The 57,671-nt window shown below is 36.0% G+C and carries 58 protein-coding genes (2 of these 58 cut by a window edge); 31 read left to right on the forward strand and 27 right to left on the reverse strand.

The window, feature by feature from the left end:
* Positions 1-59 carry the 3' portion of a hypothetical protein gene (locus BUB25_RS01705; protein WP_139256882.1) on the forward strand. It extends 163 nt beyond the left edge of the window, so the window shows 59 of its 222 coding nt (coding positions 164-222); its start codon lies off the left edge, out of view; its stop codon occupies positions 57-59.
* A gap of 81 nt (positions 60-140) precedes the next feature.
* On the opposite strand, the gene BUB25_RS01710 is transcribed toward BUB25_RS01705, so the two are convergent.
* Both BUB25_RS01710 and BUB25_RS01715 read right to left on the reverse strand, forming a co-directional pair.
* The gene (locus tag BUB25_RS01710) at positions 141-1,406 is read right to left on the reverse strand and encodes a site-specific integrase (RefSeq protein WP_072938872.1); all 1,266 of its coding nucleotides are present in this window, start codon (positions 1,404-1,406) and stop codon (positions 141-143) included.
* A 220-nt stretch (positions 1,407-1,626) separates the two neighbouring features.
* The gene (locus tag BUB25_RS01715; RefSeq protein WP_084089377.1) at positions 1,627-2,151 is read right to left on the reverse strand and encodes a trimeric intracellular cation channel family protein; all 525 of its coding nucleotides are present in this window, start codon (positions 2,149-2,151) and stop codon (positions 1,627-1,629) included.
* A gap of 214 nt (positions 2,152-2,365) precedes the next feature.
* Between BUB25_RS01715 and BUB25_RS01720 the strand changes: the two genes are divergently transcribed.
* The 5 genes from BUB25_RS01720 to nudK all read left to right on the forward strand — a co-directional run bounded on the left by BUB25_RS01720 (position 2,366) and on the right by nudK (position 8,121).
* Complete coding sequence (locus BUB25_RS01720; RefSeq protein WP_072938877.1) at positions 2,366-3,151, forward strand: TrmH family RNA methyltransferase; 786 nt, start codon at positions 2,366-2,368, stop codon at positions 3,149-3,151.
* 130 nt (positions 3,152-3,281) lie between these two features.
* Positions 3,282-5,501, forward strand: coding sequence for a RelA/SpoT family protein (locus BUB25_RS01725; protein WP_072939722.1), 2,220 nt, complete (start codon positions 3,282-3,284; stop codon positions 5,499-5,501).
* 147 nt (positions 5,502-5,648) lie between these two features.
* Positions 5,649-6,122, forward strand: coding sequence for a Fur family transcriptional regulator (locus BUB25_RS01730; protein WP_072938880.1), 474 nt, complete (start codon positions 5,649-5,651; stop codon positions 6,120-6,122).
* Between the two features lie 74 nt (positions 6,123-6,196).
* Complete coding sequence (locus tag BUB25_RS01735; protein ID WP_072938883.1) at positions 6,197-7,468, forward strand: adenylosuccinate synthase; 1,272 nt, start codon at positions 6,197-6,199, stop codon at positions 7,466-7,468.
* A 71-nt stretch (positions 7,469-7,539) separates the two neighbouring features.
* Entirely contained in the window at positions 7,540-8,121 is a 582-nt protein-coding gene (gene nudK, locus BUB25_RS01740; RefSeq protein WP_072938886.1) for a GDP-mannose pyrophosphatase NudK, read from the forward strand.
* 85 nt (positions 8,122-8,206) lie between these two features.
* Here nudK and BUB25_RS01745 read toward each other — a convergent pair whose 3' ends face one another.
* Both BUB25_RS01745 and BUB25_RS01750 read right to left on the reverse strand, forming a co-directional pair.
* A complete protein-coding gene (locus BUB25_RS01745) occupies positions 8,207-8,845 on the reverse strand; it encodes a peroxiredoxin (protein WP_072939727.1) in 639 nt (212 codons plus the stop codon).
* Positions 8,846-8,956: 111 nt separating this feature from the next.
* Positions 8,957-9,868, reverse strand: a complete 912-nt coding sequence (locus BUB25_RS01750; protein WP_072938889.1) for an AEC family transporter — start codon at positions 9,866-9,868, stop codon at positions 8,957-8,959.
* 185 nt (positions 9,869-10,053) lie between these two features.
* Here BUB25_RS01750 and meaB point away from each other — a divergent pair, with 185 nt between their 5' ends.
* Positions 10,054-11,142, forward strand: a complete 1,089-nt coding sequence (gene meaB / locus BUB25_RS01755) for a methylmalonyl Co-A mutase-associated GTPase MeaB (RefSeq protein ID WP_072938893.1) — start codon at positions 10,054-10,056, stop codon at positions 11,140-11,142.
* 26 nt (positions 11,143-11,168) lie between these two features.
* On the opposite strand, the gene BUB25_RS01760 is transcribed toward meaB, so the two are convergent.
* Together BUB25_RS01760 and BUB25_RS01765 are read right to left on the reverse strand one after the other, a co-directional pair.
* On the reverse strand, positions 11,169-11,399 hold the full coding sequence (locus BUB25_RS01760) for a hypothetical protein (protein ID WP_072938897.1): 231 nt from the start codon (positions 11,397-11,399) through the stop codon (positions 11,169-11,171).
* Positions 11,400-11,428: 29 nt separating this feature from the next.
* Entirely contained in the window at positions 11,429-12,814 is a 1,386-nt protein-coding gene (locus BUB25_RS01765) for an MATE family efflux transporter (protein ID WP_072939749.1), read from the reverse strand.
* A 209-nt stretch (positions 12,815-13,023) separates the two neighbouring features.
* On the opposite strand from BUB25_RS01765, the gene BUB25_RS01770 reads away from it, so the two are divergent.
* Positions 13,024-13,563 (forward strand): hypothetical protein, encoded by a 540-nt coding sequence (locus tag BUB25_RS01770; RefSeq protein WP_072939752.1) that lies wholly within the window; start codon positions 13,024-13,026, stop codon positions 13,561-13,563.
* A gap of 49 nt (positions 13,564-13,612) precedes the next feature.
* Here the strand turns inward: BUB25_RS01770 and BUB25_RS01775 are convergent, their stop codons facing one another.
* Positions 13,613-14,491 (reverse strand): PPK2 family polyphosphate kinase, encoded by an 879-nt coding sequence (locus tag BUB25_RS01775; protein WP_072938900.1) that lies wholly within the window; start codon positions 14,489-14,491, stop codon positions 13,613-13,615.
* Between the two features lie 182 nt (positions 14,492-14,673).
* Here BUB25_RS01775 and BUB25_RS01780 point away from each other — a divergent pair, with 182 nt between their 5' ends.
* A complete protein-coding gene (locus BUB25_RS01780; RefSeq protein ID WP_072938903.1) occupies positions 14,674-15,510 on the forward strand; it encodes a DUF6929 family protein in 837 nt (278 codons plus the stop codon).
* A 55-nt stretch (positions 15,511-15,565) separates the two neighbouring features.
* Here the strand turns inward: BUB25_RS01780 and BUB25_RS01785 are convergent, their stop codons facing one another.
* Positions 15,566-16,432, reverse strand: coding sequence for a L,D-transpeptidase (locus BUB25_RS01785; protein WP_072938906.1), 867 nt, complete (start codon positions 16,430-16,432; stop codon positions 15,566-15,568).
* 357 nt (positions 16,433-16,789) lie between these two features.
* Between BUB25_RS01785 and BUB25_RS01790 the strand changes: the two genes are divergently transcribed.
* Positions 16,790-17,506 (forward strand): 3-ketoacyl-ACP reductase, encoded by a 717-nt coding sequence (locus tag BUB25_RS01790; RefSeq protein WP_072938909.1) that lies wholly within the window; start codon positions 16,790-16,792, stop codon positions 17,504-17,506.
* Positions 17,507-17,651: 145 nt separating this feature from the next.
* On the opposite strand, the gene mtaB is transcribed toward BUB25_RS01790, so the two are convergent.
* On the reverse strand, positions 17,652-18,980 hold the full coding sequence (mtaB, locus tag BUB25_RS01795) for a tRNA (N(6)-L-threonylcarbamoyladenosine(37)-C(2))-methylthiotransferase MtaB (protein ID WP_072938912.1): 1,329 nt from the start codon (positions 18,978-18,980) through the stop codon (positions 17,652-17,654).
* Positions 18,981-19,102: 122 nt separating this feature from the next.
* Here mtaB and BUB25_RS01800 point away from each other — a divergent pair, with 122 nt between their 5' ends.
* On the forward strand, positions 19,103-19,354 hold the full coding sequence (locus BUB25_RS01800; RefSeq protein WP_072938915.1) for a hypothetical protein: 252 nt from the start codon (positions 19,103-19,105) through the stop codon (positions 19,352-19,354).
* Positions 19,355-19,471: 117 nt separating this feature from the next.
* Complete coding sequence (locus BUB25_RS16550; protein ID WP_170066875.1) at positions 19,472-19,627, forward strand: hypothetical protein; 156 nt, start codon at positions 19,472-19,474, stop codon at positions 19,625-19,627.
* Positions 19,628-19,817: 190 nt separating this feature from the next.
* Here the strand turns inward: BUB25_RS16550 and BUB25_RS01810 are convergent, their stop codons facing one another.
* From BUB25_RS01810 to hisS, 9 genes are all read right to left on the reverse strand, one after another.
* The gene (locus BUB25_RS01810; RefSeq protein ID WP_072939755.1) at positions 19,818-20,615 is read right to left on the reverse strand and encodes a Cof-type HAD-IIB family hydrolase; all 798 of its coding nucleotides are present in this window, start codon (positions 20,613-20,615) and stop codon (positions 19,818-19,820) included.
* A gap of 92 nt (positions 20,616-20,707) precedes the next feature.
* Complete coding sequence (locus tag BUB25_RS01815) at positions 20,708-20,926, reverse strand: DUF2007 domain-containing protein (protein WP_072938918.1); 219 nt, start codon at positions 20,924-20,926, stop codon at positions 20,708-20,710.
* An 18-nt stretch (positions 20,927-20,944) separates the two neighbouring features.
* Positions 20,945-21,601, reverse strand: coding sequence for a DEAD/DEAH box helicase (locus BUB25_RS01820; RefSeq protein ID WP_072938921.1), 657 nt, complete (start codon positions 21,599-21,601; stop codon positions 20,945-20,947).
* A gap of 103 nt (positions 21,602-21,704) precedes the next feature.
* Positions 21,705-22,868, reverse strand: a complete 1,164-nt coding sequence (locus tag BUB25_RS01825; protein WP_072938924.1) for a sigma-54-dependent transcriptional regulator — start codon at positions 22,866-22,868, stop codon at positions 21,705-21,707.
* Between the two features lie 48 nt (positions 22,869-22,916).
* Positions 22,917-24,233, reverse strand: a complete 1,317-nt coding sequence (locus BUB25_RS01830) for an ABC transporter permease (protein ID WP_072938928.1) — start codon at positions 24,231-24,233, stop codon at positions 22,917-22,919.
* 78 nt (positions 24,234-24,311) lie between these two features.
* Positions 24,312-25,232: an ABC transporter ATP-binding protein gene (locus tag BUB25_RS01835; protein WP_072938931.1), complete on the reverse strand. Its 921-nt coding sequence runs from the start codon at positions 25,230-25,232 to the stop codon at positions 24,312-24,314.
* Between the two features lie 169 nt (positions 25,233-25,401).
* Positions 25,402-26,517 carry a molecular chaperone DnaJ gene (gene dnaJ, locus BUB25_RS01840; protein ID WP_072938935.1) on the reverse strand — a complete coding sequence of 372 codons (1,116 nt, stop codon included), beginning with the start codon at positions 26,515-26,517 and terminating at the stop codon, positions 25,402-25,404.
* Positions 26,518-26,605: 88 nt separating this feature from the next.
* On the reverse strand, positions 26,606-27,187 hold the full coding sequence (locus BUB25_RS01845) for a nucleotide exchange factor GrpE (protein ID WP_072938938.1): 582 nt from the start codon (positions 27,185-27,187) through the stop codon (positions 26,606-26,608).
* 318 nt (positions 27,188-27,505) lie between these two features.
* Complete coding sequence (hisS, locus tag BUB25_RS01850; RefSeq protein ID WP_072938940.1) at positions 27,506-28,876, reverse strand: histidine--tRNA ligase; 1,371 nt, start codon at positions 28,874-28,876, stop codon at positions 27,506-27,508.
* A 196-nt stretch (positions 28,877-29,072) separates the two neighbouring features.
* Between hisS and BUB25_RS01855 the strand changes: the two genes are divergently transcribed.
* Positions 29,073-30,317 (forward strand): ABC transporter permease, encoded by a 1,245-nt coding sequence (locus BUB25_RS01855; RefSeq protein ID WP_072938943.1) that lies wholly within the window; start codon positions 29,073-29,075, stop codon positions 30,315-30,317.
* 480 nt (positions 30,318-30,797) lie between these two features.
* Here BUB25_RS01855 and prmC read toward each other — a convergent pair whose 3' ends face one another.
* The gene (prmC, locus tag BUB25_RS01865; RefSeq protein WP_072938949.1) at positions 30,798-31,655 is read right to left on the reverse strand and encodes a peptide chain release factor N(5)-glutamine methyltransferase; all 858 of its coding nucleotides are present in this window, start codon (positions 31,653-31,655) and stop codon (positions 30,798-30,800) included.
* 92 nt (positions 31,656-31,747) lie between these two features.
* A complete protein-coding gene (locus tag BUB25_RS01870; protein ID WP_072938952.1) occupies positions 31,748-32,239 on the reverse strand; it encodes a GNAT family N-acetyltransferase in 492 nt (163 codons plus the stop codon).
* Positions 32,240-32,357: 118 nt separating this feature from the next.
* Here BUB25_RS01870 and ribD point away from each other — a divergent pair, with 118 nt between their 5' ends.
* Genes ribD through BUB25_RS01885 form a run of 3 tightly spaced genes read left to right on the forward strand, consistent with a single transcriptional unit; the run spans position 32,358 to position 34,659 of the window.
* Positions 32,358-33,422, forward strand: coding sequence for a bifunctional diaminohydroxyphosphoribosylaminopyrimidine deaminase/5-amino-6-(5-phosphoribosylamino)uracil reductase RibD (gene ribD / locus BUB25_RS01875; RefSeq protein ID WP_072938955.1), 1,065 nt, complete (start codon positions 32,358-32,360; stop codon positions 33,420-33,422).
* A complete protein-coding gene (locus BUB25_RS01880; RefSeq protein ID WP_072938958.1) occupies positions 33,415-34,017 on the forward strand; it encodes an HAD family hydrolase in 603 nt (200 codons plus the stop codon). The genes ribD and BUB25_RS01880 overlap by 8 nt, the downstream gene beginning before the upstream one ends.
* A gap of 9 nt (positions 34,018-34,026) precedes the next feature.
* Entirely contained in the window at positions 34,027-34,659 is a 633-nt protein-coding gene (locus BUB25_RS01885) for an IMPACT family protein (RefSeq protein ID WP_072938961.1), read from the forward strand.
* Between the two features lie 15 nt (positions 34,660-34,674).
* On the opposite strand, the gene BUB25_RS01890 is transcribed toward BUB25_RS01885, so the two are convergent.
* Complete coding sequence (locus BUB25_RS01890) at positions 34,675-35,082, reverse strand: acyl-CoA thioesterase (RefSeq protein ID WP_072938964.1); 408 nt, start codon at positions 35,080-35,082, stop codon at positions 34,675-34,677.
* A gap of 193 nt (positions 35,083-35,275) precedes the next feature.
* On the opposite strand from BUB25_RS01890, the gene dnaA reads away from it, so the two are divergent.
* From dnaA to BUB25_RS01955, 13 genes are all read left to right on the forward strand, one after another.
* Complete coding sequence (gene dnaA / locus BUB25_RS01895; protein WP_072939759.1) at positions 35,276-36,703, forward strand: chromosomal replication initiator protein DnaA; 1,428 nt, start codon at positions 35,276-35,278, stop codon at positions 36,701-36,703.
* Positions 36,704-36,710: 7 nt separating this feature from the next.
* Positions 36,711-37,178 (forward strand): low molecular weight protein-tyrosine-phosphatase, encoded by a 468-nt coding sequence (locus BUB25_RS01900; protein WP_072938968.1) that lies wholly within the window; start codon positions 36,711-36,713, stop codon positions 37,176-37,178.
* 93 nt (positions 37,179-37,271) lie between these two features.
* Positions 37,272-37,994, forward strand: a complete 723-nt coding sequence (locus BUB25_RS01905; RefSeq protein WP_072938972.1) for an SAM-dependent methyltransferase — start codon at positions 37,272-37,274, stop codon at positions 37,992-37,994.
* Between the two features lie 194 nt (positions 37,995-38,188).
* On the forward strand, positions 38,189-38,680 hold the full coding sequence (locus BUB25_RS01910; protein ID WP_072938975.1) for a YybH family protein: 492 nt from the start codon (positions 38,189-38,191) through the stop codon (positions 38,678-38,680).
* Between the two features lie 115 nt (positions 38,681-38,795).
* Positions 38,796-39,923, forward strand: a complete 1,128-nt coding sequence (locus BUB25_RS01915) for a methionine aminotransferase (protein WP_072938978.1) — start codon at positions 38,796-38,798, stop codon at positions 39,921-39,923.
* Positions 39,924-39,995: 72 nt separating this feature from the next.
* Positions 39,996-40,877, forward strand: a complete 882-nt coding sequence (locus tag BUB25_RS01920) for an SDR family oxidoreductase (protein ID WP_072939000.1) — start codon at positions 39,996-39,998, stop codon at positions 40,875-40,877.
* A gap of 617 nt (positions 40,878-41,494) precedes the next feature.
* A complete protein-coding gene (udk, locus tag BUB25_RS01925; protein WP_072939004.1) occupies positions 41,495-42,103 on the forward strand; it encodes a uridine kinase in 609 nt (202 codons plus the stop codon).
* 104 nt (positions 42,104-42,207) lie between these two features.
* The gene (locus BUB25_RS01930) at positions 42,208-42,531 is read left to right on the forward strand and encodes an FtsB family cell division protein (RefSeq protein ID WP_072939007.1); all 324 of its coding nucleotides are present in this window, start codon (positions 42,208-42,210) and stop codon (positions 42,529-42,531) included.
* 31 nt (positions 42,532-42,562) lie between these two features.
* Positions 42,563-43,927 (forward strand): methylmalonyl-CoA mutase subunit beta, encoded by a 1,365-nt coding sequence (locus BUB25_RS01935; protein WP_072939010.1) that lies wholly within the window; start codon positions 42,563-42,565, stop codon positions 43,925-43,927.
* Between the two features lie 35 nt (positions 43,928-43,962).
* Positions 43,963-46,095, forward strand: coding sequence for a methylmalonyl-CoA mutase (gene scpA / locus BUB25_RS01940; RefSeq protein ID WP_072939014.1), 2,133 nt, complete (start codon positions 43,963-43,965; stop codon positions 46,093-46,095).
* Positions 46,096-46,452: 357 nt separating this feature from the next.
* Complete coding sequence (locus BUB25_RS01945) at positions 46,453-46,989, forward strand: hypothetical protein (protein WP_072939017.1); 537 nt, start codon at positions 46,453-46,455, stop codon at positions 46,987-46,989.
* A 303-nt stretch (positions 46,990-47,292) separates the two neighbouring features.
* Positions 47,293-47,823: a hypothetical protein gene (locus tag BUB25_RS01950; protein ID WP_072939019.1), complete on the forward strand. Its 531-nt coding sequence runs from the start codon at positions 47,293-47,295 to the stop codon at positions 47,821-47,823.
* A gap of 261 nt (positions 47,824-48,084) precedes the next feature.
* Positions 48,085-48,621 carry a hypothetical protein gene (locus BUB25_RS01955; RefSeq protein ID WP_072939022.1) on the forward strand — a complete coding sequence of 179 codons (537 nt, stop codon included), beginning with the start codon at positions 48,085-48,087 and terminating at the stop codon, positions 48,619-48,621.
* Between the two features lie 66 nt (positions 48,622-48,687).
* On the opposite strand, the gene BUB25_RS01960 is transcribed toward BUB25_RS01955, so the two are convergent.
* From BUB25_RS01960 to dapF, 5 genes are all read right to left on the reverse strand, one after another.
* Entirely contained in the window at positions 48,688-49,329 is a 642-nt protein-coding gene (locus BUB25_RS01960) for a peptidoglycan-binding protein LysM (RefSeq protein WP_072939762.1), read from the reverse strand.
* Positions 49,330-50,127: 798 nt separating this feature from the next.
* Entirely contained in the window at positions 50,128-51,048 is a 921-nt protein-coding gene (locus BUB25_RS01965) for a DUF2279 domain-containing protein (RefSeq protein WP_072939765.1), read from the reverse strand.
* Between the two features lie 2 nt (positions 51,049-51,050).
* On the reverse strand, positions 51,051-52,091 hold the full coding sequence (gene mltG / locus BUB25_RS01970) for an endolytic transglycosylase MltG (protein ID WP_072939025.1): 1,041 nt from the start codon (positions 52,089-52,091) through the stop codon (positions 51,051-51,053).
* An 11-nt stretch (positions 52,092-52,102) separates the two neighbouring features.
* Complete coding sequence (locus BUB25_RS01975; RefSeq protein WP_072939028.1) at positions 52,103-52,636, reverse strand: GNAT family N-acetyltransferase; 534 nt, start codon at positions 52,634-52,636, stop codon at positions 52,103-52,105.
* A gap of 20 nt (positions 52,637-52,656) precedes the next feature.
* Positions 52,657-53,439, reverse strand: coding sequence for a diaminopimelate epimerase (gene dapF / locus BUB25_RS01980; protein ID WP_072939767.1), 783 nt, complete (start codon positions 53,437-53,439; stop codon positions 52,657-52,659).
* A gap of 137 nt (positions 53,440-53,576) precedes the next feature.
* Here dapF and BUB25_RS01985 point away from each other — a divergent pair, with 137 nt between their 5' ends.
* Positions 53,577-54,977 (forward strand): trypsin-like peptidase domain-containing protein, encoded by a 1,401-nt coding sequence (locus BUB25_RS01985; RefSeq protein ID WP_072939032.1) that lies wholly within the window; start codon positions 53,577-53,579, stop codon positions 54,975-54,977.
* A gap of 158 nt (positions 54,978-55,135) precedes the next feature.
* Complete coding sequence (locus BUB25_RS01990) at positions 55,136-56,584, forward strand: glyceraldehyde-3-phosphate dehydrogenase (RefSeq protein WP_072939036.1); 1,449 nt, start codon at positions 55,136-55,138, stop codon at positions 56,582-56,584.
* A gap of 230 nt (positions 56,585-56,814) precedes the next feature.
* Here the strand turns inward: BUB25_RS01990 and BUB25_RS01995 are convergent, their stop codons facing one another.
* Positions 56,815-57,671 carry the 3' portion of an APC family permease gene (locus tag BUB25_RS01995; protein WP_072939039.1) on the reverse strand. The gene runs 550 nt beyond the window's last position, so 857 of the gene's 1,407 nt are visible here — the last part of the coding sequence; the start codon falls outside the window, past its right edge; its stop codon occupies positions 56,815-56,817.

The following is a 57,671-nucleotide window of genomic DNA, read 5'->3' on the forward strand; positions in this document are numbered from 1 at the left end:
TTTATCAAGTATCCAATCAAAGCTCTTTTATTAGCAGTGAGATTTGCGTTGGAAAATAAATGTGCTTTGAGGATTAAGTATGGGCATAAAAAAAGCAGGATGGTTAAATCCTGCTTCAATCTGTATGTAAAGAATAAATTTCAAACAATAATTTCGTTTTCCATTTCAATAAATGCTGCTTCCATACCAGAGAATTTATGAGATACCAGATCCATATCCTTACTTATCTTTTGGCTGGTAATCTTAGCATAAATCTGTGTCGTAGAAATATTTTTGTGCCCCATCATTTTACTGAGGCTTTCCAATGGGACACCCTCTGTTAAAAACATCGTTCCAAATGTATGCCTTGCTGTGTGAAAGGTCACTTTTTGTTCTGTAACAATCTTTAATTCCTGAATAAGCTTGTCTATATGACTGTTACAAATTTTGTTTGTAGGAACGGGGAAAATAGAATCATTTCTGGTAGTACCTTTGTATTTTTCAATAATTCGTTTGGGTATCTCCATAAGTCTTACATTAGAAGCAACATCAGATTTTTGTCTTCGGCTTATAATCCAATCGTGACCATCAAAAAAGGATCGTATATTAGTCCTTTTAAGTTGTTTAATATCGATATAAGATAACCCTGTGAAACAGCTGAATACAAAAAGATCCTTTACAAGTTCATAATGTTGTTTTGAAGGATTGTGTAATAAAAGGGATTCTACGTGTTCTTTAAGTAGATAACTACGGTCATTTTCTTTCATAGAGATTTCATAATCTTCAAAAGGATTTATCCTGATAAGACTATTCTTGACAGCTATTTCTGCAACACGATAGAGTGGCATCGTATATACCCAAACAGTATTATGTTTGCATTCTTTGTCAATTCTAAGGAAGAAATCAAATTCCCTAATAAAATCACAGGTCAATTCCCGAAACGCCATATCATCACGATGATACCTGCTTTTTATAAATTCTGCGACGTGGTTATAGACAATTTTGTATTTGTAGTAGGTGCTTTTGGAGCGTTCTCCTTTATCCACCATTTTTCCAAAATCCTCATTGTTCTTTTTAAATACTTTCAGTAAGGAATCGTCCATAATACCAACACCGAGAAATGCGAGTTTTAGCTTTTCTGCCGTGACAAAACCCTCCTGTTTCAGCATATCTTCATAAATAGTGTCGATACGTCCCCGTATGTTATCCAATTTTTGGTTAATGCTAAATGCTTTGACACTTTTGCCCTCAACTCTTCCATACTTTAAATCCCAATTATTGGAGTTAATTTCTAACTTTGTTCCCAAAGTCTTAGCTGCTCCATCAATGGTAATGCGTGCCATAATGGGAGCGTTACCGTTCTTTTTCGGTTCATTCTTTTTCAGATAGAAAAGCAGTTTAAACGTAGATTTTTTCGTCTGTTCCATAACTCAAATGTTTAATGTTTAAAATTAAATTACTTTGAGTTACAAGGGAATATGAAAAAGAGTGCAAAACACTGAAATATAATTAGTTAAACCCTATAGTTACCTTTATCAATCGGTAACGAATTAGTAACCTAACTTTGTGTTTTCACGACCAAAACGTATCAGACACCGAGTTCCAAACTAAGACTACTCTTTTAGAAAGCATTGTATAGCAACGGTTTTAATCGTTTTGCTTACTTTTGCTTTTTACTAATCTTTTTATACTAAAAAACACAATTCCACCCAGAATACAAATAGTGGCATAAATTTCTTTTCTGAAAATCACTGGGATTTCATTACATAAAATATCTCGGGTCACTCCGCCAAAACAAGCCGTCATGGTTCCGATTGCAATACATATAATGGGATGCAAACCTACATTAATCCCTTTTTCGAGACCTACTAATGTAAAAACACCTAAACCGATGGTGTCAAACAGAAATAATGATTTCCGCAATTTATCCATTTTTTTTCTGAACAATAAAGCAAGTAAAAAACCCACAATTATTACATAAACATATTTTAAATCCAGCATCCAGCCCACCGGAGTTCGCCCTATCATAACATCACGCAATGTTCCGCCTCCAACGGCGGTCACAAAAGCGATGATAAAAACCCCAAAAGGATCTAATTTTTTGTTCATCGCTGTTAATGCACCTGACATGGCAAAAGCCATTGTTCCTATGATGTCTAATAAGTGAAACATGATTATTTTGAATTTAGATTGCAGAAAAAACTGTTTTTGACTCAAAAACAATCAAAGCAAAATTAAAGAAAAATACTTGCGTAAAACAGTTCTGACAAAATAAATAAGCAGACTCTTTTTCGCAGAATCGCTAATATTCTATTTTAATTTTATAAAAACTGTATTTTCTCTATGTATCTTTGTTTGATAAATAATAATTAAATTTTAGAATCACTTGAAACAAATCACTTCTATTCAAAATCCTTTTATAAAATCGTTGGTATTATTACAGGAAAAAGCAAAAAATCGCAAACAAACCGGCCGCTTTTTGATAGAAGGAAAGCGAGAAATTTCATTAGCCATAAAAGGAGGTTATGAAATAGAAACGATGTTGTTTTTGGCTGAAATTTGCTCTGAATCCGAGACAAGAAAAATTTATAACGATGCCGAATTGATCGAAATCAATAAAGAAGTCTATCAAAAACTGGCTTATCGCGATACCACTGAAGGAATATTGGCTATAGCCAAAACCAAATCATTGCAATTATCTGATTTAAAATTATCCGACAATCCGTTGATCCTTGTTGCCGAAGCTCCTGAAAAACCAGGAAACATTGGTGCTCTATTGAGAACGGCAGATGCGGCCAAACTCGATGCGGTACTTATTGCTAATCCCAAAAGTGACTTATACAATCCAAATATTGTTCGTTCAAGTGTGGGCTGTTTGTTTACCAATCAAATTGCAACGGGAACCACCGAAGAAATTATTGGCTTTCTAAAAGAAAGGAAAATAAATTTCTATTGTGCCACCTTACAAAACTCGACCTCTTACCATACCCAAGATTACACCACTCCAACAGCCTTGGTGGTAGGTACCGAAGCAACAGGTTTAACCCAAGAATGGCGTGATGCCGCCACACAGAACATCATTATTCCGATGCAAGGCGAAATCGACAGCATGAATGTTTCAGTAGCTGCGGCAATTTTAATTTTTGAAGCCAAAAGACAAAGAGGTTTTTAGATTTGAATTTAGAGGAATTTTAATGTAAAAAAGACTAAATCAAAAACTAAACTATTATAATTAGGAACCATAATTACTCCTTGCATATATGATAACTAATCGCTATTTTTAGAAAATGAACCCTGAAGTTATGACAGAAATAGATATCGAAAAAGAAAACAAAGCAATCGCTCAGGAATATAAAGAATTACTGCGAATCAGTTACCAAACCTTGTCTACCGAAGACAAAAAACTTATTCGCAAAGCCTTTGACGTTGCCGTAGAAGCCCATAAAGAACAACGAAGAAAATCAGGCGAAGCCTATATATTTCATCCAATTGCCGTTGCAAAAATTGTTGCTTCAGAAATTGGTCTTGGAGCCACTTCTATTGCCGCTGCTTTATTGCATGACGTTGTCGAAGACACACCCACAACCGTAAAAGAAATTGAGCGTTTGTTCAATCCTAAAGTAGCACAGCTCGTTGAGGGATTAACCAAAATTTCCTTGGTCCAAAAAGACATGAATGTGTCTATGCAAGCCGAGAATTTTCGAAAAATGCTGTTGACTCTTAATGACGACGTACGTGTAATTCTGATAAAAATAGCCGACAGACTGCATAATATGCAGACAATGGATTCGATGGAAAATGCCAAGCAAATCAAGATTGCCTCAGAAACATTATACATTTATGCTCCGCTGGCGCACCGTTTGGGTTTATACAGAATAAAAAACAAGCTGGAAGACTTAGGTTTAAAATATACTGAACCCGAAGTTTACAATACCATTGTAAGTAAAATAAAAGAGACCAAAGAACAACAAGATGCTTACATCAAAGACATTTCAGATGTCATAAAAGCTTCTTTGGATGAAGAAGGAATTGATTATATCATAAAAGGTCGCCCAAAATCAATTTATTCCATTCGAAGAAAGATGGGGGCACAGAACGTAAGCTTTGATGAAGTTTACGATAAATTTGCCATTCGAATTGTTTACAAATCCAATCCCCATGACGAGAAGTTTCTGGCTTGGAAAATTTATTCCATCGTAACGGATCATTACAGACCCAGCCCAAGCCGGTTACGAGATTGGATTTCGTCGCCTAAATCCACCGGTTACGAAGCCTTACACATCACCGTAATGGGACCAAAGGGCCGCTGGGTAGAAGTTCAAGTGCGAAGTGAACGAATGAATGAAATTGCCGAAAAAGGATATGCAGCACATTATAAATATAAAAATGGCGCCACAGAAGAAGGCGGTTTGGATCGTTGGCTGAATTTACTCAAAGAAGCCCTTGAAAATTCGGAAACCAGTGCCGTTGACTTTGTAGAGGATTTCAAAATGAATTTGTATTCGAAAGAAATCTATATTTTTACCCCAAAAGGAGACATTAAATCCTTACCAAAAGGAGCGACTTCTCTTGATTTTGCATTTAGCATCCACTCCGAAATAGGAATCAAAACCAGAGGAACACGTGTAAACGGGAAATTAGTTCCTTTAAACTATGAATTAAAAAGTGGGGATCAGGTCGAAATCATCACCTCTCCCAATCAAAAACCTACAATAAACTGGCTTGATTATGTAACTACTTCCAGAGCGAAAAACAAAATCAGAAATGTCTTAAACGAAAATACTAAAAAGATTGCCGAAGACGGAAAAGAACTGTTGACTCGTAAATTAAAGCACCTTAAAGTGCATTTAAACGAGTCAGTTGTCAATGAATTGGTCAATTTCTTCAAATTAAAAACCAGTTTGGATCTGTTTTACAGAGTGGGCGTAGGTTCTATAGACAACCAACAGCTGAAAGATTTTGCAGCACAAAAAAGCAACACTTTAATCAATTTCTTTAAAAATAAAATAAAACGCAGCGGACAAACTGCTGATATAGATATTCACAAACAAGTTTTGAGCAGTAATTATGACATGCTCGTTTTTGGCAAGGAGCAGGACAAGCTCGATTATAAATTATCTACTTGCTGTAATCCAATTCCCGGTGACCCTGTTTTTGGATTTGTTACCATCAATGAAGGCATTAAAGTGCATAAAAAAGATTGCCCTAACGCCATTGCCATGCAATCTAATTATGCTTACCGCATCATGCAAGCCAAATGGATCGATTCTACCCAGCAAGAATTCAAAGCCATTCTTAATATCACAGGAATGGATAGTTTGGGATTGACTAACGATCTCACCAGAGTAATCTCCAGTAATATGCATGTAAACATACAAAGCATCTCTTTGAGCGGTGAAGCCGGACTTTTTAAAGGTCAATTAACCGTTGTGGTTCAAAATAGCACTATTTTGAAAAAACTAATTGACAATATCAAAAAAATTGATGGTATCGATAAGGTGACTCGAGTTTATAAAAATTAACCCTAAATTTTACTATTGATAAAATTAGGAACCTAATCCTTAAATCGCGAAGCCTTAGCACTGTTATTATTTCAAAAGTCACAAAATTATCCTCTTATAAGTATTAAACTTGAGAACTATTAAAATAAAAAATTATCTTTGCCAAATATGACACTAATTTCCACAGATAACGACAAAAACCAAGAAATTGTAAAAAATGTTTTTACAATGTATCTTGAACAAAAAGGACATCGAAAAACGCCTGAACGTTACTCTATACTTCAAGAAATTTACGAAAGCGAGGAGCATTTTGATATAGAAAATCTTTATATCAAAATGAAAAACAAAAACTACCGTGTCAGTAGAGCTACCTTATACAATACAATAGAGTTATTGTTGGACTGTAATTTGGTGCGCAAGCATCAGTTTGGCCAAAATCAGGCTCATTATGAGAAATCGTACTTTGACAAGCAACACGATCATATCATAATGACCGATACCGGTGAAGTAATTGAATTTTGCGATCCGAGAATACAAACGATCAAGAAAACCATTGAAGAAATATTTGATATTGAAATCACCAATCACTCCTTATATTTATATGGAGTAAGGAAAACTCCAAAATCAGATACCACAATTTAGAACATACCATTTTAAAACACGAACCGCTTGCGAGCTGTTCATTCGATAAAAATTAATAACAAATAATAAACAGAATGACCGTAGATTTATTACTAGGATTACAATGGGGAGACGAAGGGAAAGGTAAAATCGTTGATGTACTTACTTCAAAATATGATATTATTGCTCGTTTTCAAGGAGGCCCTAATGCGGGACACACTTTAGAATTTGACGGAATAAAACATGTACTTAGAACTATTCCTTCTGGAATTTTTCATGCAAATAATGTAAACATCATCGGTAACGGTGTGGTAATTGATCCAGTTGTTTTTAAAAGTGAAATTGACGGTTTGGCTAAATTTAATTTGGACTTAAAATCGAAACTAATCATTTCCAGAAAAGCTCATTTAATCTTACCTACACACCGCTTGCTTGACGCTGCTTCTGAGGCTTCAAAAGGAAAAGCCAAAATTGGTTCTACTCTTAAAGGAATTGGACCAACTTATATGGACAAGACGGGCCGAAACGGGATTCGTGTTGGGGATATTGAACTAGAAGATTTCAAAGAGCGTTACAGAGCTTTGGCTGACAAGCATGAAGCGATGATTGCCTTTTATGATGTTGATATTCAATACAACTTAGAAGAGTTAGAAAAAGAATTTTTCGAATCTATCGAAGATCTAAAAAAATTAGATTTTATTGACAGTGAAGAATATTTGCACCAAGCTCAAAAAGCAGGAAAATCAATCTTATGTGAAGGTGCCCAAGGATCTTTACTGGATGTTGATTTCGGAACCTATCCGTTTGTAACTTCTTCTAATACAACTGCCGCTGGTGCTTGTACCGGTTTAGGAATTGCTCCCAATAAAATCAAAGAAGTTTACGGAATTTTCAAAGCTTATGTTACCCGCGTTGGAAGTGGACCATTTCCTACGGAACTTTTTGACGAAGACGGAACTACAATGGCACGCGTTGGAAATGAGTTTGGATCAGTTACCGGAAGACAAAGACGTTGCGGATGGTTAGACTTAGTTGCATTAAAATATGCTGTTCAAATCAATGGTGTTACTCAACTGATGATGATGAAAGGCGATGTGCTTTCAGGATTTGAAACCTTAAAAGTATGTACAGATTACAATTATAAAGGAGAAAAAATTTCTCACTTCCCTTATAACATCGAACCGGAAAATGTGACTCCTGTTTACAAGGAATTCAAAGGCTGGAAAGCTGATTTAACCGGAATGACCACTTATGACGAATTACCGATTGAGTTAAAAGAATACATCGAGTTCATTGAAAAAGAAGTTGAAGTTCCTATTAAAATTGTTTCTGTTGGACCAGACAGAAAACAAACAATCCTTAAATAAGATTCACTAACGCTCTGAAAATTCAGGGCGTTTTTTATTTTAATTCAACTTAAGCTCACAAATACAGCGCAATGAATAATCCCCAAATAAAAATCAAACAAACCGATTTACTTTCTGATAATTGGTACACCCTAAACAAAGTAACTTTTGACTACCAAAAAAAAGACCATACTTGGATCACCCAAAAAAGAGAAGTCTACGATCGCGGCAATGGCGCTGCCATTTTACTTTACAATTCACAAAAAAAAACCGTAATACTAACGAGGCAATTTAGACTACCTACCTATCTCAACGGGAATGAATCGGGCATGATGATCGAAGTTTGCGCCGGATTATTAGACCAAGATCATCCTGAACAATGCATCATTAGAGAAACCGAAGAGGAAACCGGCTATCGGATCACTAAAGTTGAGAAAGTAATGGAAACCTATATGTCTCCCGGAGCCGTAACCGAAATTTTGTATTTATTCGTTGGAGAATACGATGAATCCATGAAAGTCAGTGATGGCGGCGGTCTGGAAGAGGAAGAAGAGAACATTGAGGTTATGGAAATGTCCTATGATGAAGCTTACAGCATGATTGAGTCAGGGCTAATAAAAGATGCCAAAACCATTTTATTATTGCAACATGCCAAAATCAAAGGGCTTATTTAGAAAATGAATTTCCAATTTATAAAAAAAAGGATAATGAAACGTTTTCGTTTCATTATCCTTTTTTTTCTTTTGAACAGAATCTCTGTTACTTATTAGGTTGTGGTGTCATTCGCAAATAAGGCTTTATTTGTTGGTATCCCTTAGGAAACTTTTTGGAAATTTCGCTATCCGGCACCGAAGTAGAAATCACCACATCATCCCCGTCTTTCCAGTTGGCAGGAGTAGCAACACTATATTCTGATGTCAATTGCAAGCTGTCAATAACACGCAATATTTCGTCAAAATTCCTTCCTGTCGAAGCAGGATAAGTAAGCATTAATTTTATCTTTTTATCTGGCGCAATGATAAAAACAGATCGCACTGTAAAATGATCATTGGCGTTAGGGTGTATCATATCATACAATGTAGCCACTCGCTTATCTTCATCGGCAATAATAGGAAAATTTACCGTAGTATGTTGAGTTTTGTTTATGTCTTTTATCCATTCTAAATGAGAAGCTAATCCGTCTACACTCAATGCAATAACTTTAGTTCCTCTCTTTTCAAACTCTTTAGAATAATTGGCTACGGTACCTAATTCTGTCGTACAAACTGGTGTAAAATCAGCTGGATGAGAGAATAATACTCCCCAAGAATCGCCTAACCATTCATGAAAATGAATTTTACCTAAAGTTGTTTCTGCTTCAAAGTCTGGAGCGATGTCTCCTAATCGTAATGTTGCCATGATAGATGCTGTTTTTAAATTCATCTAAAATTAATAAAAAAAAATCACAAGACAAGTTACAGACTTCACAAATAAACCACTAAAAACCAATTATTTAATTTTAAAAAAAATCTAAAGATACTCTACGACAAAATACCAAAAAGCCAAGGTGATAAAAGAAATTGGAATTCCAAAACCAATCATCATACTACACAATCTAGGCTTTAATCCATGGGTAGATGCCAAAATACTGGCTGTAATCATGGGAGCCATCGCCGCCTCCATAAGAGCCACATGAATCATCTTGGAATTTTGTTTCAAAACCACAACATATAATAAATACAATAATGCAGGAGTCAGTACTAATTTATAAAAAAGACCAAGTCGTAAAAATTTCAAATGCCGGCTCCTTCTGTCAAAGCTCAATTGCAAGCCAACAGAAAGCATCGCCAAAGGTGTCATCACACTTCCTGCTTTTTGGAATAAAAACTGAATGTACTGATGAAAATCAAACCCCAAAACATTCATCAGGCAAGCTAGCAAAAAAGCGATAAATGGTGGGAAAAACAATATTTTTTTGGCAATATAAAATCCGGAAGGACTTCCGGACGAATACAAGGTAGCCACCAAAACCCCAAAAGTGGATAAAGCGACAAAAGTACCCGGCTGGTCGACCAAAATTGCGGTTTTCAAACCCTCTTCACCATATAAAGCCTGAATAATGGGAAAACCCAAAAAAGAAGTATTTCCAAAACCCGCCGTTATGATCAAACAACCCGTAAGTTTCCTGGACCATCCGAATTTATTTCCCAGAAAACTAAAAAACAGATACGAAAAAAGAAATCCAATCCAAGCTACTCCAATGGGATACAACAACTGATTATTCCAATGAATTTTAGGAATATAATACAAGGCCAAAGCAGGAAGACAAAGATAAATTACAATCTTGTTTAAAAACTTGTAAGTATTTGCCGGCAATTGTTTTACTGATTGCAAGCCAATTCCAAGAAATAAGCAAACAAAAATGAGAATAATGTTGTTCATAATCTTGCAAAGGTATTTACTAATTTAAAAATATCATAGAGCACAAACTAAATATCTGACATCCAAACGACACAATTCATTTCTTTATTTTTTAAGCTGGACTTTTTCAAATTATCCTCATAAAAAATAAAAAAAAATAAATAATTCATGTTTAAGTGCTAATTTTACCAAAACGACATTTAGTTTTGGAAAACGACAAAAAAACAAATCCAAGCGCTTTAAACGAAAAAGCTGGTATTTCACCTCCTGAAATCATCAGCTCTGCAGTGGCAAAAAACATTCAGAAATTCAGAAATAGCCAACCCACGTCAAAAGAACTCATTGACGGAATTTTATCGGGTAACATAACTGCTTTAAGCCGTGCCATAACATTGGTCGAAAGCACCAATCCTGATCATTTGATTAAAGCCAATGAAGTCATCAATGCCTGTCTGTCTCATGCTAATAAATCTGTCCGTATAGGAATTACAGGTGTTCCGGGCGTAGGAAAAAGTACTTTTATTGAAGCCTTTGGGAAACATTTGACCAATTTAGGAAAAAAAGTAGCCGTTCTGGCGGTTGATCCCAGCAGTACCATTAGCCACGGAAGTATTCTGGGAGATAAAACCCGTATGGAAGAATTAGTCAAAGACCCCAATGCCTATATCCGACCTTCCGCTTCGGGCGAAACTCTGGGTGGCGTGGCCCGAAAAACCAGAGAAACCATCAGTCTTTGCGAAGCCTGTGGTTTTGATACTATTATCATAGAAACCGTTGGCGTGGGACAAAGTGAAACTGCGGTACACAGCATGGTCGATTTCTTTTTGCTGCTAAAAATTGCCGGCGCCGGTGATGAATTACAAGGCATAAAACGCGGAATAATGGAAATGGCGGATGCCATTGTTATCAACAAAGCCGATGGCGATAACATCAAAAAAGCCAAACTGGCAAAAACCGAATTCAACCGCGCATTGCATCTTTTTCCGGCAAAAAAATCAGGTTGGATCCCTACAACAGCCAGCTGCAGTGCCCTTACTAAAGAAGGAATTTCGGAGGTATGGCAAACCATTGAAAAATTCCTCGCGCAAACAAAAGAGAATGATTATTTCTATAAAAAACGCTCCGAGCAAAATGAATATTGGATGCTTGAAACCATCAATGAGCAATTGAAACTGAATTTTTTTAATAATCCTGAAATTCAAAAATTATTGGATTCAACTAAAAAAGCGGTGCAAAATGGCGAAACCTCACCTTTTGCAGCCGCTCAGCTTTTATTGAAAACCTACTTTAAGTAAACTGTTTTTGAAAACAGAGACTTCGTTTATTCCTTCTCGTAACGCTCCATTTCTCTGTCATAAAAAGCATTTGCCTGCTCTATCAATCCTTCCATTTCAGCATTCAATTCCGCCTCATCCAGATCTTCAGCTTCTTCCATAAACTCTACCTCATCGTCTTTTAAATTGATGATAAACCTTGGATAATCAAGGTGAATGATGAAGATATCATCTGGAAAATCAGTATTATCGCCGAGTAAAAATTTAGGTAATTCCATTTTTATTTTTTAGATTTTAAGTTTCAAATTTAAGCCTTTGAAACCGAATTATTGATTAATTTTTTGGTCAAGTAATGAAAACGAATATACAAAAATATTGCTGCTGCCGTTAAGCCCGCCAAAAGTCCAATCCAAACCCCCTGCGCTTTCAATTCAGTATATTCGCCTAAATAATACGAAATAGGGAAACCGATAATCCAATAAGCCACAAAAGTGATGTACATGGGGATTTTAACATCTTGCAATCCGCGCAAAGCTCCAAGAACAACTACCTGAATTCCATCTGTAATTTGAAAAACAGCCGCAATCAAAAGTAATTTTGAGGCAATACTTATCACCTCTTTATTGTCCAAAAGTTGGGCCCCATCTTCCATATTCAAAAAAACATAAGGCAAAAGATCATGAAAAGCCACAAACAGAATGGCAAAAATAATTTCGATTATAATTGCCAGTAAAAAAATAGATCGGGCAACAACAACTAAATTTTTAAAATCATTCAATCCGCGCTGGTTACTGACTCTAATCATCGAAGTCACGCTTAATCCCATGGCAAACATAAAAGTCATCGAGGCCAGACTCAACGCAATTTGATTGGCGGCCTGACTGGTTTTTCCGATATTTCCACAAAGCCAAATAGATGCTGCGAACAATACCACCTCAAAAAGCATTTGCAAGGCCGACGGAAATCCCAAAGCTACTATTTTTTTGATGCTTTCTTTTTTGATTTCTTCGAAGCTGAAATTCTGAAAATAACGTTTTAATTCTTCCCTTCTTGACAGCATAATATGCATGAACATTACCATCATTATTCTGGAAATTACGGTTCCGAGCGCCGCTCCGATGATTCCCATTTTTGGAAAAAACCAAATACCATAAATCAACACATAATTAAGCCCAACATGAAGAATATTGGCCATAATCATAGCATACATCGAGTATTTTGTCAGCGAAAGCCCATCAGCAAACTGCTTGTATCCCTGATATATAACTAAGGGAATCATCGAGAAAGCAACCCAATCCAGATACGGTTTGGCAAGTGTAATCACATCGGCAGGTTGATCCAGTAATTCCATTATTGGCTTTGCCAAAACAACAACGCCAAAAAGCATGAACCCTAAAATAGTGCATAGAAACAAGCCATGATGAAAGGCAGAACGAATTTTGCCGTCATTCTTCTCGGCATCGGCCTCGGCAACAATTGGGGTAATCGCCGTTGAAAATCCGATTCCTAATGATATCGCAATAAAAACCATACTATTCCCTAAAGAGACTGCCGCTAGCTCAGTACTTCCAAGTTTACCGACCATGATATTGTCGACAATACCGATAAGAGTATGCCCCACCATTCCTAAAATTATAGGGTAAGCCAATCGTAAGTTATAAGAAAATTCTTTTGTGTACTGGGATAAATTCACTTTTGCTTTTTTTTGGGGCAAAGATAATTAGAAGCATCTGAATGTCCCTGTAATAAATCAATTAATAAACAGCAATCTGTTATGTTTTTTTACAGCCATTGAAATATTTTGAAACAAAATCAAATAATTCTATAACATTCGTCGTTATTCTGAGACCTAAATTTGCATTAGTTAATCAATTAAAAAAAATGAATTTAAAATTAAAAACTATGAAACCTACACAAAAAATTAAAATCCTATTCGTATTTGCAGTCTCGACACTTTTTGCAAGTCACGCCCAAGCACAAGAAACAACAACTACAAATTATGACCAAGGATTCCGTTTGGGAATTGGTTTGAATGCCGGTTACGCTACCAACGATCCTTACAAACTAGCCCTAGGAGCAGATGCCAGATTGCAATATGACTTATCAAAAAGATATTCGCTTACATTAACCACTGGTTTTTCTAATCTATTTGTAAGCGAAGCCGACGGAAATGATTTGGGTTTTATTCCTGCAAAAGCCGGTTTTAAAGCCTTTATATGGAACGATCAGTTTTATGTAATGGGAGAAGCCGGAGCTGCTTTTGCCGTGACAAATGACTACAATCAAACCTCACTTTTATTAGCTCCAACTATTGGCTATGCCACAAAGTACATTGATCTTTCGGTACATTACGAGCACTATTCTGATTTTCCAAAACTAAACAATAACGGTAAAGGAGTCGGACAAATTGGAGTGCGTTTGGCCTATGGTTTCAAACTATAAACTTACTTTAAAACCTAAAAAATGCGCTGAAATTCAGCGCATTTTTTATTTATTCTTTTCTCAAAATCTCTTTATACATTTCGATATTGGCTTTTATTTTATCATCTAATTCCGGTTCCTTGATATCAGTATGCTTCTGCATTTCTTCCCAGATAATTTTGCCCACAATATAACGGCACATCTCTTTATCATCGGCAGGAACCACATACCAAGGTGCATATTCAGATGACGTATTATTAATCGCTTCTTGATAATAATGCATGTAATCGGCCCAGCGTTCCCTTTCTTTCAAATCACCGGTAGAGAATTTCCAATTCTTGTTTTCTTCCTCCAAACGTCTTAACAAGCGTCCCCGCTGCTCTTCCTTACTCATGTGTAAAAAGAATTTCAGTACAATGGTTCCGTTTTGGGTAATATGCTTTTCAAAATTCCTGATCTGCTCCATTCGATTCTCCCAAAATTGGGGCGTAATATCCTCTACCGTTTCAATTCCAGGCAAATTCTCATTCATAATATATTCCGGATGCACCCGCGTCACCAATACATTTTCATAATGCGTTCGATTAAAAACCGCAAACTTCCCTTTTTCGGGCAAAGCCAAATAATGGCGCCATAAATAATCGTGTTCCAGCTCCGTCGAATTGGGCGTTTTAAAACTATGTACCACCACTCCACGCGAATTGAACTCCTTAAAAACTTCCCGAATCAAACTATCCTTTCCCGAAGTATCCATTCCCTGCAAACATATCAAAACCCCATAGCGATTGTGTGCATACATCACATCTTGCAGCGCACTGAGCTTTTCTCGAACCTTGTCTAATTTATCTTCTTCCTCTTCATCACTGCTGTCCACAGCAAGCAAAGTAGGCATTTTAGAAAGTTCAATAGGACGAACCACTTTAAAATCATCGGGATTAATTGACTTCATAGGAAATGTTTTATATTTACTAACTCAAATATAATAAATAAAACAGATCTATTTATAATTCAAAGCATAACAATAAAAAGGAGCCATTTCCAGCTATACGTTGCAATCTCTTGTCCCGAACACCGGGACAAGAGGATTTTCACTTCTATCTGGGCTAGGCATTCCGCTTTCAATACTAAAATATGAAAAAAATAACATTAGAATTATTCACCACAATTATAGGTATTGGTTCCGCATCGGGGCTTTTTTATCAAGACAACAGTTTGCTAGTTATTGGCGACAACAGCGGATTCCTATACGAATACAATATCGCTTCTCAGGATTTAAAACAGCATCCGCTCATCAAAAATCCATCGGTAAATATTCCCAAAAGTGAAAAACCAGATTTTGAATCCATCACTCATTTTCAAGACACACTATATATTTTTGGCTCGGGTTCTACCCCAAACAGGAATCAGATGATTGAATTCGATTTAAAGGAAAAAAAGAAAACTGCCACTAATAATTTGGCTGATCTTTATGCCGTAATGCAAAGTTTTGAAAACATCAAAGCCGAAGATTTTAATCTCGAAGGAAGTATTTACGATGGCGAAAACTGGTACTTTTTTAACCGTGGCAATGGTATTTCAAACAAAAACACGCTCTTTAGCCTTCATGCCAAAAAACTAGACCAAGAATTTAACTTGCTGTCAAATGATTATAAACTCCCAAAAATAAAAGGAGTTCGCTCCAGTTTTACCGATGCCGTTTTGGTCAACGATAAAATCTATTTTTTGGCCACTGCCGAAAATACCCAATCTACTTATGATGACGGGGAAGTTCTGGGAAGCCTTATTGGTCGGATAGATCTTGAAACAATGAAAATCGATTTTACCAAAAAAATTAGCGACAGCCATAAATTTGAAGGCATAACTGTTTTTAAAAATGCAAAAGATAAGATAGAATTTCTGCTTTGTGAAGACAACGATACTGATGCATTGGAAAGCAAAATTTTTAAATTGACGATAGATCTCAAATAGAATCACTCTAAAAAAACATAAAAAAACTTCTTTCGACAAGGAGTTTTTTTATGTTCTATTTCTGATTGTTTTGCAGTGACTCTCTATTTTTTTGTTCTTTCAAAATACTATTCCAAAAAGGTTTTGTAATTTGCTCTAATGCTTCTTTTGAAATATCCAGCACTTTTGGATGAGTTACTAATTGCAACCATGGTTTGGGTTTGTCAAAATCATAAGATCCAAAAACAACAACAGGAGTCCCTTTTATCTTAACGGTTTCTTCATCGGCTAATTCCCATTGATCAGCCCAATCATACAGATCTTTTGCATCTTTTTCTTGTAGTCGCAAACAAGAATGAGAAGCTGGATAACCCGGTAAACTATACTGATGCCATCCTACACCTAGTTTATTCTCTATGTTAAAATTCCAACGCAAAACCCATTCATCATCAAATGTGCTCGTTGTTTCCTCTGCTTTCCAGTTCGTGAAGAAAAGCCCTGTTGGAGTACGATCTTTTTTCCTTCCCATATTAGTAGGTCCCGTATAAATTAACTGTCCTTTTTCGTAAGCCGCAAATGTTTGTGTGGGATAAGAGAAAAAAACGATTTTATCAATCGCTTCTAACGAAGGGACAACTAGCGGAAATGGCATATAATATGCAATATCACCGGTCAAATCATCAGGAACTACGATCGAATCCATTTTTTTAAAATTAGCTCCATCAGTTCTATTTACCGCATATACAATGTGGTAGTCGCTACTGTCTCTGCTTTTTTGGGACAGCCATGCTGTAGCCTTCTCAAAATGATACGCGCTTTTCTTGGGCTGATGTCTGAGTGGGATTTTCACCGTCTCTACAGTTGGTTCTGGTTTCTGCTGTTGTTTGCAGGAAAGAGAAATGATTACAATACCAAAACACAAACAGAAGGTTATTTTTGTCATAAATTCTAAATTTATTTGCTAGTATTCCGATGCCATTACTTTTTTTATGACTTTAGGATACTAACGGTTTTCTACATAATTTTATGTTGTAAAGTTGACTCCTTTTATCAACTTCTATATTACATAATTATGTTTTTTTCTTGTAACATTATGTATTTAGCGGTGCTGTTTCCTCTCTTAATATCTGAATCCGTGGGAGGCTCCATATAAACAATATGCCACATCATTTAAACTCTTTTTATTTCTTTTTAGTGGCAAAGAACAAACGTTAATAATATCCTTTTTTTTCTTTTAACGCCACTAAAAGAATGAAAATGCTTTAAATTTGTGTATCAAACAGAAAATCTAAAAACAAATATGAACGACTTAAAAAATAAAAATGCTCTGATAACTGGAGCTGGAAAAGGAATTGGAAAAGCAATAGCACTTGCATTAGCCAAAGAAGGCGTAAATGTAATATTACTGGCCAGAACCCAAGAAGAAATAGACAATGTAGCGGCAAAAGCGCGTTCACTAAGAGTAAAAGCACTGGCCATAACGGCTGATGTCGCCGATATCAATTCCGTAAATTCAGCTGTTGAAAAAGCTTTAGCCGAATTTGGAACTATTGATATTTTAATCAACAATGCCGGAATTGGCGCTTTTGGTAAATTCTTGGAATTAGAACCTGCAACTTGGGAACGCATCATTCAGGTGAATTTGATAGGAACTTATTATGTGACACGTGCCGTTTTGCCTAATATGATCGAAAGACAAACAGGTGACATTATCAATATTTCCTCGACAGCAGGATTAAGCGGTAATGCTTTGACCAGCGCCTATAGTGCATCCAAATTTGCCGTTTTGGGATTAACGGAATCCTTAATGCAGGAAGTTCGCAAGCACAACATACGTGTGACAGCTCTGACACCAAGTACCGTTGCCACTGATATGGCCAAAGATTTAAAACTGACCGATGGTAATCCTGACAAAGTGATGCAAGCCGATGATATGGCCGAATTAATTATCGCTCAACTTAAATTGAACCGTCGCGTTTTCATTAAAAACAGCAGCATCTGGTCTACAAATCCATAAGATTAGCCGAAAGTCAAAAGTCTTAAAGTCAAACGGCCTGCAAATTAAAAAAACCATTAAGAGATTAAATTTCATTAAGTATTACGCTTAATTTTCTGAATCTCTTAATGGTTTAAAAACCTAAATGACTTATATGTTCAACAATTTAAACCAAAGCAGAAATAAACTCCATTCGCACGCTTCCATCTTCATCAATTTTTGTCAAATTGATTTCGTGCAACGTATTTACTAATTCAGGATTCCAAGGCGTTTTTACTTTGACATAGTTTTCAGTAAAACCATGAATGTAGCCTTCTTTATTTTCACTTTCAAAAAGTACTGTTCGATTTGTTCCCAACTGGCTTTCATAAAAAGCACGACGTTTCTTAACCGATAATCCGCGCATCATTTTACTTCTTTTGGCACGAACATTCGCTGGAACAACTCCTTCCATTTCGGCAGCTTCAGTATTATCACGTTCTGAATAGGTAAAAACGTGCAAATACGAAATATCCATATCATTCAGGAAATGATAAGTCTCCAAGAAATGTTCGTCAGTTTCACCAGGAAAACCCACAATCACGTCCACACCAATACAAGCATGCGGCATGACTTCTCTAATTTTATTGACACGCTCCGTATACACTTCACGCAGATAACGACGCTTCATCAGCTTCAAGATAGCGTTACTTCCGGATTGCAATGGAATATGAAAATGCGGTACAAAAGTCCTGCTTTTCGATACAAATTCTATCGTTTCATTTTTCAACAGATTCGGTTCAATGGATGAAATTCGCAACCTTTCAATTCCTTCTACTTTATCTAATGCTTGAACCAGTTCCAGAAAAGTATGCTCGTGTTTTTTGTTTCCAAATTCCCCTTTTCCATAATCACCAATATTTACGCCGGTCAGGACAATTTCCTTGATGTTTTGAGCCGAAATTTCTTTCGCATTTTTGAGTACATTCTCCAATTCGTCACTTCTGGAAATTCCTCTCGCCAACGGAATGGTACAATAAGTACATTTGTAATCGCAACCATCCTGTACTTTCAGGAAAGCACGGGTTCTGTCACCAATGGAGTAACTTCCCACATAGAAATCAGCTTCAGAAATCTCACAGGAATGGACTTCGCCCATATCATTTTTGGACAAGTCATTGATATAATCGGTAATTTTGAATTTTTCGGTCGCTCCCAGAACCAGATCAACGCCATCCACAGCCGCTAATTCTTCTGGTTTTAATTGGGCATAACAGCCGACCGCCGCAATAAAAGCCTTATTGTTGAGTTTCATTGCTTTTTTTACAATTTGCTTGAACTGCTTATCAGCATTTTCGGTCACTGAACAGGTATTGATTACATACATATCCGCCACTTCTTCAAAATCCACACGATCAAAACCTTCATCCTGAATGGAACGGGCGATGGTTGATGTTTCCGAAAAATTCAGCTTACAGCCCAGCGTATAAAAGGCAACTTTTTTTCTATTTTCCATAAGTAAACTCAATTTAATGAAATCGTTGTCAAAAAAATTGAGGTTGCAAATTTACATATTAATTACAAGAATTAAAATGCGATTATCATTATATTTGTAAATAGATTCTAAACTAAAAAATCATGCAATCGACTAATTCACAAAAAGATAAACTGGAGTTAATTGATAAAATCATCCACACGGAAGATCAAAGCACCTTGGATTTTTTAAAAGAGGTCTTCAGCGATGACCATTCAAAATATGAATTGACCGATGAGCAAAAGTTAATTTTAGAAGACGCAACAACAAAATACTATTCTGGAGAAGAACCTTCTTTTACTTGGGAAGAAATAAAAAACAATGCCAGAAAAAGCTTCAATGAAAAGAAATCTTAAATTTACTTTTCGTGCTAATATGGATACCATTGTAGCTTATGAATTTTATGAATCCAGACGAAAAATCTAGGCGAACGATTTCTTGACGAATTAGAGAATTACTACAAATCAATCGTTTTGAATTACACAACCTACAAAGTTGTCCATAAAATATACCATCAGGCAGTCGTAAAAAATTTCCCTTTTGTTGTTTTGTATAGTATTGACGAAAAAGACATTATTATAACCGCTATTTTCAATACAAGCAGAAAACCAAAGAAAAAATTAAGATAACAATTTGAGCGTATCCCTTCGTAAAAACTTCGGGTCGGGCTATTCGCTCTATCTTTATGGCTTATTTAAAAAAAGAAATGATAGTATTTAATCTAATTCTAACTAATAAAGCTGAAAATCAAATTGTTATAAATAACTCTTAACTTCCCTTAATCCCTTAATGGTTTAAATATATAAATTGCAAAAATCGCTAATTCAAAATAAATCGGCGAACGACCTCAGCCACGCCATGATCATTATTAGAGGCTACAATCACATTCGCTCTGTCTCTCAATTCAGGCGTCACATTATCAACCCAAACGCCTAATCCGGCGTATTCGACCATGGTTAAGTCATTGCCGGCATTCCCTACGGCAATAATCTCGCTTTGATGAATATTTAATTTTTTGGCCAATATTTTTATGCTGGCTGCTTTATCAATGCCATTTTGAGCCACTTCCAGAAAAAAAGGCTTCGACATACACACGCTTAAATGCGGCATTGCGGCTTTCAAATCTTTTTCGACTTCTTTTAAATAAGCGGGCTCTTCTAGTAAAATACATTTAACAGCCGAAGAAGTAACCGCATCCTTAAAACTGGACACTTTATTATGATCTAAACCTGTTATATTTTTTTCGACATCAATATATTCACTATCGGTTTCACTGACAATTTTTCCTTCGATATAAGTAATAATATGAGTCTTACTTTCTAGGCTGTAATCATACAATTCATGGATTTGCTTTTGAGTTAAAGTTTGTTCAAAGATTACTTTATCTTCTTTCAAATCCGTTATTACGGCGCCATTATAGGAAATCATATAGGAGTTATCCAGTTGTAATTCCTTGGCAAACGGAAGCATTGCAGGCGTAGGTCTGCCAGAAGCCAGAATAACATAAACCCCCAATTCCTGCGCTTTAAAAAGCATTTCTTTATTTTCGTTCGAAATCTTATGGTCGTCTGTCAACAGGGTATCATCCATGTCCAAAACCAGCATTTTATATTTCATTTCTCTTTTCTGCTTTAAAATCCTTTTAAAAACAAAACCCTGACAGCAAAATAGCATCAAGGTTTTTATTTTATTTTAAAATGAATTTGTTTTTAAATACTCAACCTAAATTCTTCAATAACCGGATTTACTTTTGCAAATTCCGTTTCCTGAACAAACAATTCCACCGCTGATCCCGAAGTTCCAAAACCGGCCAATCTAGCTGATTGAATATTATCCTTCATTAACACATCAATCCCTATTGCTTCGATTCTTTCTTTCAAAGCGATCGCTAAAATTTCACTTCCTGAAAACACTTTCATTAATCCCATCTTATCTCTTTTTTAATATTATTCTTCTTCGCCTTCTTCATCCTCTTCATCTTCCTCATCTTCCTCATCAATTTCAAACAAGAAAGGTTCTGTCATCATTTTATCAGCAAGGCTGTCTATTCTATCTGAGAGCTGTTCTGTAAAAATAATGCGCTGCGTTCTCACGATACTGTTTGAAATGCGCATAATTCTAGTTTCATGACGCAATTTCAAAATGGGATCTGCATCGTCCAGAATAAACATTTTCAATCGGTTTACATTAAACCCTGCAGTGGTAAACATATCACTCAACTTGTTTGGCGTACCTATTAGTACATCAACTCCACCCGAAACAAAGTTTTTATCATACTCCATGTCCCCTTTGTCATGGACTCCATACACATTCAAATCAGTATGCTTTCCGTATTTCTCAAAAAGTTCTGCCATCGCCAGAACCTTTGCTTTATCTTCTACGATAATTAAAGCTCTTGGTGATTGCTCCCCTTCTTTCACTAATTGCTGAATGACATTGATGACAATTGTCGTAGTTTTTCCGCTTCCTTTAGGCGCAACAATAATACAATCGGCTCCACTTTTTATGGTTGAAAAAGTTTCCTGCTGCATCGCATTGGCTTCGGTTAAACCATTATCAATTAAGGTCTGCTTTAGGTCTTCGTTTATTTTTTTTAATTTCATTACTTATGATTGAAAGATTAAAAAATTGAAAAATTAAAAAATCACAACTGAAAGCTGAATCTTTAAATCATTAAATTTTTAAATCATTAAATTTATTTTTTAATTATTTGGAAGCAAACAGCTTGACATCATTTTCGGAAATTTCGCTTCCGCCAAGGATAATCAAACGTTCCACCACATTTCTCAACTCACGTATATTTCCCGTCCAATCGTATTCCTGTAATAATTTAACGGCATCAGCAGAGAATTTCTTCAAGGCATTTCCCTGTTCAGAAGCAATTTTTTCGGCAAAATGGGAAATCAACTTTGGAATATCATCCCGTCTTTCATTCAACGAAGGCACTTTTATTAATATCACTGCTAATCGGTGGTACAAATCTTCTCGAAAACGACCTTCGGCAATTTCCGTTTTCAAATCTTTATTGGTTGCCGCAATGACACGAACATCTACTTTTATATCTTTGTCGGCACCTACTCTGGTGATCATGCTTTCCTGCAAAGCGCGTAAAACTTTGGCCTGAGCCGAAAGACTCATATCACCAATTTCATCCAGAAAAATAGTTCCCTTGTCTGCTGCTTCAAACTTACCGGCGCGATCTTTCACCGCCGATGTAAAAGCACCTTTTACATGGCCAAACAGTTCACTTTCGATCAATTCAGAAGGAATTGCAGCACAATTCACCTCAATCAACGGGAAACTGGCGCGCGCGCTTTTTTCATGCAATTGGTGCGCCACTAATTCCTTACCGGTTCCGTTGGGTCCCGTGATAAGGACTCTCGCTTCTGTTTCAGCTACTTTATCAATCATCACTTTGATGTGATTGATGGCTTCGCTTTCGCCAATCATCGTGTAGTTTTTGCTGACTTTTTTCTTTAAAATCTTATTTTCTACTACAAGCTGTTTTCTGTCTAATGCATTTCTGACCGTATTCAACAATCGGTTGAGATCCGGCGGTTTCGAAATATAATCAAAAGCTCCTAAACGCATGGTATTAATGGCCGTTTCCATGTCGCCATGACCGGAAATCATCACCATTGGAATCTCGGGTTTTATTTTTTTTACTGCTTCAAGCAATTCAACGCCATCCATTTTGGGCATTTTAATGTCGCACAAAACCAGATCATAGTCGTTGTTTTTTATTTTCTCATAACCGGCTACACCATCCTCGGCTTCTTCTACTTGATAACTGTCGCTTTCTTCCGAAAGTATTTTAGTCAATACTCTTCGAATTGCTGCTTCATCCTCTATGATTAAAATTTTACTCATCTACATTTAATTTATTTGGCTCTGAAAAATCAAAAACTATACCTTTTATTAGTATTTAAGCCATTTGTATAATTCTTTCCAAGTGGGTTTCTTACCGTACATCAATATTCCTACTCGGTATATTTTGGCAGCAAACCAAACTACTGAAAAGAAAGTTGCAAATAATAAGGTTACTGATATTGCAATTTGCCACAAAGGTACGCCAAAAGGAATTCGCATCAGCATGACAATGGGCGAGGTAAGCGGAATCATCGAAAAAACTACCGCTATTGTCCCATTGGGGTCACTCATTACACTGAAAAAACCAACATAAACACTCAACATCAATGGCATAATAATAGGTAACAGAAACTGCTGTGAATCCGTTTGATTGTCTACCGCCGCACCGATGGCTGCATAAAAAGAACTGTATAGAAAATAACCTCCTATAAAATAAACAACGAAACCGATCAAAATACTTGCAATAGGCAAATTCCACAACTCTTTAATATACATCTGAGCGGTACCGGCAAATTCATGTTGGGCTTGTTGCATTAATTCCGGCGGTACTTTGGCTGTTGGCCCCACATTGACACCAAAAAATATAGAAGCAGCAAACATTAAAGAAAGTCCTATTACCGCCCAAATAAAGAACTGAAGGATTCCCGCCAGTGAGGTTCCAATAATTTTACCAATCATCAATTGGAACGGTTTAACTGATGAAATAATAATCTCAATAATTCGATTTGTTTTCTCTTCGATAACACTGCGCATCACCATATTTCCGTAGATAATGATAAACATCATGATCAGATAACCAAAACCGCCACCAATGGCGATTTTTATCTCATTAAGCCCTTTTACGCTTTGTTCTCCCGAGGCTTTGGCTAAACTAATACTGACTTTTGATTGTGCCTTTTTGATAGCCAATGTATCTAAATGCGCCTTTTCAAGGTTGAGTTTAGTTATTTTTTGGGCAATTGTATTTTGCACACTTTCGATAAAAGAAATACTTGGACTGTTATTCGAAATGAATTGAATCTTACTTTCCAAATCAGCCGCATCCGTTGTTTTTGGGATCACCAATAATCCTTCGTAACTTTCATTTGTAATGCTATCCTTTAGAAACTTAGTGTCTATCAACGATAAATCAAGGTATTTATAGTCACTTTTATTTTTATTTTGCGAAATGAACTCCTGAACAAAAAGTCCTGATTCATCATGGATGGCAATCCGCTTGGTATCTGCTTTCATGGAGCTTAAATAACCCACAAAAGCCGCTATTGCCACAAACAATAACGGACTTAAAAATGTCATTACAATAAAGGATTTATTACGCACCTTGGCAATAAACTCCCTCTTTATGATTAGTGATACAATGCTCATTTATTTTGCTTCTTATTTTGATTATTGAGTGCTGTTTTTTGATTTTTAAAATAAAAAAACAACCATCCGAATCCTATATTATTTACTAACGGTTTGAATAAAAATATCGTTTACACTTGGGATTTTTTCCACAAAATGGGTTACTTGTCCGCGTTGTGTCAACACATGCAGCAATTCATTAGGCAAGGAATTCCCCAATTGAATTTCGAGTTTCAACTCCTTGTTCAGTGATTTAAAATTAGCCGGCCCTACGGTAAATTTCTGAGTGATATCATACATCAGTCCTTCAACATTATCCGATAGAATCCCCACTTCAAAACTATTCGTCTTAAATTCTCTTTTGACATCTTCGAGCCTGCCTTCAATCAGTTTATTCGATTTGTGGATCAACGCAATATGATCACAAAGTTCTTCCACACTTTCCATTCGATGTGTAGAGAAAATAATGGTAGCGCCTTGATCTCTTAATGCCAGAATCTCGTCTTTGATGATGTTAGCATTTACCGGATCAAAACCAGAGAAAGGTTCGTCAAAAATCAACAACTTGGGCTTGTGCAACACACAGACCACAAACTGGATTTTTTGTGCCATTCCTTTAGAAAGTTCCTGGATTTTCTTGTTCCACCAACCTTGAATTCCCAATCGGTCAAACCAATATTCCAATTGTTTTTTAGCCTCAGCCTTAGACAATCCTTTCATTTGTGCCAAATACAAGCATTGCTCTCCCACTTTCATGCTTTGGTACAATCCTCTTTCTTCGGGAAGATAACCAATGTATTGTACGTGTTTGGCTTGCAACTTTTCACCGTCAAGAATGATTTCGCCGCTATCGGGTAAGGTGATTTGGTTTATGATTCGAATAAGGGACGTTTTTCCGGCTCCGTTAGGACCTAAAAGTCCGTAAATACTGCCTTGGGGAACGGTTAATGAAACTTCGTTGAGCGCTACGTAATCACCATATTGCTTTACGACTTTATTGACTTCTAATAAGGTACTCATGCTGAATTTTTGAATTTGCTTCTTCAGTTAGGCCATTGTGGCCTTGCGGGTGTAAAAGTAAATAATTAGTAGCGAAATGCTTGCGATTGTTGCATAAAAAAACCCATCCTCATTTTTATAAGGATGGGAATTTGTATTTTAATAAAAAGGGATTAATACTGTTTTCTGTTTAAGAGAACATGTCTTTCACTTTTTCAAAAAAGGACTTGTCTGATTTTTCAGGATTAGGAATAAAATTTTCGTCGGTCATGTTTTTCTCGAAAAATTGTTTTTGTTCCTTGTTCAATGTTTTTGGAGTCCAAACATTTACATGTACCAGTAAATCTCCGCTACCATATCCATTGATACTAGGAATTCCTTTTCCTTTTAGTCGAAGAATCTTACCGGATTGAATTCCTTCTTCCAATTTGATTCTTACTTTACCATTGATTGCCTCAATATCCTTAGAAACTCCCAGAACCGCTTCAGGGAAACTCACATATAAATCATAATGTAAATTCTCTCCTTCGCGTTTCAAGAATTCATGTTCTAATTCTTCGATTGCCACAATTAAATCTCCTGGAATACTGTTTCCTGGCGCATCATTTCCTTTATTGGAAACTTTCAATTGCATACCGTCAACAACACCGGCCGGAATTTTTATAGAAACCGTTTCGTCTTCTAGAATCATCCCTTGCGAATCCGCATTGGATGGTTTTTTATCTAAAATTTGACCCGATCCGCCACAAGTAGGACAAGTAGAAGCCGACTGCATTCTTCCCAAAATGGTATTGGTCACACGCATTACCTGACCCTGTCCATTACAAGTAGAACAGGTTTTATAACTTACTCCGGGAGCCTGAACTTTACGTTTTACTTTAACTTTCTTTTCTACTCCATTAGCAATTTCCTCCAAAGTTAATTTCACTTTGATACGCAAATTACTTCCTTTGGCGCGACGTACTCCGCCACCGCTTCTGCTTCCGCCGAAACCGCCAAAACCACCACCGAATATATCTCCAAACTGGCTGAAAATATCATCCATGTTCATGCCGCCATGACCACCGCCAAATCCGCCTGAACCATCAAAAGCCTGATGACCGTATTGGTCGTATTTTGCTCTTTTCTCTGCATCGCCTAAAATCTCGTAAGCCTCAGCGGCTTCTTTGAACTTATCTTCTGCCGATTTGTCTCCAGGGTTTTTGTCAGGATGAAATTCAATGGCTTTCTTTCTGTAGGCTTTCTTTATCGCTGCTGCATCAGCATTTTTTGAAACACCTAATATCTCGTAAAAATCTTTTTTCATTATTATACTTTTGAATGTACTGACGCAAACGCATCACGTCTCTATACGATATAGGAAACAGATGCGAAAATCACATCTTCACATGATATTACTGACCTGTTACCACTTTTGGAAAACGAATAATTTTGTCTCCCAGTTTGTATCCTTTCTCAATAACGTCAACAATTTTACCTTTCAATTTAGGACTTGGAGCCGGTATTTGTGTAATTGCTTCGGCAAAATCAGCGTTAAAAGCATCACCTGCCTTAACATCAACTTGCTCTAAACCTTTAGCTACCAATGTGCTTTTTAATTTTTCATGAATAAGCTCCACCCCTTTCATCATCGCTTCATCTTCTGATTTAGCAATTTCAACAATGGCTCTGTCAAAATCATCTAAAACTGGCAACATCGACATTAAAACATCTTGATTCGCTGTTTTAAATAATTCGATACGTTCTTTTGAAGTTCTTCTTTTGTAATTTTCAAATTCAGCAAATAAACGCAAATACTTATCTTTCTCTTTAGCTAAGTCTTGTGCTAATTGTTCTTCAACACTTAATTCATCAATCCCGCTTTGCTCTGCATTTGCATTTTGCTCTAATGTCGTAGCATCCTCTATCTCTTGATTGATTTCTGTATTATCAGTAGTCATAGTACTTGTATTTTTAAAAATATTCTTAAACTTCATTTTTTACACTTTTCTTTGGATTGCAAAAGTACTGCCAATTCTTGTAAAATGTCAAATTGTCATTCTTTTTTTTAGATTCGAAATTATTCTCAAGAAGCACTTCAAATTATTATTTTTTTCATAGTTTAAAATTTAATAAAATATTATGACTATCTTACCCTGATTATTTTTATGTTTGTTACTGAATCATTTTAGATTTAATTTTTCAAAAAAGAATTTAAGGTTGTTCGCTATAATAATTATTAATTCATCAGTACCTTATATTAAAAAAAGCTTTGTTTTTAAAACAAAGCTTTTTTTATTGACCGAAAAATTATCTTAAGACAAACTATTCTTTAAAGTCTCAAAATCAACCGAAAGCTGTTCTCCTGTCACTAAATTTTTAAGCGAATACGTATTCGATTCCATTTCCTTATCTCCTGCAATTACAGCAAAAGGAATATGGCGTCTATCAGCATGTTGAAACTGCTTGGCTAATTTTGCATTATCAGGATACAATTCCACTTTTATCCCAGCAGCTCTCAAATCCTTAATTGCTTTCATCGCATAAAAAGCTTCCTTATCACCATAATTGATAAACAAAGCCTTAGAGGTTGCAGTAACGGTTTCCGGAAACAAATTCAATTCTTCGACAACCAGATAAATACGATCCAGTCCGAAAGAAATCCCAACGCCGCTCATGTTTTTCAATCCAAAAATACCGGTTAAATCATCGTATCTTCCCCCACCGCCAATGGATCCCATGGCCACTCCTTTTGGCGGAGCCACTTCAAAAATGGCACCGGTATAATAATTTAAACCTCTTGCAAGGGTTACATCTAAATCTAAAATTGCAGATGACAATCCTAAATTCATCACCTTATCGCATATAAATCGCAACTCCTCAACTCCTTTTATTCCTTCTTCTGAGGCGGATAAAAGCTGTGATAATTTCTCTATTTTTTCCGAAATGCTTCCCGTGAAATTAAACAAAGGCTGCACTTTTGCAATAGCTTCCTCGGCAATTCCTTTTTCGATCATTTCTTTTTTTACGCCATCCTCGCCTATTTTATCGAGTTTATCCAAAGCCACGGTAAAATCAATCAATTTGTCTGATGCTCCAATTACTTCGGCAATTCCGGATAATATTTTTCGGTTGTTGATTTTAACTGTCACCCCTTCTAACCCCAAAGTCGTAAAAACAGTATCATACAATTGTACTAATTCTACTTCCTGCCACAGCGATTTCGATCCTACCACATCGGCATCACATTGAAAAAACTCTCTAAAACGTCCTTTTTGCGGACGATCAGCACGCCAAACCGGCTGAATTTGGTATCTTTTAAAAGGAAATTCAATATCATTCTGGTGTTGCACTACATATCTCGCAAAAGGAACTGTCAAATCATAACGCAAGGCTTTCTCTGAAATACTTGCCGTCAATTTAGTACTGTCTTTGCTTTCCAAATGAGCCGCATTGGCTTTCGCCAAATAATCTCCTGAATTCAAAATTTTAAAAATCAAACGATCTCCTTCTTCGCCGTATTTCCCCATCAGGGTTTCGGAATTTTCAAAAGAAGGGGTTTCTATAGGTTGAAAGCCAAATTTCTCGAAATTATCTTTTATGATTTGGATGATATACTGACGTTTTGCCACCTCGGCTGGCGAAAAATCTCTTGTTCCTTTAGGTATGCTCGGTTTTGATGCCATTTTTTATTGGATTTTTAGATCATTTGGAATTTTAGCTCCCGCGCTCGTTCTCAAAAGAACTAATCGGAAAGCAATCCCGATAACTATCGGGACGTTAATCGTAAATTTTGATTGCAAATATCTTATTTTTAAAATAAAAAATTACTCCTTCGAAAGCAAACTTGTAACAAAAATTGTATTTTCGTGTCAAACTGCTATGATGCTAAATTTATTCAAAGAAAATGTCCGTATTGCTATTGGTTCAATAAGAACGCAAATGCTAAGAACTGTACTTACCATCGTAATTATTGCGATAGGAATAACGGCCTTGGTTGGTATTTTAACAGTCGTTTCGGCTTTAGAAAATACCCTTTCCAAAGATTTTGCTTCTATGGGAGCCAACACCTTCAACATCAACCAATACGAAAACAGTACTCGAAGACGTGGCGGTGGCGAGAGAGAAATCATAAATCCTATTATTTCCTATCCTGAAGCGGTCGCTTTCAAAAACAAATACAAATATCCTTTTACCGAAACTTCACTTTCGTTTACCGCAACATCCAAAGCGGAAGTAAAATATGAAGCCACAAAAACAGATCCTGAAATTTCAGTTGTTGGGGTTGATGAGCATTTCATCACTAATTCCGGTTTAGAAACCAGCTTGGGGCGCAACTTTACCGGATTTGACATTGACAACAATTCCTATGTTTGCATTGTAGGTTCTGATTTTGAAAAAGGATTATTAAAAGACATCAACCCTATTGACAAAACCATTTCGATTCGAGGCGCAAAATTTAAAGTTATTGGCGTATTAAAAGAAAAAGGCTCGACCTTTGGTAATAGTCAGGATTTAAGGGTTTTAATTCCCATTCAGGTAGCCCGATCTTTATTTACAGCACCTAGAATAAATTATACCATAAGTGTCATGGTTGCTAAAAAGGAAGTACTGGATCAAGCCATTGATAATGCGAACAGCACCATGCGCAGAGTCCGTAAACTAAGCCCGATAAAAGACAATAATTTTGGTGTGGTGCGAAGTGATGATTTAATTAACCGAATCCTGAGTATCACCAAATACCTGGGACTGGCTTCCTGGCTCATCGGAATTATCACTGTGTTGGGTTCTTCTATTGCTTTGATGAACATTATGATTGTTTCGGTAACAGAGCGAACTCGTGAAATAGGCGTCAGAAAAGCATTGGGCGCCAAGAAAACCACCGTGGCCTTTCAATTTTTCATAGAAACCTTGCTCATTGGTCAGTTGGGCGGATTAGCGGGAATCATTTTTGGAATCCTGATTGGTTTTGGGATTGCAACAGCGATGGACTTTGCATTCGTAATCCCTTGGACCGCCATCTTGGCTGCTTTTTTCACCAGCTTTATGGTCGCTATTGTTTCCGGTTTATATCCAGCGATAAAAGCCTCGCAGCTCGATCCGATCGAAGCTTTGCGATACGAATAATTAGAAAGCAGATTTTAGAAGGCAGAACCAGAATTTAGATTTAAAAATTCATGACAAAACAATACTATAAAAATCTAGCAATTACGTTTTTTATATCAACTATTTGGAGTGTGTACATTTTCTTTGATTATTATACTGATCACTCATTTATGCCAGGACTGACATTGATGTTTGACTTTTTTATTTCTGCAATATTTACGATTGGACTAGCCGTTATAAATATTTTTTTACGATTTTCTTACCTCAGAAATTTAAATCACAAAGACAATTTCTTTTATATCTTTTCGGGATTTTCTAATATAACGCTTTCTATTATTTATCTAACATACATTGTAATTTCTAACAATGTTAGAGAATTTTTCACTTCATTTGAAATAACTACGCTTTATTGCTTTTCAAATTTAGCACTTGGTATTTTTATAATTTCTGATTTATACAAGTTTGAAATAGCAAAAACAAAACTCTGAAAACTGCTCACTACTAACTGACAACTGCTCTCGTCATCCTGTCATTGCCGTAAATATCTTTGCGTAACTCCAGGTTTTTAAAATTCATTTCTTCAAGTAGCTCGATCATTTCTTTGCCTAAATATTGATTGATTTCAAAATACAACTGTCCATTTGTCCTTAGGTTTTTTTGGGCCAATTGGGCTATTTTTCTGTAAAAAATCAAAGCGTCATTATCCTCTACAAAAAGAGCCAAATGAGGTTCGTTATCCAACACATTTTTTTTGATTTCCTGCTTTTCAAGATTTCGAACATAAGGCGGATTCGAAACAATAATATCAAATTCCTGTCCTAAATCTAATGTTTCTAAGATGTTTTGATTGATAAAAGTCACATTTACTTCATTGCGTTTGGCATTTCTTTGGGCCGTAGCCAATGCTTTTTCAGAAACATCGATCGCATAAACTTGGGCATTCGGAATATTCTTTGCCAATGAAATCGCGATGCAGCCGCTTCCCGTTCCAATGTCCAGAATCTTTAAAATTGGACTTTCGACTTTTGACTTTTGACTTTCTAAAATCCAATCCACCAATTCTTCGGTTTCAGGTCTTGGAATCAAAACATTTTCATTAACTTCAAAATCCAAACCATAAAAACTGGTTTTTCCCAATAAATACTGAATCGGAATCTCCTTTTTTAACTGTAACAAAATAGCATTCCAAACCTTGATTTCTTCTTCAGAAAAAACCAAATCAGGCTGCAGTGCCAAATCAATTCTCTTCAGTTGGTGTTTTTCTTCCAATATCAAATAGAAAAAACTCTCAGCTTCCCCAGCATCATAAATTGGCGCAAGTTCTTGAATAAATTGACTTCGATATTCTTTGATTTTCATTCTTTAATTTTATAGATGGAATAATTAATGACAGATGGATAAGTCCGACTTAACAGATGATTTCAAATCCTAAAAAATCGAAATTCGTTAATCTACAATCTTAAATCTTTCAGCATCCAAACCGGACAAGAGGTATGCCCCGTACTTCCCAATGAAGCATTTATGTATTCAAATCCCACTTTTTTATAAAGCTTTTGAGCATCTTTCATAAAAGGCATGGTTTCGAGATAACAGTTTTCAAAACCAAAATCTCTGGCACTTTGCAGACATTTAGCCATCATCTGACTTCCAATTCCCAAACCTCGGGTTTGTGGTAGAAAATACATTTTTTGCAACTCACAAATACTTGGATCCTCGTTTTCAAGCGGAGCCACTCCGGCAGCTCCTACAACTTTGCCTTGAAATTCCACCACATAATAAACTGATCTTGGCTTGGAGTATTCCTCAAACATGAAATCTAAATAAGGGTCTGCATAAGCCGTTCCTACTTTTGGAATATTCAATTCATCAAAAACAGCGCGTATCAATTGCGCTACTTGTTGATTATCTTCTTTCTCAATTTTTCTAATAAGCCAATTTTCCATTGTTTTTAGATGCTAATTTTTCGATTACAAAAATAGAGATTGTTTATTGTTATTATCGAAAGTTTTAAAACTAATGCTGAAGTTTCGGAGCTAGATTCAAAAATACTACTTTTGTATCGTGGAAATACATGAAAAATACCTCCGACGCTGCATCGAACTCGCCAAAAATGGTCTAGGAACCACCTACCCTAATCCTTTGGTGGGTAGCGTAATTGTTTACAACGATCAAATCATAGGGGAAGGCTGGCATAAAAAAGCCGGTGAACCCCATGCCGAAGTAAATGCAATCCATTCTGTAAAAGACAAATCGCTGTTACAAAAAGCAACTATTTATGTCAGTCTGGAACCCTGCAGCCATTTTGGAAAAACACCGCCCTGTTGCGATTTAATTATCCAAAATAAAATTCCAAACGTAGTAATAGGAACCGTTGACCCCAATGAAAAAGTAGCGGGCAAAGGAATCAGAAAACTGATCGAAGCCGGAATAAAGGTGACTGTTGGCGTCCTTGAAAACGAATGCAACGAACTCAACAAACGCTTTTTTACATTTCACCAAAAGAAAAGACCTTACCTGATTTTGAAATGGGCAGAAAGTCAGGACGGCTTTATCGCTCCAAATATTATTTCCCGCAAAGAACAATATGGTAGTGAGAAAAAACCGGTTTGGATAACTAATCCTTATTCCAGACAACTAGTCCATAAATGGCGAAGCGAGGAACAAGCCATTCTGATAGGAACCAAAACAGCCCTGGAGGACAACCCAAAACTGGATGTAAGAGACTGGACTGGGAACCATCCTGTTCGGGTGATTTTAGATCAAAACAATCGAATCCCAAAAACCAACCATATATTTGATAATCAAACCAAAACAGTCATTATTTGCGGAAAAATAACTGACGCAGACTCAAAAAACACTATCTTTGAAAGTATTGATTTCGAGCAAAATATAGCGCCACAACTTACAAAGCTGCTTTTCAAACATCAAATTCAGTCTGTAATTATTGAAGGCGGAAGCCAAACATTACAAACGTTTATCGATGCAAACCTTTGGGACGAAGCACGTGTTTTTATTGGAAATTCCATCTTGGGAGATGGCATAAAGGCGCCAATTTTAGCCCGAAAGCAATTCAAAAAACATTGGATTGATCGAGATGAACTTATAATATCCAGAAACCATGATTAATGCCATTATTTTCGATTTTGGAGATGTCTTTATCAATTTAGACAAAGAAACGACCGTTGACCGTTTCAAAAAAATAGGCCTATCCGAATGGAATGACGATTTGAACCAATTGAATATCCTTTTTGAAAAAGGCAAAATTTCAAAAGAAGGATTCCTTTCAGGCATTCAAAAACACGTGCCAAAAGCCACAATCGATGAAATTCAGCAGGCCTGGAATTCGATTTTATTGGATTTTCCATTGTACCGATTGGAATTCCTTCAGATGCTTTCCAAAAGATACCGCCTGTTTTTATTGAGCAATACTGATTCCATTCATATCGAAACTTTCGAGCAAAAAAACGGAGTTTCTTTCTACAGTGATTTTTATCAATGTTTTGAAAAAGTCTATTTCTCTTTTGAAATGGGAATGAGAAAACCCGATGCCGAAACTTTCAACCATGTTTTAAACAAACACGACCTGCAAGCCAAGCGCACTTTGTTTATTGATGATAAAAAAGAAAATACAGATGCCGCACTTTCACTGGGCATGAATATCTGGAACCTTCAAGTAGGAGAAGAAGATGTTGTGGATCTGTTTGAAAAAAATATAATATAACAACATCCCTTGGAGATTAAAGACACTTACAATACCATTGCATTTCCTTCAGAAGAAGTACTATTCAAAGAAAAAAACAGCAAATTTTTTGGTTACGCCTTCCCTATTGAATCAGAAGAAGAGCTAAAACCAATTCTCGATGTTCTGAGAAAGCAACATCCCAATGCTGGGCACTTTTGTTATGCGTACCAAATTGGCACCGACACCCTTTCTTACAGAGCCAATGATGACGGAGAACCAAGCAATAGTGCCGGAATGCCTATTTATGGCCAAATTCAGTCGTTTTCCCTAACCAATACATTAATTGTGGTGGTTCGGATTTTTGGTGGCGTAAAACTAGGCGTTGGCGGTTTAATCTCCGCTTACAAAACAACAGCTCAATTAACACTTGAAAGTTGTGAAATAATTGAAAAAACAATCGACGTTCATTATCTGATTACATTTGACTACAAAAACATGAATAAAGTCATGCGTGTAATCAAAGAAAAAAAGCTGGAAATCGTAGCTCAGGAAATGGAGCTAAATGAAGAAAATGGATTAGCTATTGGCAAAATTGAAATAAAAACAAGAAAAAAAAATGCCGAAATGATCTTCGACATCTTTAATTCTTTGTTTGAAATTGATATTAAAATAAAAGAATAATTGCTTATTTTTTTATTAATCCTGCATTGCCAAAAGTCTTTCCTTTACATATTCCGGAGGAAGCGTAGGACGCCCCGTTTTCATGTCTACAAAAACCAATGTTGAATGGGCAATTGTTAATAACTCCTTTTTCTCATTATAGATTTCATAATCAAATTCTATCTTGACCGAAGTCTGGCTTTTAAAAATAGTTTTCACCGTCAGCAAGTCATCATACCGTGCCGGTTTTTTATAATTCATACTCAAAGAAACCACCGGAAGCATCACACCGTTTTCTTCCATCCATTTATAGGAAACCCCAAGGTTTCTAAGCCATTCCACGCGTCCCATCTCAAAATATTGCGCGTAATTTCCGTGATAAACTACCCCCATTTGGTCCGTTTCTGAATACCTTACCCTTACTGTAAATTCATGTTCTTTCATCTTATTTTTTGTATATTTAACATTAAAACAAACGCCTTTTTACCTACTTACGACAATAATTCTACATAATCAACCCCTAATAATTTTTTTTTACAGAAAATTGTTCACATATTTGTTACCCCGAAAAATAAGACTTTTTTTAGTTTTATTTAATAAGACGCCGATTACTAAAAAAAATAATTTAATAGAATTTATGAACAAAACTGCTCAATCAGTATGGGAAAACTGTCTGTCTTTTATTAAGGACAACATTCAAGATCAAGCTTACAAAACTTGGTTTGAACCGATCAAATCAGTTGAACTTACCGATAACGCTTTGTACATTCAAGTTCCTAGTAAATTTTTCTACGAATGGCTAGAAGAACATTATGTGAAATTATTAAAAGTGGCACTAACTAAAGAACTTGGTAAAAACGCGAAGTTACTTTATAAAATCAAAATGGAAAACACTTATGGCAACAAACAACCTTTTACGGAACAATTGCCAAGTGCCAACAGGGCTCCAATGAAACCCCAAAATGTTGATGCTCCTTTTAAAAATCTGGATCCCGAATTAAAAAATCCTTTTGTAATTCCAGGAATCAGAAACTTAAAAATTGAATCACAATTAAATGCCAACTATAGTTTTGACAATTTCCTTGAAGGAGATTCTAACCGTTTAGCGCGCTCTGCCGGTATGGCTGTAGCCAATAAACCGGGAGGAACATCATTCAATCCTTTATTGATTTTTGGTGGTGTAGGTTTGGGTAAAACCCACTTAGCACACGCTATAGGTGTCGAAATAAAAGACAAATATCCTGAAAAAACAGTTTTATACATTTCAGCTGAAATTTTCACGCAACAATATATTGATTCGGTAAAGAAAAACAACCGAAATGATTTTATTCATTTCTACCAATTGATCGATGTTTTAATCATCGATGATGTGCAATTCCTTTCCGGAAAATCGGGAACCCAAGATGTGTTTTTCCATATTTTCAACTATTTACATCAAAATGGAAAACAAGTTATCTTGACTTCTGACAAGGCACCCGTTGACATGCAGGATATCGAGCAACGCTTACTGTCTCGTTTCAAATGGGGATTATCAGCTGAGTTGCATCAACCGGATTATGAAACCAGGATTTCGATCCTGAAAAACATCCTCTATCGTGATGGTGTGGAGATTCCGGAAGAAATCATAGAATATGTAGCTCGAAACATAAAATCTAATGTTCGTGAGCTTGAAGGAGCAATTATATCTTTGATAGCCCAATCTTCTTTCAACAAAAAAGAAGTTACTATCGAGCTGGCAAAAAGCGTTGTTGAAAAGTTTGTCAAAAATGTCAAAAGAGAGATTTCTATCGATTATATTCAAAAAATCGTTTCGGATTATTTCCAATTGGATATAGAAACCCTTCAATCCAAAACCAGAAAAAGACATGTAGTACAGGCAAGACAACTGGCTATGTTTTTTGCTAAAAAGTTTACAAAAGCTTCTTTGGCTAATATTGGTTCCCAAATTGGAGATCGGGATCACGCTACTGTTTTGCATGCCTGTAAAACTGTTGACAACTTAGTGGCTACCGACAAACAATTTAAAAAATTCGTTGAAGATATCCATAAAAAATTAACGCTATAAGAGCATCATGTCTGTAAAAATTCTAATGGTTTGTTTGGGAAACATCTGCCGATCGCCTTTGGCCGAAGGTATTTTAGCCTCAAAACTTCCAAAAGACAAATTCAGAGTAGACTCTGCCGGAACAGGTTCCTGGCACATAAACCAGCCACCTGATACGCGTTCTATTGCTACAGCAAAAAAATACAACATTGATATTTCCAATCAAAAAGGGAAACATTTTCAAAAATCAGATTTTGAAATCTACGACTACATCTATGTTATGGATCAATCCAATTACGACAATGTAATTGAATTATCAGAAACCCCAGAACAAAAAGCCAAAGTTCAGATGATTCTGAACGAATTATTCCCTGATGAAAATGTAGATATTCCTGATCCTTATTTTGGATTACCAAATGGATTTGAAATTGTGTACAAAATGCTGGACGAAGTTTGTGACATTATAGCCAAAAAACTAATCGCAAAACATCAATAATTCTCGTTTTCCATCAATGTTTACTCCTAAATCAATCGCCTTCAGCTTTCAACTTAGCCTTTACATCTTATAATTAGAATAAAACACATCCCAATGAAACCAAACACTCTTCTAGGAAAACTCTATTTAATCCCCACTACTATGGGCGATTGTGACCCAATGGATGTTTTACCACAAACAGTAAAAAGAACCATTGATTTCATTGATCATTATATTGTCGAAAACGACAAAACGGCACGTAAATCCATCAAAGAAGTTAGTCCAGAAAAAAAACAGTCTGAATTAGTTCTTTTCACCTTAAACAAACGCACCGAAGTTAAAGAACATCTTGATTTTATTAAACCCTTATTGGAAGGTAAAAATATGGGATTAATGAGTGAAGCGGGCTGTCCAGGTGTCGCTGATCCTGGTGCGGTAATCGTAAAACTAGCCCATGAAAGAGGCATCCAAGTTGTTCCATTAGTTGGTCCTTCCTCTATCCTATTGGCTATGATGGCTTCTGGAATGAACGGACAGAGTTTTACTTTTCATGGTTATTTACCCATTGAGAAAGACGAAAAAAAAGCCAGTTTCAAAAGCTTAGAAAGGATATCATTTGAAAAAAATCAATCCCAAATATTTATCGAAACTCCATATCGAAACAATAAATTACTGGAAGATTTATTACAGACTTTACATCCCGATACCCATCTATGTATCGCAACTGATATTACCTTGCCTACAGAATACATCAAGACTAAGAAAATTGCAGCTTGGAAAAAAGAGACTATCGATTTACACAAACGTCCTACTATTTTTATTATTCATAAAATGTAAACTTTAAAATTTTACAAATAGCTTTTATTCTATCCAGAAGATTACACTTTAACAAGAGTAATTCTCTGGTTTTTTTTTGTTTAATTTAAAAAAATAATACAAAAATAACTAACTATCAATATATTATACTTAAATTTATTCTCCCTTAATCTCCAAAAAATTATTCTTAATTAAATTTAAAACCAAATACAATTATGAAAAACAAGATTTTTAAAGGAGGATTAGTGCTGCTGATTATCACTTTGATGATTGCCTGCCAAAAGAAAGAGACTCCCATGGTTGCTGTTGACCTAGAAGGAGTAAAAACTGAAATTCAAGCCATGGAAGATGGCTTTGCCAAAGCTTTTAATGAGAGAAATGCTGATGGAATCATGTATTATTCTGATGACGCCATCAGTTATTCTAATGGAAAAATGCCTATGATGGGCAAAAAAGCCATTCACGAATCAATAAAAGAAGAATTAAACAATTTTCCTAAAGGAGCAAAAATAGCCTTTAAAACCAATGAAGTTCATGTCTCAAATGACGGAAATCAAGTGGTGGAAATTGGCGCATACCAAGTTATGGATTCGACAAACACAAAAATGATGAGCGGAAATTTCATCAGTCTCTTTGAGAAAAAAGACGGCAAATACATTTGCATCAGAGATATGGCCAATTCTGATATGCCAAAACCGGCTAAATAAATCAAAACAAGACTGAAGCGCTGAAATGAAGTGCTTCAGTTTTTGATAAATCCCCCCACAAAGATTTTCTCAACCCGAAGCTTTTACTTACTTTTAGATCAATAAAAAAAAAGGTATGTCTAAACTTCCCAATATTGGCACGAGTATTTTTACGGTAATGTCTAAAATGGCTGTCGAATACAACGCCATTAATCTTTCGCAAGGATTTCCCAATTTCCCCGTTGACGAACGTTTAACTGATATTGTAGCTCAACTTGCCAAAGAAAACGTGCATCAATACCTTCCTATGGCTGGCTACACGCCTTTATTGTCCAAAATAGCCGCTCTTGTCGAGAAATCCTATGGAAGAATTATTCAACCTGAAAGCGAAATATTGGTCACGGCAGGCGCTACAGAAGGAATCTTCGCCAGCATTCAAGCATTGGTACAAATGAATGACGAAGTAATTATTCTAGATCCCAGTTATGATTGCTATGAAGCTCCCGTTTTATTAAGTAATGCGATTCCCGTACGCGTAGCTTTAAATGATGATTACACCCCAAATTGGACAAGGATAGAGAAAGCCTGTTCGTCAAAAACCAAAATGATAATCATTAACAATCCTCATAATCCAACAGGGAAAATTTTAACCCAAACAGATTTTGAAGCCTTAGAAAAGCTATTGCTAAAATTCCCCAATATAGTTTTACTCTCTGATGAAGTTTATGAATACATCACTTTTGAGAAAAAACACCTTTCAGCTCATACACGAACTAATCTTTTAAATCGTTGTATCATGGTTTCTTCTTTTGGCAAAACATTTCATGTTACGGGCTGGAAAGTGGGCTATCTTATAGCTCCAGAATATCTGATGACAGAAATCAAAAAAGTACACCAATTTTTAGTTTTTAGCGTCAATAGTATTTCTCAAGTGGCAATTAGCAATTATTTAGACTTCGTTTCTGTTGATGAAATTGGAGGTTTTTACCAGAAAAAAAGAGATTATTTCAGAGAATTACTCCAAACAAGCCGATTTGAATTAATGCCTTCTGAAGGAACCTATTTTCAAGTAGCTTCTTATGCGGCCATTTCAAATGAAAATGATGTGGACTTTTGCAAAAGATTAATTATAGAACACGGCGTAGCGGCAATACCCATCTCTACTTTTTATGCTGATAGGAAAGATTTGCATTTAATTCGTTTTTGCTTCGCAAAGGACAATGCCACATTAGAAGAAGCGGCTCAAAAACTCTGCGCCATTTGACAAATTGATTTTTTTTATTATGCATGCATAATATTTATTTCCTATATTTACAATTAAAAAAAAAGAAACGACATGAATTATACCGATAAAATGCTACGCGATGACGCCCTAAAAGGAAAAGTAATTGTGGTTACCGGAGGCGGAAGCGGCTTAGGAAAAGCAATGACCAAATACTTCTTGGAATTAGGTGCCAAAGTCGCCATTACATCACGAGATTTAGAAAAATTAAAAAATACGGCAACAGAATTAGAAGCCGAAACCGGAGGCAGTTGTTTGCCTCTACAATGCGATGTGCGTCATTATGAAGAAGTAGAAAACATGCTGCAAGCGGTATTGAAAACCTTTGGAAAAGTAGATGTTTTATTGAACAATGCCGCTGGAAATTTCATCTCACCAACCGAAAGATTATCAGCCAATGCCTTTGATACCGTAATTGATATTGTCCTTAAAGGATCTAAAAACTGTACATTGGCCTTTGGAAAACATTGGATCGATACTAAACAAACATCAGCCACTGTGTTGAACATTGTCACCACTTACGCCTGGACCGGCTCAGCCTATGTTGTGCCAAGCGCTACTGCCAAAGCAGGTGTTCTAGCCATGACTCGAAGCCTTGCCGTAGAATGGGCTAAATACGGTATACGTACCAATGCCATTGCTCCGGGACCATTTCCTACCAAAGGAGCTTGGGACCGATTATTACCGGGTGATTTAGCCGAAAAATTTGATATGTCCAAAAAAGTGCCATTAAAACGGGTGGGAGACCACCAAGAGTTAGCTAATTTAGCTGCCTATTTGGTATCTGATTTCTCTGCTTATATCAACGGAGAAGTGGTCGTTATTGATGGTGGCGAATGGCTTAAAGGTGCCGGACAATTCAATTTGTTGGAAGCTATTCCGGAAGAACTTTGGGATCAGCTGGAAATGATGATAAAAGCAAAAAAGAATAAATAATGCGAATCAAGGGTTGGTTTTATATGCCGTCCTCTGGGACTTTTTCACAAATCTTAAATACTTTTCTTTAAATATGTCGCTCCTCTGGAGCTTATAATGCATAAAGCTCATATAAAAAAAGCTCCGTTAGGAGCGAAATAGCTATAGAAAGTATAATTCAATAGATTCAAAGCTCCAGAGGAGCGATATATTTATGACAAATTAATTATCATAAACAATCATAACTTTCAACCCTTGATTAGCATAAATAATTAAGATCTGATTTTTTTTTTTTTTAGAAGAGGGAGCCTCAAAAGGGCTTCCTCTTTTTTTTGATTACTAAAAAAGATGCTGAAAACAGGAAAACTTCTTTCATCTATGGAACATCTGCCCTAGCCCAGATAGCAGTGAAAAGTTGTGCAGCGAAAAAACTATTTTTTCTTGTCCCGAAAGAGTGACCAACGGAAGCTCCTTTCAGGGCATTAGAAAAAAAGTTTTAGAGCAAAAAACTTGAAACGTATAGCTGGATCAGCTCCTCAGCCTGACTAGCAATTCAGTTAAATATTTTATAAAAAAAAACAAAATTAGCTCCCAATAAAATTGCTATTTTTGCCCTATCAATTATAACAAAATATTATATGCTTATTATAGGAATTGCAGGTGGAACGGGAAGCGGAAAAACAACCGTAGTTCATCAGATTATGAATGAATTACCGGAAGCGGAAGTTGGTATTATTTCGCAAGATTCCTACTATAAAGAAAACCACGGCCTATCATTTGATGAAAGAGCACTAATCAATTTTGATCATCCGCGCGCGATTGATTTCGAATTATTGGTTGCACATCTGAAGGAATTAAAAGCCGACAGAAACATACATCAGCCTGTATATTCTTTTGTGACCCACAACAGAACAGACGATACTGTTTTTACACATCCCAGAAAAGTAATGATTGTTGAAGGAATTCTGATTTTGGCAAATGCCGAACTGAGAGAACTTTTTGACATTAAAGTTTACGTTCACGCAGATTCTGACGAGAGATTAATTCGCCGTTTAAAACGCGATATTGCCGATCGTGGCCGCGATATGGACGAGGTTTTGAACCGTTACCAAACCACCTTGAAACCGATGCACGAACAATTTATTGAACCTACCAAAGCATTTGCCGACATCATCATTCCTAATGACAAATACAACACTGTTGCAATTGATGTGGTTCGTGCGGTAATAAATCAGAAAATTCTATAATTTATTGTAATTTTATAACATTCCAATTTTTAGGAGACTTTCCCGTAAATTCTTTTATTCACTTCAAGTGACAACCGGAATAGCAGAGCTAAAAAACAAAATTTATGAAAAATCCTTACAAAGACAAACCTTGGTTTAAATTCATGAGTAACAAATACATCTGGGTTTTACTGTTTTTCACCACTTGGATGCTTTTCTTGGATAACTATTCCTATTTTGACCATCGTATTTTGGATCATCAAATCAATGAACTTGAAGATAATAAAGAATATTACCAACAAGAAATAAAGAAGGATGAAGAGCAAATTAAACAGCTGAAAAATCCCGAACAAATAGAAAAATATGCCCGCGAAAAGTACTACATGAAAAAGGACAGCGAGGACATTTATATTATCGAGTTTGAAGGTGACAGCATAGAAAAAAAATAATAAATCTGGAATTATTAAAATCAGAATCAAAATGAACAGTAATTTATTCGAAGATTTCGATCCCGTTTCTTCCAAACAATGGAAACAAAAAATCCAGTTTGAGCTCAAAGGTGCGGATTATAATGAAACCTTAATCTGGAATTCTCCAGAGGATATTAAGGTTAAACCTTTTTATCATAAAGACGAATTTACAAAATCGATTCCGGTTACCACAAAAGCCACAGACTTTAAAATTTGCCAAAACATTTTTGTTTTTGATATCGATAAATCAGTAGAAAGAGCTTTTGACACTCTAAATAGAGGTGCCGAAAGTCTTCGTTTTACTATTGAGGACGAAAACACAGACATCGGTGCACTTCTTGAAAAACTTCCTTTAAAAACGGTGCCTGTTTACTTCAATTTCAACTTTTTCTCAATCGATTTCGTTCAAAAAACAGATCGTATTGCGAGACAAAAAGAAGCGAAAATATTCTATAATATAGATCCCATTGGACAATTGGCCCGCGAAGGCAACTGGTTTGTTACAAGCGAAAAAAACAATTTCGACTCACTCAACACACTATGTACAGCGATTCCTAACAGCTCCGTCATTAGTGTTGATTCGAGTTTGTATCAAAATGCAGGCGCCAATATGGTGCAACAAATTGCCTATAGCATGGCGCATGCCAATGAATATTTTAATAGAATTCCTATTATCAATCAGCCGATTGTTTTTGAAATTGCCGTGGGAACGAATTATTTCTTTGAAATTGCAAAACTGCGAGCCTTTCGATTATTATTCAATGCAATAGCCAAAGAGTACAATCACAATCACGATTGTCATCTTTTGGTTTCTCCAAGCAAACGCAACAAAACATTATACGACTACAATGTAAATATGCTGCGCACCACTACTGAATCTATGTCGGCAATATTAGGAGGTGCGGATGCCGTTGCCAATTTGCCTTATGATTCTTTGTACCATAAAGACAATGAATTTGGAGATCGAATTGCTCGCAATCAACTGTTGATTCTTAAAAACGAAAGTTATTTTGATAAGGTAAATAATCCAGCTGACGGGAGTTATTATATTGAATCATTGACAAAACAATTAGCCGAAAAAGCATTGGCCTTATTCAAAGATATTGAAGCGAGCGGTGGTTTTTTGAAACAATTGAACGAAGGAATTATTAAAAGAAAAATTCAGGAAAGTGCTGACAAAGAACAGGAACTTTTTGATTCGGGAAAAGAAGTTTTATTGGGAACCAATAAATACCCCAATAAAGATGACAGAATGAAACACAATCTGAAACTCTTTCCTTTTGTAAAAATCAAACCCCGAAAAACATTGATTAATCCGATAATTGAAAAACGATTGGCGGAGAAAAAAGAACAAGAACGTCTGGATTTAGAATAATTAAGTGAATCAAACCTGTTAAATTAGTCTCAAAAATGATCAGAAATGACCTCAAACATATTCAATTAGACCATCAAAAGTCGGAAACCTTCAGCCAAAACCCATCGACAAAAGGTTTTCTTACGGCCGAAGGTATTGAACTCAAGCCAACCTATTCCGAAGAAGATATTGAAAATCTCAATCATCTGGATTTTGGAGCGGGCTTTGCGCCAAATTTACGCGGTCCGTATGCTACCATGTATGTCCGTCGACCTTGGACGATTCGTCAATATGCCGGATTTTCGACTGCTGAAGAAAGCAATGCTTTTTACCGAAGAAATCTTGCCGCAGGCCAAAAAGGATTATCGATCGCTTTTGATTTACCCACGCATCGGGGCTATGATTCCGATCACGAACGCGTGGTAGGTGATGTAGGAAAAGCTGGCGTTGCCATTGACTCGGTTGAAGACATGAAAATATTGTTTGACCAAATTCCATTGGATCAAATGTCAGTTTCGATGACCATGAACGGAGCTGTTTTGCCCATTATGGCTTTCTATATTGTGGCAGCCGAAGAACAGGGTGTAAAACCAGAGCAACTTTCGGGTACCATTCAAAATGATATTCTTAAGGAATTTATGGTGCGCAACACCTATATTTATCCGCCAAGTCCTTCGATGAAAATCATTGCCGATATATTTGAATATACCAGCAAAAAAATGCCCAAGTTCAACTCCATTTCCATTTCCGGCTATCACATGCAGGAAGCGGGAGCGACGGCTGATATAGAGTTAGCATACACCTTGGCCGATGGATTGGAATACATTAGAACAGGATTGGCTACCGGAATGAAAATCGATGACTTTGCCCCCCGCCTGTCTTTTTTCTGGGCCATCGGTATGAATCATTTCATGGAAATTGCCAAACTGCGTGCCGGAAGAATGATCTGGGCCAAATTGGTAAAACAATTCAATCCAAAAGATGATAAATCACTGGCATTAAGAACCCATTGCCAAACCAGCGGTTGGAGTTTAACAGAACAAGATCCTTTTAATAATGTTGCCCGTACCTGTATTGAAGCGGCAGCGGCAGCTTTTGGCGGAACTCAGTCCCTACACACCAATGCGCTGGACGAAGCCATTGCTTTGCCAACGGATTTCTCTGCCAGAATTGCCCGAAATACCCAAATATTTTTACAAGAAGAAACTAAAATCACAAAAACCGTTGATCCTTGGGGAGGCAGTTATTATGTTGAAAGCCTGACCCATGAAATTGCCAAAAATGCCTGGAAGCTAATCGAAGAAGTCGAAGAACTGGGCGGCATGACCAAAGCCATAGAAGCCGGAATCCCAAAACTCAGAATCGAAGAAGCGGCAGCCAAAAAACAGGCCCGCATCGATAGCGGTCAGGATATCATTGTTGGTGTTAACAAATACCGACTGGAAAAAGAAGACCCTTTGCATATCCTAGATGTGGATAATCAAATGGTACGCAGGCAACAATTAGAACAGCTCGATCGCATTAAGGCAAGCAGAAATAACGAAAAAGTACAGGAATCATTGAGAAAATTAATTCTTTGTGCCCAAACCGGAGAGGGAAATTTATTGGAATTAGCAGTAGATGCTGCCAGAAACCGAACCACTTTGGGCGAAATTAGCGATGCCTTAGAAACGGTATTTGGTAGATATAAAGCACAAATTAAATCCTTTAGCGGCGTGTACAGTAAAGAAATAAAAGACGATAAAAGCTTCGAGAAAGCCAAACAACTAGCTGACACCTTTGCCAAACAAGAAGGCCGTCGTCCTAGAATCATGATAGCCAAAATGGGCCAAGACGGTCATGATCGAGGTGCTAAAGTAGTTGCTACAGGCTATGCTGATGTGGGCTTTGATGTGGACATTGGCCCCTTGTTTCAAACTCCGGCTGAAGCAGCTAAACAAGCAATAGAAAATGATGTACATATACTGGGAGTTTCCTCACTTGCAGCGGGACATAAAACCCTGGTTCCTCAAGTAATTGATGAACTAAAAAAATACGGTCGTGAAGATATTATGGTAGTTGTAGGCGGTGTTATTCCTTCCCAAGATTATCAATACTTATTTGATGCTGGCGCGGTAGCCGTTTTTGGACCAGGAACAAAAATTAGTGAAGCCGCCATCCAAATATTGCAAATTTTAATTGGAGACTAAGCTACAATTAGACGATTATAAAGATTCAAAAAACACCAACAAAGTTGGTGTTTTTTTGTTTTTACTCCAGATGATAAATAATTCGCAAAGAAACAAGTACAAGTTAAAGTTCTTCTTAAAAAACTGTAGCTCTAGTATTTACAAATTAACAAATATTACACAATTTATTGACAATCAAATAGATACAAAAACAATACCTTTATTAAAAGTCACGATTTCATAAATAAATTTTCAAAAAAAACATAGTTAATAAAAAAAATAAAGCTTTAGAATTAATTTATTATCATAAAAAGGGGAAGTAACTATAAGCCTTAAAATTATTCTTGGGCTGAATAAAAATAATTAAAATCAACTATTATGAAAGCGTACATTATTGTTTTTTTATTTTTAGGATTAACAAATTTATCCTACTCCCAGAATAAAACAGAATTAGATCCATCTGATGGTAACATCTCTATTGAAAACTTACCCGCTGTGGTAATTAAAAGTGTCGGAGATGACTTTTCTGTGTATATAACTGACCGCAATTCTGATCCAAAAGTCAGGAAGCTTCAAGATCGTTTTATAGCCTACGATCTGGGAAAAAACTTAGAAGGCTATGAAACTTACTTAGTGTATATGGAAATAAAAGGGGGAGCATTAACCGCTACCTATGACGAAAAAGGAAAATTAATTCGCGTGGTAGAAAATTATGTCAATGTAAAGCTTCCCGCCAAGGTATTTTACTCCGTATACAAAAACTTTCCTGGATGGGAAATTATTAATGATAAATACCTATACTCTCAGGAGAATGGAGATATTCTAAAAAAAGAATACAATCTTAAAATAAAAAAAGGGAACGAAACCAAAAGATTAACGGTTCGTCCAAATGGTGAAATAATATCTGGAATGTAATTTACAAAACACTTAAAATCAACTTGAGGCTGTTCATAAAAATGGGCAGTCTTTTTTATTAGAACTATAATTACAAAGATAGACTTATTATAATTAACAAAAAATACATAAAACATTAACTATCAAATATTTGCAATTTAACTACCTTTATAATGAATAACAAAAACATCCGGAAATAGCCCCAAAATTGACCTTTTTTTTTAAAACATTTACTATAGAATGAACAACAATAGAAGGGGAAGAAAATTGCAAGCCTTATGTTCTATTTTATAGTATACAATTAAACAATTAAAATCAACTATTATGAAAGCGTATTTTATTGCTCTGTTAGTTATAGGACTGGCGAATATATCTTATTCCCAAGATAAAAAAAAGAATGATAACGCAATTGTTGGCATTGAAAACTTACCGGCAGTAGTTATCAAAAGTGCAGGAGAAGACTTCTCTGTATATTTACCAGACAGAAACGCAGATCAGAAAGTTAGAAAGTTAGAAGACAGTTTCATTGCCTATAACCTAGGCAAGGACTATGAAGGCTATGACACCTATTTAGTATACATGGAAATAAAAGGAGGCACCTTATCTGCCACTTATAATGAAAAAGGGAAACTAATTCATGTTGTAGAGAATTATAAGGGCGTAAAACTCCCTTCAGAAGTGATTTATTCTATTTATAAAAATTTCCCTGGATGGGAAATCATAAATGACAAGTATTTATATTCACAAAAAGAGGGGGATATTGTCAAAAAACAATATAATCTTAAAATAAAAAAAGACAATCAAACCCGCAAATTAGTCGTACATCCTAACGGCGAAATAGTAGAAGAAAAATAATTCTAAAAATAATCCAAGACTGTCCAAAAATAAGGGCAGTCTTTTTCATAAATGCCACTTATTATGCATAAATATAATAGCGTCTTTAGAATTCAAAAATAAAACCAAATTCCATACTATTTCCCCATCAACTCAAAACAAAATAGTTGTAAAAAAACACAAAATCAGGCGCTCATACAATACTTTTTTTATTGCCCTCATCAATCCTTTCTTTTCTTAAAACCTATATGCGAATTGAGTATTAATTTAAAAACAAACATTATGAAATCAATTATCCTTACTTTTCTTTTAATAAGTTTAAGTGTTGTGTCCTATTCACAAGACAAACCAAAAAAAGACAACCAACAAGGGAAAATGAAAATTGAAGAATTACCCGCTGTGGTAATTAAAAGAGTAGGTTCTGATTTTTCAGTATACCTTCCTGACAAGAATCCTGATATGGACGTGAGAAAGATGGAAGAAAAATTTATAGCCTATGACATTGGTAAAGATTATGAAGGCAATGAATCCTATCTGGTGGTAATGCAATCCAAAAAAGGATCTTTGGCGGCTACTTATGATGAAAATGGAAAGCTTACACGGGTAGTGGAACAATATAAAAATATACGGCTACCCAACGAAGTCATATATTCTGTTTATAGAAATTATCCCGATTGGTCTATAGTCAATGATAAATTTTTATACACCCAGGAAGAAGGAGACATTAATAAAAAACAATACAATCTAAAAATAAAAAAAGGAAAAGAAACCATGAAATTAACGGTCCGTCCCAATGGTGAGATTCTAAAAGCAAAATAAAGCTATTAATCATAAAGAAAGGCATCCAGAGTTTCTGAATGCCTTTCTTAGTTTACTGTCTTCTAATTAATTTAGACTTGCAATTGCATTGACATTAGCCACAATTAATGAAGTATCATATCCTCCAAATGCTTTCATATAACTTCTTATAGACGTTCCATAAGCATCTCTAATATATTTCTTTCCGTTATATTTAAAGTATCTTTTTACGGAACCAGCGCCCCCTAGATGGGCTGCAGCCAAAATTCCAGACTCAGTAACCAAAATTCCGTTTACCACTTTCCCATCGTACTTATCAATAACATCTTGTAAAATGGCCTTATTTTTTGACAAAAGGGCTACAAAAGCTCTTTCCTGCATCTTAGGGCTTCTCAAAAATAAAGTAGAATCATGTATCCCCACTGATTTTAAGGTTTCACTCCCAAATTGGTATTTACCCATATAACCGAGAGAATTAACTTTTTTGTATTTTCCTTCAGATTCTTTGAAACCAATTGCTTCTTTGAAACCAATAAATAAATTTCCGGTAAAAGGGATGTTCAAATTGGTGTAATCGTCTTCTTCAAGTGATGGAAATAAGTATCGAATTCCATCTGTGTTTTTTATTAGAAACCATTCGTCAGTATCTATTTTAAGGGGTTTAAAACCGGAGCTTAAAAAAGCTATAATAATAGTTAAACTTGTATAAAAATACCACTTCTTTATCATAAATTGTTTTTCTTCAAAACGCTGTCCCGCTTCAAAATTTCTGCGTGCAAATATACCACTATTTTCCATAATATTGACAATCAAGTTATTAAAATAAAAAATAAAACGAACTGAAGCTCTTAAGTCCTTATTTATAAGAGCATTCCAACGATTGAATTGAAATCAAACCAAGCTATAAAAACAAAAAAAAGTGCAAATTGAAAAAGGAAAAAGAACTCAAAATTTGATAAAAACGTCGTTAAAATGACAATGATACACGAAAAAATAAATTCAAAATTCAGCTATTATCGGCTTCAAAATTTTGTTTTTAATACTGATTGATACTATCCTAAATTTCCAAAAAAAACAACCACAAAAATTCATGATCATAAGCTATAATGCAATGATTAGTGGCTCCTTTTTTTCAAAAAAGGAAAAGCAATAAAATTTAAATAAATGTCACTCTCAAAGTAAACTCATGATAGAAGACCTAGTTTACAAATTTTATAAACCAAGCCAAGCTTGGTACATTAAAAGTTGTCTAAGTAAAGGCTTGAAAATAATTATTAAAGCATCAATTGATACTCTGGCTAACATAAAATAAATCCTGAACAATATCTTTCCTCAACTGGCTAATGTCAATGATGAAGTACCATTAATGTTTTCCAGAATTATCATTAATTTAACTTAAACCACTTATTTTCGAATATCTTGCAAAAAATCAACTTGTAAATCAGATCTGATCAATAAAAAAAGCTTTTTTTTTTAAATCTTCATACTAAATTTAAAACAAAAAAAAGACTTATCAATATTTACATTCTAATAATAGATAAAATGAGCTTTAATTCGGTTAAACTGCTGAATTTCAATTGTTGGAGCAGGAATTTTCAAAGTATTAAACACTGAAAATAGTGTTTTAAAAAAATGGGATTGAGTTTCTATCTTAGTCAAGTCTACATCAAAACTCAAATACAGCTGCCTGAAGCTTTCCGTTTTTGGAGCCAAAAATAAATCTTCCTTTGGGGCATTGCCGCTAATCATCCCTTCGGCACCATATCCTATCGCCAGATTGAGCCATTTGGGTATTTTAGATTTTTTATAAAAAGAATGTAAGTTTATCGAAAGCCAATACGTTTGCCCATTATAGTCTTTCAACAACTGTTCGGCTAAAGAATTTCCTAAAACATTAGGTCTATATTTGGCATATTGAGTGGTATGGAATGAAAATTTAGGCACAATACGTTGTTCATTCCAGATTAATTCTTGTGAAACAAACAAAGCAGTCCCCGAAGCATTTGCGATTATATCACCAGTCGAAGCTCCCCACTCAGATGAAAAACCATCCAAAACCTCAACTGCAGTCAAAAAAACAAATCCCATGCCTGCTCCATAAAGTAATTGTTCTTTTTTTGTTGCACCGCTCCATTGCATCATTTCGGCTCCCAGCCTGCCTAATTGATAGGATGAATAGAAATGCCCCACTTTGTCCATTTGCAACCATTCGGCATTATCATTTATAAAATGAAAACGGGAACTTAGATAATCTGCATACCATAATTGGTTGAGGCCAATTAAAGCAACCGAAGCCAAAGCAGTTTCGGTTATAATAAGTGCATTTTTCCTTTTGAGATTCAGGCTATCCGCAGGTTTCAAAAAGCCTTCAACTGTATTTTGAGCAAATGCAGTGTGGAATCCCCATATAAAAAAGAGTAAAAAAAGCAGCCTTTTTTTACTCTTCAAAACTATCTTTTTACGCCTTGGCTGTTGATCCAATCTGAATATTTTTTAGCATTTACATTGTGCTCTTCCAAAGTAGCAGCAAATTCATGGTAACCAAAACGATCTACACTGGCACAAAAATAAAGGAAATCATTCTTTTCCGGATTCAACACCGCTTCCAGCGCTGTTATGTCTGGCATCGCAATAGGCCCAGGGGGAAGCCCCGTATTTACATAAGTATTATAAGGAGAAACCATTGTCAAATCATTATAAAAGACTCTTTTAATAACCTGGTCAAAATCATTGTCTCTTTTTTTAATGGCATAGATCACCGTAGGATCAGCTTGTAGTGGCATTCCCAATCTCAAACGGTTCAGGTAAACTCCTGCAATCCTCGGTCTTTCGTCTTTTTTAACAGATTCTTTATGAACAATTGAAGCCAATATTGTAGCCTCGATAGGCGTTAATCCTTGTTTTTCAGCTTTGGCAACACGCTCCGCATTCCAGAAATTACGGTACTCTTTCATCATCTTATCGCGAAATTTCACTGCTGATGTGTTCCAATAGATTTCATAAGTATTAGGAATAAACATCGCTAAAACGTTCTCTTCATTAAAGCCATTTTCTTTCAAAAAAATAGAATCCTTGAAAGAAGCAAGTAAAGACAAGCTGTCTGCTTCTATTTGGGAACCTACACGTCCAGCAAAATTCTCCAAACGTTCTTGGTTGTTAAAAGCCAATTTCACAGGAATATTAACTCGTAAGGCTTTTACTAATTCATAACTGCTCATTCCTTTTGTAAATAAAAAACGTCCCGATTTGACATTTTCGGAATAGCTTGTTTTATCGGCTACCATTTCAAAACGCCCCATATTTTCAACATAAGGCGAAACTATTTTTTTTACGGCTTCATAATTGGCATCCGTTGGCACATAAACATAAACCTCATTCTCAACAAATTTAGTATTAGCTGCAAAAATTTGTCTGACCAAAATAAATCCGTAAACGATTAATCCGGTCACTAAAACTACCGATACGATTGAAATAATTTTTTTAAAGTTCAAAGCTGAAAAATTTAAAGTTGTTGATTAATTAATTGAAAAACGGCTTCATCTACATAATTGCCATTGATAAGATTCCAATCTTTCTTTATGCCAATACATTGAAAGCCAAATTTAGTAAAAAGAGCCTTACTTGCTACATTTTCGACACCTATATTTGCATACAATTGGTGTAAATTAAGGTTCCTAAAAGCATACTGAATCAATAATTCAACTGCTTCCGAACCAATATTCTGATTCCTATTCTCATTGCCCTGTATCACTATTCCTATACCCGCTCTGTTGTTCTTTGGATCAAAATCAAACAAATCGATCAATCCTAGAGCAGGGAAATCTTGATCTTGACAAATGGCCAATCGCAATTGTTTGGCTTCATAAATATCCTGATGTGCATTTTCTAAATACTGCCTTACTAAAAATCGACTATATGGCGTATGGGTATTGCTCACTTCCCAAATGCTCTGATCGTTTTCTATGGCATAAATAAACTCCAAATCATTGGGTTCTAATGCTCGGATGTAGATATTGTCTCCTTTTAGAGTAATCATGGCATTTTGGATAGGTTTAATTAAATCGAAATGGTTCCTTTAAAAACGAATTCGGCAGGTCCTTTCAGGAAAATATTGGTAAACTGATTGTCCTTTTTATCAAAAGAAACGACTAATTTCCCGCCTTCCACATTCAAATCAATCGAAGTGGCCTGGGTCGCTCCGGTGGCATTCATTGCAATGGCAACTGCTGTTGCTCCAGTTCCGCAAGCTAGTGTTTCGTCCTCAACCCCTCTTTCATAAGTACGAAGCGAAAAAGTATTCGCGTCTATTTTCTTGACAAAATTGATATTGCTTCCTTCTTGGCCGTACAATTCGCCGTAACGAATCTGGGCGCCTTTTTCTTTCACATTATAATGTTCCAAATCATCCACTAATTGTACATGATGTGGAGAACCCGTATTGAGAAAAGTATAGTCTGACGTTTTTTTGATATCGGCTACATCTATCATTTGCAGCGAAACGATTCCGTTTTCAGCCACAGAAGCATGATGCAAACCATCAATGGCATTAAAAACTGTTACATCATCAATCACATGAAGTTTTTTGGCAAAAGCTACTAAACATCTTCCTCCGTTACCGCACATGCTACTTTGATTTCCGTCAGAATTGTAATAGACCATTTTAAAATCAACTTCAGGATCATTTTCTAACAATATCAACCCGTCCCCGCCTATCCCGAAACGTCTGTCGCATAAATGAGCAATTAGGTTTGTATCCTCTTTTGGAAAGCTGTTAGAACGATTGTCAATCATTACAAAATCGTTTCCGGTTCCTTGGTATTTATAAAATTCTATTTGCATTTTCTTTAAATTGTATTCCACAAAAGTACGAACTATTAACGAAATGTTAATCATTGTTAAAGAGCGTTAAACTGTTTTTTGTGATATCATTTTAGCTTTATTTTTACTTAACAAATAACGTAAAAACAAACTCTATTATGAAACAATATTCTCAGCTTTTTCTAGTGTCGTTAATAAGCGGAGCGATGACATTAGGAGCTTACAAATTACTATTTGACTCCAATGGTTATTTTTCGAACAACCACAATTCAATAACAACTACAGCGGCCGACTCTTATGCAAAAAAAGTAGGCTTATCCGGCGAAGTACTTGATTTTACCGAGGCAGCCGAAAAAACAATACATACGGTAGTTCACGTAAAAAACGTATCCTATAAAACCATTTCTAATCCTATGCTGGAGTATTTCTATGGATACAAAGGAGGGCAACCACAAGAACAAATAGGAACAGGTTCCGGGGTAATTATCTCTGAAGATGGCTACATCGTGACTAATAATCATGTGATAAAAGACGCCTCAGAAATTGAAATTACCTTAAACAACAAAAAATCATACAAGGCAAAACTCATTGGCACCGATTCGAAAATGGACATTGCCCTATTAAAAATTAATGCCGATGAGAAATTACCTTATACCGCTTTTGCCAACTCTGATTCCGTTAAAATTGGCGAATGGGTCCTTGCCGTTGGAAATCCGTACAACTTAAATTCGACGGTAACGGCAGGAATTGTTTCGGCCAAAGCTAGAAACATAGGAACCAGCGGTATTCAATCTTTCATTCAAACAGATGCCGCCGTAAACCCAGGAAACAGTGGCGGTGCCTTGGTCAATAGCCGTGGTGATTTAATAGGAATCAATACCATGATTTCGTCCACTACAGGTTCTTATGTGGGTTATTCCTTTGCCGTTCCTTCTAATATTGCCCGAAAAATTATCGAAGATCTTATGGAATACGGCAATGTACAAAGAGGAATTCTAGGTGTTCAGGGTGGAGAATTGAATGCCACGGCTTCTAAAGAACTTGGTATAAGCCAAACGGAAGGTTTCTATATTAGTAATGTGACCAAAAATTCTGGAGCTTCTAAATCCGGACTTCAAAAAGGAGACATTATCATAAAACTGGATAATCAAAACATCGCTACTTATGCTGATCTTTCGGGTTATATTAATACCAAAAGACCTAATGACAAAGTAGAGGTTACTTTTATCCGAGATGGGAAAAATAAAAATGTGGCTGTCATCCTAAGTAAAAATGAGTTTTTTAGCACCGAATTCAAAGGAATAGAATTAGAAAACCTGAATGCTGCCGACAAAAAGAAATTTAACATCAATTACGGCGTTAAAATTAAAGCCATAAACAATGAAAATTTGATACAGTATGAAGAAGAACTGAAAGGAAACATCATTCTAAGTATAGACAATGTAAAAGCAACCGATATTGAAACGGTTTCGAAACTATTAAATAAAAAAGAAGAAAACCAAAGCATTCGTCTCGAAATGATCAATAAAAACGGGGAACTCATCCGAATCATCATCTAAGCTTTCGATTCATCAAAAACCAAAGCCAGCTTGCCAAAAAACAAGTTGGCTTTTTTTATTTAAAAAAAACCTAAAATAGTTTACGAAATCGATTGAAATGGGTACTTTTGCACCAAATTTAAAAAAATAACCATTCAATTTTTACAAATTTTCATCTTATGAACAATACCGTTTTGTATCAAAAAGAAATTTCATTTCAAGTCGACAGACGTCGTGCAGGAGTCGAATTAATCAAAATCATCAGTGATTTATGGTATGACAAATCCATAGAAATGGTTTTGTTCAAAAATCAATTGCTCGATAAAAACGTAAGTGACATTATCAACTTGCATCAATATGCGGGGGAATTTGTTGGCAAACCAATTACTGTTTTCGACTCAGTAGAAATTGCAAGAGTTGTTTTAGAACTGGACTTGCCGCCTTCAAAATTAGATATTGGTAAATTAACTTACGAATATTTATTGGAAGACGAAAAATATCCAGATGCCAGACACTTTGTATTGGATAAATTAAAAGATGCTAAATTCTCTGAAGAAATTCAACCCAAGGATGTTGTTCTTTATGGCTTTGGTAGAATTGGACGTTTATTGGCTCGCGAGCTGATGTCTAAAACCGGAAAAGGAAATCAATTGCGATTGAGAGCCATTGTAACCCGAGATAAAAACGACGTTTCTTCTCTGGAAAAAAGAGCTTCTTTGTTGCGTTATGATTCCATTCACGGAGATTTTCAAGGCTCAGTAACTGCTGATCCGGAAAACAATGCCCTCATCATCAACGGCACCACTGTTCATATCATCACAGCAAATGCTCCAGAAGAAATCGATTATACAGCATATGGAATTGACAATGCTTTAGTCATTGATAATACAGGAGCTTTCACCACTAAAGAAGCGCTCAGCAGACATTTGGTTTCTAAAGGTGCCGATAAAGTATTACTTACCGCTCCAGGAAAAGGAGTGCCAAATATTGTTCATGGGGTAAACCAAAACGAGTACAATCCTGATGAAATTGACATTTTCTCAGCAGCATCTTGTACTACAAATGCCATTACACCCATCCTAAAAGCAGTAGAAGACACTTTAGGAGTTGTCAAAGGACACCTGGAAACGATTCATGCTTACACAAATGATCAAAACTTGGTGGACAACATGCACAAAAAATACCGTCGTGGTAGAGCTGCCGCCCTGAATATGGTTATTACCGAAACCGGCGCTGGAAGTGCTGTTGCAAAAGCTTTGCCTTCCTTAGAAGGAAAATTAACCTCAAATGCCATTCGTGTTCCTGTCCCTAATGGATCATTAGTAGTATTGAATCTTGAAGTAAACGAGGAAACGTCTATTGCCGAAATCAATGCTATCATGAAAAAATACGCCTTAGAAGGCGAACTGGTAGAGCAAATCAAATATTCTTTGAATAATGAGTTGGTTTCTTCGGATATTGTGGGAACCTCTGCACCTGCCATTTATGACAGTAATGCCACTATCGTTTCGGCTGATGGAAAAAATATCGTACTATACATTTGGTACGACAATGAATTTGGATACAGTCACCAAGTAATCCGCTTGGCCAAATATATTGCCAAAGTAAGACGTTTTACGTACTACTAGTACAGCTTACAGGTTGGTTGTTGCGGTTTCAAATTTTTAGTTTTTAGTTTTTAGTTCAAGTTTTAGATTAAAGTGTACAGCAAGCCAACCTGAATTCAATAGAAAATCCGTCCCATTATTGCAATGAGACGGATTTTTTTATGAAAAAACAGAGGAAAGAAGCAAGAAAAAAAGAGTCAGAACAATAACATAAATCATCAATCCAACTCTTTCTTCTTCTCACTAATAAACTACTCTTTCGCCTTGGTCAGATAATAAATCGGAATACCAATCAGCATAATCAAAACACCCCAACCACTGGTACTGGTTTTTGTATACAATAAAGCGATACAAATTGCCGTGGCGATAATTAGATAAAGTGCAGGTAAAAACGGATATCCAAAAGCTTTATAGGGTCTTTCGGCATCAGGCATTTTTTTACGGAGAATAAAAATACCCAAAATAGTCAGAATATAAAATATTAGAACGATGATCACCACAAAATCCAATAAATCACCATATTTCCCTGTCAGACACAAAGCGGAAGCCCATATGCATTGAAGCCAAATAGACCAGGCAGGAACACTGGCTTTATTCAATTGAGCTGCTTTCTTAAAGAAAACACCGTCTTGAGCCATCGTATAATACACGCGCGCACCGGCCATAATCAATCCGTTATTACAGGCAAAAGTCGAAATCATAATCATCACGGCAATAATCAATGTACCAATCGATCCAAAAATATTTTGTGAAGCCACTACGCCCACACGGTCAGATTCGGCAGTGGCAATTTCCTGCAAAGGCACTACGGCCAGGTACATTAAATTGGCTAAAACATAAATAACACTTACCGTCAAAGTTCCCAGAAACAAACTCAATCCTACATTGCGCTTTGGATTTTTTATCTCACCCGCAATAAAAGTCACCCCTTCCCAGGCTACGCTGGAAAACATAGATCCCACTAAAGCCGCCGACATGGCCGCTATCAATGCCGTTCCGCTGATGGGCATCCAAGTTCCACTACTGGTATCAAGCGAAGCCGAAACCCAAGCATTAGCCCAGTTAGCATCCCAAACTTCAGCTTTGGCAGCTACAAACCCAAAAACGA

The sequence above is a fragment of the Flavobacterium granuli genome, from assembly GCF_900129705.1.
GTDB classification, from domain to species: domain Bacteria; phylum Bacteroidota; class Bacteroidia; order Flavobacteriales; family Flavobacteriaceae; genus Flavobacterium; species Flavobacterium granuli.

Excerpts from the sequence above, each read along its gene's own strand:
- BUB25_RS01710 (WP_072938872.1), bottom strand. The coding sequence starts at position 1,406 with ATGGAACAGACGAAAAAATCTACGTTTAAACTGCTTTTCTATCTGAAA.
- BUB25_RS01715 (WP_084089377.1), bottom strand. The coding sequence starts at position 2,151 with ATGTTTCACTTATTAGACATCATAGGAACAATGGCTTTTGCCATGTCA.
- BUB25_RS01725 (WP_072939722.1), top strand. The coding sequence starts at position 3,282 with ATGACAGAAATAGATATCGAAAAAGAAAACAAAGCAATCGCTCAGGAA.
- BUB25_RS01730 (WP_072938880.1), top strand. The coding sequence starts at position 5,649 with ATGACACTAATTTCCACAGATAACGACAAAAACCAAGAAATTGTAAAA.
- BUB25_RS01735 (WP_072938883.1), top strand. The coding sequence starts at position 6,197 with ATGACCGTAGATTTATTACTAGGATTACAATGGGGAGACGAAGGGAAA.
- nudK (WP_072938886.1), top strand. The coding sequence starts at position 7,540 with ATGAATAATCCCCAAATAAAAATCAAACAAACCGATTTACTTTCTGAT.
- BUB25_RS01745 (WP_072939727.1), bottom strand. The coding sequence starts at position 8,845 with ATGGCAACATTACGATTAGGAGACATCGCTCCAGACTTTGAAGCAGAA.
- BUB25_RS01750 (WP_072938889.1), bottom strand. The coding sequence starts at position 9,868 with ATGAACAACATTATTCTCATTTTTGTTTGCTTATTTCTTGGAATTGGC.
- BUB25_RS01760 (WP_072938897.1), bottom strand. The coding sequence starts at position 11,399 with ATGGAATTACCTAAATTTTTACTCGGCGATAATACTGATTTTCCAGAT.
- BUB25_RS01770 (WP_072939752.1), top strand. The coding sequence starts at position 13,024 with ATGAAACCTACACAAAAAATTAAAATCCTATTCGTATTTGCAGTCTCG.
- BUB25_RS01775 (WP_072938900.1), bottom strand. The coding sequence starts at position 14,491 with ATGAAGTCAATTAATCCCGATGATTTTAAAGTGGTTCGTCCTATTGAA.
- BUB25_RS01780 (WP_072938903.1), top strand. The coding sequence starts at position 14,674 with ATGAAAAAAATAACATTAGAATTATTCACCACAATTATAGGTATTGGT.
- BUB25_RS01785 (WP_072938906.1), bottom strand. The coding sequence starts at position 16,432 with ATGACAAAAATAACCTTCTGTTTGTGTTTTGGTATTGTAATCATTTCT.
- BUB25_RS01790 (WP_072938909.1), top strand. The coding sequence starts at position 16,790 with ATGAACGACTTAAAAAATAAAAATGCTCTGATAACTGGAGCTGGAAAA.
- mtaB (WP_072938912.1), bottom strand. The coding sequence starts at position 18,980 with ATGGAAAATAGAAAAAAAGTTGCCTTTTATACGCTGGGCTGTAAGCTG.
- BUB25_RS01800 (WP_072938915.1), top strand. The coding sequence starts at position 19,103 with ATGCAATCGACTAATTCACAAAAAGATAAACTGGAGTTAATTGATAAA.
- BUB25_RS01810 (WP_072939755.1), bottom strand. The coding sequence starts at position 20,615 with ATGAAATATAAAATGCTGGTTTTGGACATGGATGATACCCTGTTGACA.
- BUB25_RS01815 (WP_072938918.1), bottom strand. The coding sequence starts at position 20,926 with ATGGGATTAATGAAAGTGTTTTCAGGAAGTGAAATTTTAGCGATCGCT.
- BUB25_RS01820 (WP_072938921.1), bottom strand. The coding sequence starts at position 21,601 with ATGAAATTAAAAAAAATAAACGAAGACCTAAAGCAGACCTTAATTGAT.
- BUB25_RS01825 (WP_072938924.1), bottom strand. The coding sequence starts at position 22,868 with ATGAGTAAAATTTTAATCATAGAGGATGAAGCAGCAATTCGAAGAGTA.
- BUB25_RS01830 (WP_072938928.1), bottom strand. The coding sequence starts at position 24,233 with ATGAGCATTGTATCACTAATCATAAAGAGGGAGTTTATTGCCAAGGTG.
- BUB25_RS01835 (WP_072938931.1), bottom strand. The coding sequence starts at position 25,232 with ATGAGTACCTTATTAGAAGTCAATAAAGTCGTAAAGCAATATGGTGAT.
- dnaJ (WP_072938935.1), bottom strand. The coding sequence starts at position 26,517 with ATGAAAAAAGATTTTTACGAGATATTAGGTGTTTCAAAAAATGCTGAT.
- BUB25_RS01845 (WP_072938938.1), bottom strand. The coding sequence starts at position 27,187 with ATGAAGTTTAAGAATATTTTTAAAAATACAAGTACTATGACTACTGAT.
- hisS (WP_072938940.1), bottom strand. The coding sequence starts at position 28,876 with ATGGCATCAAAACCGAGCATACCTAAAGGAACAAGAGATTTTTCGCCA.
- BUB25_RS01855 (WP_072938943.1), top strand. The coding sequence starts at position 29,073 with ATGATGCTAAATTTATTCAAAGAAAATGTCCGTATTGCTATTGGTTCA.
- prmC (WP_072938949.1), bottom strand. The coding sequence starts at position 31,655 with ATGAAAATCAAAGAATATCGAAGTCAATTTATTCAAGAACTTGCGCCA.
- BUB25_RS01870 (WP_072938952.1), bottom strand. The coding sequence starts at position 32,239 with ATGGAAAATTGGCTTATTAGAAAAATTGAGAAAGAAGATAATCAACAA.
- BUB25_RS01880 (WP_072938958.1), top strand. The coding sequence starts at position 33,415 with ATGATTAATGCCATTATTTTCGATTTTGGAGATGTCTTTATCAATTTA.
- BUB25_RS01890 (WP_072938964.1), bottom strand. The coding sequence starts at position 35,082 with ATGAAAGAACATGAATTTACAGTAAGGGTAAGGTATTCAGAAACGGAC.
- dnaA (WP_072939759.1), top strand. The coding sequence starts at position 35,276 with ATGAACAAAACTGCTCAATCAGTATGGGAAAACTGTCTGTCTTTTATT.
- BUB25_RS01900 (WP_072938968.1), top strand. The coding sequence starts at position 36,711 with ATGTCTGTAAAAATTCTAATGGTTTGTTTGGGAAACATCTGCCGATCG.
- BUB25_RS01905 (WP_072938972.1), top strand. The coding sequence starts at position 37,272 with ATGAAACCAAACACTCTTCTAGGAAAACTCTATTTAATCCCCACTACT.
- BUB25_RS01910 (WP_072938975.1), top strand. The coding sequence starts at position 38,189 with ATGAAAAACAAGATTTTTAAAGGAGGATTAGTGCTGCTGATTATCACT.
- BUB25_RS01915 (WP_072938978.1), top strand. The coding sequence starts at position 38,796 with ATGTCTAAACTTCCCAATATTGGCACGAGTATTTTTACGGTAATGTCT.
- BUB25_RS01920 (WP_072939000.1), top strand. The coding sequence starts at position 39,996 with ATGAATTATACCGATAAAATGCTACGCGATGACGCCCTAAAAGGAAAA.
- udk (WP_072939004.1), top strand. The coding sequence starts at position 41,495 with ATGCTTATTATAGGAATTGCAGGTGGAACGGGAAGCGGAAAAACAACC.
- BUB25_RS01930 (WP_072939007.1), top strand. The coding sequence starts at position 42,208 with ATGAAAAATCCTTACAAAGACAAACCTTGGTTTAAATTCATGAGTAAC.
- BUB25_RS01935 (WP_072939010.1), top strand. The coding sequence starts at position 42,563 with ATGAACAGTAATTTATTCGAAGATTTCGATCCCGTTTCTTCCAAACAA.
- scpA (WP_072939014.1), top strand. The coding sequence starts at position 43,963 with ATGATCAGAAATGACCTCAAACATATTCAATTAGACCATCAAAAGTCG.
- BUB25_RS01945 (WP_072939017.1), top strand. The coding sequence starts at position 46,453 with ATGAAAGCGTACATTATTGTTTTTTTATTTTTAGGATTAACAAATTTA.
- BUB25_RS01950 (WP_072939019.1), top strand. The coding sequence starts at position 47,293 with ATGAAAGCGTATTTTATTGCTCTGTTAGTTATAGGACTGGCGAATATA.
- BUB25_RS01955 (WP_072939022.1), top strand. The coding sequence starts at position 48,085 with ATGAAATCAATTATCCTTACTTTTCTTTTAATAAGTTTAAGTGTTGTG.
- BUB25_RS01960 (WP_072939762.1), bottom strand. The coding sequence starts at position 49,329 with ATGATAAAGAAGTGGTATTTTTATACAAGTTTAACTATTATTATAGCT.
- BUB25_RS01975 (WP_072939028.1), bottom strand. The coding sequence starts at position 52,636 with ATGATTACTCTAAAAGGAGACAATATCTACATCCGAGCATTAGAACCC.
- dapF (WP_072939767.1), bottom strand. The coding sequence starts at position 53,439 with ATGCAAATAGAATTTTATAAATACCAAGGAACCGGAAACGATTTTGTA.
- BUB25_RS01985 (WP_072939032.1), top strand. The coding sequence starts at position 53,577 with ATGAAACAATATTCTCAGCTTTTTCTAGTGTCGTTAATAAGCGGAGCG.
- BUB25_RS01990 (WP_072939036.1), top strand. The coding sequence starts at position 55,136 with ATGAACAATACCGTTTTGTATCAAAAAGAAATTTCATTTCAAGTCGAC.